Source organism: Nocardia sp. FBN12 (assembly GCF_050320175.1).
Lineage (GTDB): Bacteria > Actinomycetota > Actinomycetes > Mycobacteriales > Mycobacteriaceae > Nocardia.
Genome location: NZ_CP190048.1, coordinates 2,554,968 through 2,611,487, shown reverse-complemented (window position 1 = coordinate 2,611,487; position 56,520 = coordinate 2,554,968). Strand labels below are relative to the sequence as shown.

Genomic DNA, 56,520 nt, shown 5'->3' with positions numbered 1-56,520 from the left:
GCGAACACCGAACGGAAGTGAACACCATGAACTTTGACGACGCATTGACGTGGGACGGGGAACTTACTGTGACCCGCTACGACCCACAAACCGGAGCGTTTTTCGTCGTCCGCCTGCACTCGACACAGCTCGGACCGGCTGCGGGCGGAACTCGCGCAGTACAGTACGCATCCCTGGCGGACGCAATCGAAGATGCAGGAAACTTGGCAGCAGCGATGACGCTGAAGATGGCCGTAAGCGATCTTCCTATGGGAGGAGGTAAATCCGTGATCGCGCTACCGGCACCCCGGCACGAGATCGACGACACCACATGGGCTCGAATTCTGACCCTGCATGCGGAGAACATCGACAAGCTCGAGGGCAATTATTTCACCGGTCCAGATGTAAATACGAACTCTGCGGACATGGACGCCCTCAACGACGCAACCAGCTTCGTGTTCGGCAGGTCGACTGAGCGCGGAGGCGCTGGATCGAGCGCTCACAACACCGCGCTCGGTGTGTTCGAGTCACTGAAAGCCACCGCCGCGCATCATCAGATGGGCAACCTCTACGGACTCACGATTCTTGTCCAGGGACTCGGGGCCGTAGGCGGCGTCGTTGCAGATCTCGCCTCGAAGGCAGGAGCTCGCCTTATCGTCTGCGACACCGATGCCCAGCGCCTGGCGTGGGCAGAAGAACTCGGACACACCGTTATCGGAGTCGACCAGGCCCTGTGCACGCCTTGCGACATCTTCGCCCCCTGCGCGATGGGTTCGGTCATCGACCGTCGTGTCGCAGCCGAACTACCCACTCGTGCTGTCGTCGGAGCCGCAAATAACATCCTCTCAGACGGGCACGCCAGCACGATTCTCCGCGAGCGTGGAATTCTCTATGCCCCTGACTTCGTCACCAACGCTGGCGGGGCACTACATCTGGTGGGTCGCGAGGTTCTCGGCTGGGACAAGGACACCGTCGAACAGCGCACTCGCGGTATCGGCGACACACTGGCGGAGGTGTACGCAATCGCTCAGACGAATGCCACTACCACGGACCAAGCCGCACTGACGCTCGCGAACCGGCGCCTCGGTGACGCACGCAGCAACCGCAGCACCGACCGGTAGCGCTGCCGACTATCAGCTGTCCACCCGGCTACGACCGCGGCGTACCGGGTCCAAACTGGCGCGTCATTCGTGGTGTTGCCGGTGTAGACGCGCGTGCGCTGGGAGCCGTGAGCAGGCGTCTGCGGATGGACCCGGTGCGTCGTGAGCGACCAGTACTCCTGGCCTGAATGTGTCTGCTGCCAGAGCGGGTGGTTGTCGGGGTGCACCAACACGGGCGCGCAGGTGGCTTCGCCCAGATACGGGGCATTTTGGAGGGATCCAGAGGTCACCACCTTATCGATACGAAGCCGCCCGCCTACGGTAGGATCGTCGACCCCAGCACGTTGCCTTCGTGCATGGCGGGGAAGGCCTGCTCCACCTTGTCGAGGGTGATGTGCTTGGTGACGAACGCGTCCAGCGGCAGTCGTCTCTGCAGGTACAGGTTGATCAGCATCGGGAAGTCGCGATCCGGCAGACAGTCGCCGTACCAGGAGGATTGAGCGACCCGCCCCGGGAGAAGAAGTCGATCAAGGGCCGGCATCGATGTCGACATCGGCGAGTCCGCCGGTGAGTTCCGGACAGCGGACTGTGTCGGCCGCTTCGTAGCCGAGCAGGAACGGGAACTTATCGTTGATGCCAGCTCGCGATAGGTGAGGTCGGTGTGTCATGCGTCGGACGCGGCCACGGACAGCCGCGGGCAGCGAGACCGCGATTCCACGTAGGCCGGTGCCCGGCATTCGATCAGCGCTTCTGGGCGATCGCCGACGTTGCATCTTGCCGTATGGCGCTTTGCTCGGCGAGGTGGGCCTGGTTCGCAGGAAGAGCCCGACCGTGGTGCGCCGACGCCTGCGCGTAGAGGCGGCCGGCGCGGTACGACGAGCGGACCAGCGGCCCGGACAGGACACCGGCGAAACCGATCTCGTCGGCGGCCTCGGCGTGCTCGACGAACTCCTCCGGCTTGACCCAACGCTCGACCGGATGGTGCCGAGGCGACGGGCGCAGGTATTGGGTGATCGTGATGATGTCGCAGCCGGCCTCGTGTAGATCCACCATCGCGTGGTGGACCTCCTCCGGCGTCTCGCCCATGCCGAGAATGAGGTTCGACTTGGTGACCAGACCGGCGTCGCGAGCCGCGGTAATGACGCCCAGGGACCGCTCGTAGCGGAAGGCCGGGCGGACCCGCTTGAAGATGCGGGGGACAGTCTCCAGATTGTGGGCTAGGACCTCCGGTCGAGACTCGAACACCTCGGCGAGCAGGTCAGGTTTTCCGTTGAAGTCTGGGATCAGGTTCTCGACACCCGTGCCGGGGTTCAGCGCGTGGATCTGTCGGACCGTCTCGGCATACAGCCACGCTCCACCGTCGGGCAGATCATCGCGGGCGACACCGGTGATCGTCGAGTAGCGCAGGCCCATGGCCTTGACGCTTTCGGCCACGCGGCGCGGCTCCTCGCGGTCGAGAGCCGCGGGCTTGCCGGTGCCGATCTGGCAGAAGTCGCAACGGCGGGTGCACTGTTCACCGCCGATCAGGAACGTGGCCTCGCGATCCTCCCAGCATTCGTAGATGTTAGGGCACCCGGCTTCCTCACAGACCGTGTGCAGTTCCGCTTTTTTGACCAGCCCCTTGAGCTCGGTGTACGCCGGGCCCATTTTCGCGCGGGTGCGGATCCAATCGGGTTTGTGTTCGATCGGAGTTTCCGCGTTTCGGATCTCGAGCCGGAGCAGCTTTCGTCCCGCTGTTGGAGGTTTCCCGATCTGTTCATCCATTTGTGTGTCTTCTTCCGGATCGCGATACCCAATTGGTTCCGATAGAGCTCACTGTTCATCGGAGACGATTTCGTCCACCACCGAATCATTCGAGACGGCCGTGAAATGCGCTCTACCGGGCATTCAGCGACGAGTTCGAGATCGGGTTCGGTTGATTTTGTAGATCGTTTCGGTACCAACCGTGTGAGGGTGGCTCTGTGGAGGCTCGTCGAACGGGGTGGAGGTTTCGATTGGCGGGGCCGGACCTCCACCCCCGGACGATCAGCTGTGTGAGTGCAGCGGAGTTCCCGCGAGCGCGAGCATCGCCTCTCCGAACGATTCGTTCTGCGTAGGGTGTGCGTGCACGAATCGCGCGATATCTGTGGGTAGCGCCTCCCACGCCACCGCGAGCTGCGCTTCACCGATCAGTTCGCTGACGCGATCACCGACCATATGTACACCCACTACGGGCCCGGGGCTGTCGCGATCTCCGGCCCGGACGACCTTGATGGCTCCAGCCGTTCTCAGGATCTGGCTTTTGCCGTTACCCCCGAGATCGTAGACAACGGATGTGACCTCACCGTGTTGCTCGCGGGCGGTTTCTTCCGTCAGACCGACAGAGGAAACCTCAGGATGCGAGTACGTCACCCTGGGAATCAGGTGCTCGTCGACGTGGACGGGGTCGAGTCCGGCGATCTGCTCTGCCACGAAGATTCCGTGCTGAAAGCCGCGGTGCGCGAGCTGAAGCCCAGCGACGATGTCTCCGACCGCGTAGACACCGTCGGCACTGGTGCGGAGGCGCTCATCGGTAACGACGAAGCCGCGTTCGAGAGTGATCCCTTGCTCGGCAAAGCCGCTGTCGGCGGTGCGTGGTCCACGCCCGACTGCCATCAGCAGTACCTCTGCCTCGAGTAGCTGACCGCCGTCGAGTTCGACAACGACCCCGTTGGCGGACTCCTTCGCGGCCGCGACTTTGGTCGCCGTCAGGCTCGAAATTCCGTGCTTGCGCAGGGCCCGTTCGAGCAGCTTCGAACACCATGGGTCTTCAGCGGGGACAAGGCGGGGGAGCGCTTCGATGATTGTGACATCTGCGCCGAATGATGCCCAGACACTGGCAAATTCGACCCCGATGACGCCTCCGCCGAGCACGATCGCGGACTTCGGTGCGTAATCGAGCTCCAGTGCGCGATCGCTTGTGACGATGCGGTCGCCGAGCTCGATGCCCGGAATAGTGCGTGCGTGCGAGCCGGTAGCCAAGACGACAGAGGATCCTGTGTACCGGGTTCCCTCGACGTCGACAGTCCGGTCGCCAACAAGGGTCCCGTGTCCGTTGACCACGCTGATCTTGTGATGTGCAACTAGTCCGCTCAGGCCCTTGTGCAGGCGGTCGACGGTGTTGTCCTTGTACTTGTGGACAGCGGCGATATCGATGCCCTCGAAGGCTGCCCGAACCCCGAATTCCGCACTATCCCGTACGGTGTCGGCGACCTCGGCGGCGTGGAGCAGGGCTTTGGTGGGAATGCAACCCCGGTGCAGGCAGGTGCCGCCGACCTTGTCGGCTTCGATCAGTGTCACCGATAGGCCCAGCTGAGCGGCACGAATTGCGCATGCGTAGCCACCGGATCCGCCCCCCAGAATGAGGACATCGCTCTGTGTCACAGTCATTCAGAGCCTCCCCAGCACAGCGATCGGATTCTCGATGTAGTCGCCGAACAATCGCAGGAATCCGCCGGCAACCCCACCGTCACAGACGCGGTGGTCGAAGCTGAGAGAGATCTGGGTGATCTTGCGAACGGTCAGCTCGCCGTCGACTACCCAGGGTTTATCGATGATGCGGCCGATGCCGAGAATGGCCGCCTCAGGATAGTTGATGATGGGCGTCGAACCGTCTACTCCGAACACTCCGTAGTTATTGAGGGTGAAAGTGCCCCCAGTCAGGCGGTTTGGGGGAAGCTTGCCGTCACGGGCGAGCACCGTGGTTGCCCGTAACTGCTGTGCGAGCTCGACCGTGGTGAGGCTGTCGGCGCTTTCGACCACAGGGACGACCAGACCACGTGGTGTTTGCGCCGCGATTCCGAGATGCACGCTGCCGAACTGGATGATCTCTGCACGAGCGGTGTCGACGGTGGCGTTGAGCTCCGGGAACTGCTGCAACGCTGCGATGGTCAGCCGTGCGAGCAATGCCAGCAGGCTGATTTGCTCGTTCTCCGCGAGACTGGCATTGATCGAGCGGCGGGCCTGGATGAGGTTGGTGGCGTCCACGTCTACCCACGTCGTCGCATCGGGGATTTCCCGACGACTGGTGGAAAGTTTGTCCGCGACGGCCTTACGCAGCCCCTTCAGCGGGACCCGCTGATCGGAGTTGGTCATGCGGATCGCCGCAGTGAGTGGCCCAGGCGCTCCTGCTATCGCCTGCTCGACGTCAGCGCGGCGGATCACGCCGCCGAACCCTGTGGGGATCACGGTTGAAAGGTCGATCGCGTTCTCGGCGGCGAGGCTTCGCACGATCGGCGAGATCACGCGGCTGGAATCGGTGGTGGCCGCACTGTGCAGCGGAGCTGGGATAGTAGGACGGGTCGTACTTGCCGGTGGGGTTGTCGTGGAGCGAGAACCGACGCGCCTTCGGCGTTTGCGGGTGTCGTCGCTGGTCCCGTAGCCGATCAGCACATTGCCCGATCCTGCGCGCTCCTCCTCTCGGTACTGTTCGTGCGCCGAGGGGGTAGTCGGTGAGGTTCCGGTTCTGGTGACTGTGATCAAGGGGGTATCAACTTGCAGTGTGGCACCTTCGTCTCCGTGCAGGGCCACGACCGTCCCGTCGAACGGAATAGGCACCTCGACAGAAGCTTTGGCGGTTTCGACCTCGACTACTACCTGATCGATGACGACGGTGTCGCCGACCTTCACTTTCCATTCCAAGATCTCGGCCTCGGTCAGTCCTTCACCGAGATCAGGGAGCAGGAATACCTGGTCACTCATGCGGTCACCGCCCAACGGGTGTCGGCGATGTCATTCCACTGCAGTCTGTCGACGGCGTCGAGCACTCGGTCGACACCGGGCAGATGCAGGCGTTCGAGCTTCGGGGCAGGGTAAGGGATGTCGAATCCACTGACCCGCAATACCGGTGCATGCAAGTGATGGAAGCATCGCTCCTGAACACGAGCAGCGATCTCTGCGCTCACGCCGGCGAAACCCTGCGCCTCCTGGATCACGATGCACCGTCCGGTCTTGCGCACCGATGTCATCACAGTCGTATCGTCGAACGGGACAATCGAACGCAAGTCGATCACTTCGAGGTCGTGACCCTCGGCCGCAGCAGCCTCAGCCGTCTCGAGTGCAACCGCGACCGACGGACCGTACGCGATCAGGGTGGCGTCTCTACCCGCACGCCGCACCGTAGCCGTCCCGAACGGTGCGCCCTGGACAAGCTTTACGTCGGCTCGGGAGAAGTACAGTCGTTTGGGCTCGAGGAAGATCACGGGGTCGGGGTCGTCGATCGCGTGCCGCAGCAAGGTGTAGGCGTCCTCGACGGTCGCTGGAGCAACCACCTTCAGACCTGGGGTGTGTGCGTAGTAGCCTTCGCTGGAATCGCAATGGTGCTCGACGCCGCCGATCCCGCCGGCGAACGGTATGCGAATGACCATCGGAACCGACAGCGCACCCTTGGTGCGGTTACGAATTTTGGCGACGTGGGAGACGATTTGCTCGAATGCGGGGTAGGCGAATGCGTCGAACTGCATCTCGACGACCGGCTTGAATCCAGCCATGGCCATACCGATCGCGAATCCGATGATGCCGGATTCGGCCAGCGGTGTATCGAAGCAGCGGTCTTCACCGAAGTCACGGGTCAGCCCATCGGTAACTCGGAACACGCCGCCGAGGGTGCCGACGTCTTCGCCGAAGACGACAACGTTCTCGTCCGCGGTGAGGGCATCCCGCAATGCTGTATTGAGCGCCTGTGCCATGGTGAGTGTGGGCACGATGTCAGTTCTCCTCGATCTCGGCTGCGAGTTCTGCTTGTACCTGGGCCTGCTGTTCACGCAACTGCGGAGTGGGCTCGGCGAAGACATGGCGGAACAGATCGAGCGGGTCAGTTGGGCGATCGGCGTTCATGCCGTCCCGGAGCGCTGCAGCTTGAGCCTCTGCTTCGGCGGTGAGGTCGGCAACATAGCCATCGTCGATCATGCCCTTACCTCGCAGATATGCCTCCAGGCGTAGAAGTGGGTCACGCTGCAGCCACTGCTCGACTTCGGCGGCGTCGCGATACCGGGTCGCGTCGTCCGCGTTGGTGTGGGCGTCGATGCGGTAAGTGTGTGCCTCGACGATCACAGGTCCATTGCCTGCCCGGACGAACCGCGCGGCCTCATCCATCACCGCGAGCATCGCGACAGGGTCGTTCCCGTCCACCTGTTCGGAACCGATCCCGTAGCCGATTCCTTTGTGCGCCAGGCTCGGTGCAACGGTTTGCCGGGCGAGTGGCACGCTGATCGCGAATCCATTGTTCTGAACCAGGAATACCACCGGCGCCTTGAACACGGCCGCAAAGTTCAACGCCTCATGGAAATCACCCTCACTGGTCGCACCATCGCCGCAGAACGCGACCGCGATCGTGGGGTTGCCCTTCCGGCTCTCGCCATACGCCAGGCCGGCCGCGTGCAACAGTTGAGTGGCCAGGGGAGTGCACTGCGGGGCACTGCGGTGGGCAGCCGGATCATACCCACAGTGCCAATCGCCGGCGAGCATGCTCAAGATCTGCACTGGCTTTACACCGCGGGTCGCAAGTGCCACCGAGTCTCGGTAGGTGGGGAACATCCAGTCCGACGGCTGCATGCTCATCGCAGCCGCGACTTGGCACGCTTCCTGACCACGCGAAGACGGATAGACGGCGAGGCGTCCCTGCTTTGTCAGTGCTGTCGCCTGCTGGTCGAATCGTCTGCCCAGCACCATGTTTCGGTACATATCGACGAGGCGAGCATCGTCGGGGCGTGGGTACCGAGCTTCGCTCGACATAGATTCACCCGCTGGACTCAGGTACTGAACCACGGTGTCCGCGGGCAAGTACTGCCTGTACTCCTGCGTAGGCGCACGTTCCACGAGCGTCACATCAACCTCCAAGAATGCATTGTGTCGACCAATGCTCGCAATGTGATGTCACTACCACAACCAGCAATCGAATTTCGACGACATATTGTCTAAGATGGGAGGAACCGATAGCACAATGTCCACTCGCTATGCGATGGCCGCACTCAGGATGGACGAATGGCAGTGAACACCGATGACAACCACGAACTGGACAGGGTCGATCGGCGAATCATCCAGCTCCTGGTGGAAGACGGCAGGATCTCGATGCGATCGCTCGCGGAGAAGGCGCATATTTCTCGGGCCCATGCCTACGTGCGGATCGAGCGACTACAAGGGGCGGGGATCATCGATGGGTTCACCACCCGCATCGCTCACGGGCGGGCGGGCTTCGGTGCGTCCGCGTTCATTGCACTATCGATACGTCAGGACTCGTGGAAAGGTGTTGCCACGCGTCTTCGAACGCTGCCGTTTGTCGAGCATTTCTCCCTACTGGGAGGCGAGTTCGACGTGCTGGTGCTGGTCCGCGCACCAGACAATTCCAGCCTGCGCACCCTCGTACTGGATCGGTTGCAGAGTTTGGACGGCGTGCAGTCCACTCGGACGTGGCTCATCTTCGATGAGGACAACGGACCAGGACCGACATGGCTCAGCGAGGGAGAATGACGAGCGCAGCCGCAACGGGCATAGCGCTGATCTGGCCGATTGCTGTTCGACGCCCGGCGAATGTGAAGTCATCATGACCCCACCGGCCTGTTAGGACTGCACCGGCGCTCAGCTGGACAGGGTTCTCGTCGCCTGTAGCGGGACAGCCGCGCTTGGTGTTGCCAGGTCGACCAGGCGGATGTGATTGCGAGGTGGCCCCGATAGTCGGGAGAGCTGATTTTTTTGATTCCGTTGGATGGGGCAATGCGAGCTCGAACGAGTGCTGCGGGTGGTCGGTGACGAACCGCACGATCACCTCCGGATCAGGTTGAGCTCCGAGGCGAAATATGCACTCGCTGAACGCAATACCACGTAGACCCGTTCGAGCTCGGCGACGTTCTCACGCAAACCCGTCCGGGTGCCCCTCGGTGCTGCCACGATGGCTCCGTCCGGGTCCTATCGGACCACATTCGGAGTCCTCCGAGAAGGCGAGGAAACCTCGAGGCGAGACAGCTTCCGGCATCTGGTATTTCGCTGCGCGGGTACAGGCCGAGCGGTTTCAGGCGTCGAAGTCGATGGTGACGGCATCACTGCAGGGCAGGGTTTGGCAGGTGAGTACGAATCCAGCGCCGACTTCATCGTCGTCGAGTGCATAGTTGCGGATCATCTGCGCATCGCCAGTGGTGACCTTGGCGCGGCAGGTGCCGCAGACGCCGCCCTTGCAAGCGAAGGGGAGATCGGAGCGGATGGCCTCGGCGGCGTCGAGGATGTTCTGGTCGCGCGGCAGGGTGCCGGTGGTGCTGCGGCCATCAAGGACGATGGTGACCTCGCTGGAGGGGCCCTCGACCCCCGGCTCGCGGTGGATCTGTTGCGGGGGCGGCACGTCGTCGACGAAGAACAGTTCGTGGTGGATGCGTGCGCTGTCGATGCCGAACTCGCCGAGGACGGTCTGGGCGTCGGTGACCATGCCATAGGGGCCGCACAGCCAGACGTCGTCGATATCTGCCACGGGTACGACCGCTGACACGATGTTGCGGAGGCGATCCGCATCGAGGCGGCCGGTGAACAGTTCGACATCGCGGGGTTCGCGGGAGAGTACGTGGACGACTTCGAGTCGGGTGCCGTAGCGATCCTTGAGGTCGGCGATCTCCTCCGCGAACATCACCGAGCGAGTGCGCCGGTTGCCGTAGAGCAGCACTGCCGACGAGTGGGGGTTCGCGAGGACCGATGCCGCGATGGAGAGCATCGGCGTGATGCCCGAGCCCGCGGCGATCAGCAGGTGCCTGCCAGCGACGGCAGGGTCGACGACGAAGTTGCCGGCCGGTGTCTGAACCTCGACGACGTCACCGGCGCGGACGTCACGGACGAGCCAGGTGGAGAACAGCCCGCCCGGCACCTCCCGCACGCCGACGCGGGGCGAACCGCCGACGGGTGCACAGATGGAGTACGACCGGCGATGCTCGACGCCGTCGATGGTGCGGCGCAGAGTCAGGGACTGTCCAGCCTGGAAATCGAACTCCGCAGCCAGGCTGTCCGGGACTTCGAAAGTAACGGCGACTGCGTCGTCACAGAGACTCTCGACGTCGGCAACCTGTAGATGGTGGAAGTCGCGATTGCGTGGAGCGCGGCGGATATCGGGTGACTCAGCGGTGGTGGTCATGTCAGATTTCTTTCACATGGTCGAACGGTTCGAGGCAGGCCAGGCATCGGTAGTGCGCCTTGCACAAGGTGGCTCCGAACTCCGAGACCAGTTCGGTATGGGGGGAATCGCACTGGGGACAGGCGACGGCGCGGCGCCGATTGGTCAGGGTGAGCGGCACCGGGCCCCGCGCCGTGGGCGCGGTGCCCGGTGTGGAGTATCCGGCTTCGCGCAGCTTGCGCACCCCCGATTCGGTGATCCAGTCGCTGCTCCACGCCGGGGTGAGGCTGGTGTCGACCCGAACCCGGCGGTAATCGTGCTGGTACAGAAGATGTTCGATGTCGGCGCGCATGGTTGCCAGTGCGGGGCATCCGGAGTACGTGGGCGTGATGGTGACCACCACAGCACCGTCCGGGTCGACCGCGACGTCGCGGACGACACCGAGATCTGCCAGGGTCAGCATCGGCATCTCGGGGTCGAGGACCGACTCGACGAGTGCCCGCGCGTTCTCGATGCCTTGGGTATTGGTTCGGGCCGCGGTGGTCATAGTCACCACGACCCGTCGGGATGCGCGCGTGCGACGGACTGCATCTCGGCCAGCAACACGCTCAGGGCCCCGGTGTGCAGACCGAGTCGGCCGGCCCGTCCGCCGACCGTGCCGACCGTCGGACCGCCGGGCGTCTCGAGTTCCGCTGCGTGCAATACGTGGCTTGTCACCGCGTCGAACTCTTCGCGCACCGTCCGGGGGTCGATTCCGACGCCGCTGGCAGCGAGCGCCAGTTCGTCCTCGGTGGGAACGAAAAGCTCTGCGGTGTAGGGCCAGACGAACTCGAGCGCCGTGCGGATCCGGCGACGGGATTCGTCGGTGCCGCAGCCGAGAACGACGGTCCAACGAGCAGCGTAGTCGCGGTGGTAGGTCAGTTCCTTGACACCCTTGGCGGCCACCGCGCTCAGGACCGGGTCACGACTGTCGCGTAGCTTGGCGAATATAGCGAGCCGCCAGGTCGACAGGACCAGGGTGCGCACGATGGTTTCAGCAAAGTCAGCGTTGTCGAGCTCGCACAGACGGACACAGCGGAACTGGGCATCTGTGCGGAAGAACGCCAAGGCGTCCTCAGCGGGCACGGGTGACGAGTCGGAGATGAACGGAACGACGCTGGAGTCGGCGGCGGCCGCGCGGGCGAGCAACAGTCGCGCCTGGCCGAGCAGGTCCAGGCCGATATTGGCCAGGGCCATCTCTTCTTCGAGCTCGGGGGCTCGGGCGCACCATTCGGACAGTCGGTGCGAAGAGATCAGAGCGTCGTCGCCGAGTGACAAGCAGTATCTGGCCAGGGCGCCGAGGTCGACGTCGTCCGGGACGGTGGTGTCCACGCCGGCGAGTGGGTCGTCGAAGCTGGTGCCGAAGGCCCACTGCCCGTGGTTGTCTTCGTCGACGAGGCCCCCGTAGGCGTTGTCGTGATCGATCATGGTGTGCGCCTCACATGTGGGGGACGTTGTCGGGAATGTCGTAGAACGTCGGATGCCGGTAGACCTTGTCCCCGCTAGGAGCGAAGAACGGGTCCTTCTCTGACGGGCTGGAAGCGACGATCGCGACCGACGGGACGACCCAGATACTCACACCTTCGTTGCGGCGGGTGTAGACGTCGCGAGCATGGTGCAGTGCCATCGCATCATCCGGCGCGTGCAAGGAACCGACATGAACGTGGTTCAGGCCGCGCTTGCCGCGGACGAACACCTCGTACAGGGGCCAGTCCGCCTTGACCGGGGCCGGGGCGAGCCGGTTCGGCACGTCGGTGGTGGGAACGGCTCCATGGCCGTCTTCAGCAGTGAACTCCGTGTCGGTCATGGTCCTACGAGCCCTCTCGTTCACGGGCGGCGAAGACCGTTGCTGCTTCGCGGACCCAAGCGCCGCCCTCGTGCGCGGCGCGACGGTTGGTGATGCGTTCGACATTGCAGGCACCGTTGCCCTTGATGACGTCCATGAACTCGCTCCAGTCGGGTTCGCCGAAGTCGTGGTGGCCGCGTTCGGCGTTCCACACGAGGTCCGGGTCGGGGAAGGTCACCCCGAGCGCCTCGGCCTGGGGGATGCTCATGTCGACGAAGCGCTGCCGCAGTTCGTCGTTGGTGTGCCGCTTGATCTTCCACGTCATGGATTGCTCGGTGTTGGGGGACTGATCATCGGGCGGACCGAACATCATCAGTGCCGGCCACCACCAGCGGTCGACCGCTTCCTGAACCATGGCGCGCTGGGCGTCGGTGCCGCGCATCATCGTCATGAGCAGCTCGAAGCCCTGCCGCTGGTGGAACGACTCCTCCTTGCACACCCGGATCATCGCCCGCCCGTACGGTCCGAAACTGGTGCGGCACAAGGGGACCTGGTTGCAAATGGCTGCTCCGTCGACGAGCCACCCGATGACACCGACATCAGCAAAGGTCAGCGTCGGGTAGTTGAAGATCGACGAGTACTTCTGCTTCCCGGTGATCAGCTTCTCGGTCAGGTCCGTACGGTTGGCGCCGAGGGTCTCGGCTGCGGAGTACAGGTACAACCCGTGCCCGGCCTCGTCCTGCACCTTCGCGAGCAATATCGACTTGCGGCGCAGCGACGGCGCGCGGGTGATCCAGTTCCCCTCGGGCTGCATACCGATGATCTCCGAGTGCGCGTGCTGCGCGATCTGCCGGATCAGCGTGTTGCGGTAGTCGTCCGGCATCCAGTCGCGAGGCTCGATCCGCTGATCGTGCGCGATGGTGTCGTCGAACAGGTCCCGCAGGTCGTCCGTAGTTGCCGACGATGTCATGTGGCCCTCATTTCAATACCGAATATTCGGTCAGTAATAGTATCCGTGACCGTCTGTCCGCACGCAAGGTTCGGGGCGGACATTGCCGGTCGAGTGCACAGACGGGGATCAGTGACCGGTGAAGATCGGTCGCGACTTGCCCAGGAAGGCTTCGACCGCGGCGCTGTGATCCGCGCTGGCGCCGAGTGTCTGCTGTGCGATCTGCTCGCGGTCGAGGGCCTCGGTCAGGCCGGGAACACCGGCGTTCAGGAGGCTTTTGACCTGTCGGTAGGCCTGGGTGGGGCCGTGTGCGAGCTGCAGTGCGAGTTCGCGGGCGACGGTCTCGACGTCGTCGTCGGCGACAACTCGGTGCACCAGTCCCCATGCGGCGGCGTCGGCGGCGCCGAAGCGGTCGCCGAGCAGCATCAAACCGGCGGCCCGGCTGGCGCCGACCGCGTGGACGAGGGTGTGGCTCAGGCCCGAATCGCTGGCGAGCCCGATCCCGGTGAACGCGGTGGCAAACTTCGCGCCTTCGCCGGCGACCCGGATGTCACCGGCGAGTGCCAGTCCGAGTCCGGCGCCGACGCAAGCACCGCGGATCGCGACGACGACGGGAACGGTCAGTTCGGTGACAGCCTTCAGCAGCGGGTTGTAGTGCTCACCGACGGTATTCATCGCGGACTGCGGGTCGGCGCGCAGGGCTTCGACGTGCTCGCCGAGATCCTGCCCGACGCAGAAGTTCCGGCCTTGCGCGGTCAAGAGCACCGCACGCACCTCGACGTCGGCCCCGACCTGCCGGAGCGCGTCGAGCAGCGACTCCTTGGTGACGCGGTCGAGCGCGTTGGAGGCGGCGGCCCGGGAGAGAGTGACGGTGGCCAGTGCCTGGTCGACGTCGACGGTCACGGTGGGGGTCTCTGCAACGGTCATGCCCGTTCTCCGTTCTTCGGGGTGGTCCAGTCGTAGAATCCGCGTCCGCTTTTGCGGCCGAGTTCGCCTCGGGCAACCTTGTCGCGCAGCAGCTTCGGCGGTTCGAAGCGCGGACCGAGGGTGGCGGTGAGGTGTTCGGCGATGGCCAGCCGGACGTCGAGGCCGACGAGGTCGGTCGAGCGCAACGGGCCCATCGGGTGCCGGTAGCCGAGCTCCATGGCCCGGTCGATCGACTCGGCGCTGGCGACGCCGTCTTCGAGCATCCGGATGGCCTCGAGGCCGAGGAATACACCCAGGCGGCTGGTGGCGAATCCGGGGGAGTCGTTGACGACGACGTCCACCTTCGCCAGTGAGCTCACCCAGGCCACGGCCTTGTCGACCACGGACGGGGAGGTCGCGGGTGCGGTGACGATCTCGACCAGGTCGGATGCGGGGACCGGGTTGAAGAAGTGCATCCCGAGGAACCGGGTCGGGTCCGCGAGGCCCGCACCGAGCTCGCTGATCGACAGTGAGCTGGTGTTGCTGGCGATCACGGTGCTTGGGCCGACTACCTTCTCGGCCGCCTTCAGCACGCCGGCCTTCAAATCGAGGTTCTCGGGAACTGCCTCGACGACCAGGTCTGTTTCCGGATGAATCTCCATGGGGGACGCGACGGTAGCAACGCGTCCGAGGATCTCGTCGACGGCCGAGTGGGCGAGCCTGCCGCGTTCGGCCGCACGACCCAGTCCAGTCGCGACACGGTTTCGGGCGGCGGCCTGATCGCCGGTTTCGGCGATGACGACTTCGCTGCCGACGGTGGCGAACACCTGCGCGATGCCGGCGCCCATTCGGCCGCCGCCGATCACGGCGACGCGGGCCGGTATCTGTTTTTCGGTCATTTCTTCTCCAGGAAGGCGGTCATGCGGTCGTGTTTGTCCCTGGTCTCGAACAGCACGGCCTGGGCGATGTCGTCGGCGAACGGGTGTGTGCCCGGTGAATTGATGATGGTCTTGGTCAGTCGTAGCGCCAGCGGGGCCGAGCGGGCGATACGGTCGAGTAGCTGGTGGGCGGCGTCGACGTGGTTTCCCGGCTCTACGACATCGAGAACCAGTCCGGTGCGGAGCGCGGTGTCGGCGTCGAGGACGTGTCCGCCGAGCAGCACCTGCTTCGCGACCGACGCCCCGACCAGTTGGGGAAGCCGGTATGTGGCGCCGGCGGCGGCCATGATGCCTAGTCCCGGTTCGGGGTTGCCGAACCTCGCTGTGGTGGTGGCGATTCGGATGTCACACGCGTATGCCAATTCTGCGCCGCCGCCGAGTGCGAATCCGCTGACCGCAGCCACGGTGGGCAGTGGCAGGCGTCCGATGCGGTCGAACAGGATGCGATTGATCCCGGCGAGCGCGTCATGGCGAGTGCGGGTGCGGAGCTGCCCGATATCGGCTCCACCGGCGAAGTGCTCACCACGACCGGTGAGGAGCAGGAGCTTCGGGTCGGCCTCGATGCGAGTGCATACGGCGTGCAGTTCGTCGATCATCTCGGTGGTGATCGCGTTGCGCTGCGCCGGACGATCGAGGGTCACGACGACGCGATCGGCTCGTTCATCGACATCGAGGGTGACGAAGTGCGTCATGGTGCCTCGATCAGCATCGCGGTGCCCTGCCCGACGCCGACGCACAGGGTTGCCAGACCGCGGCGAGCCTGCTCACGCTCCATCCGTCCGAGCAGTGTCAGCAGGATCCGTGCACCGGAGCAACCGAGGGGATGACCGAGGGCAATGGCACCGCCGTCGGCATTGACGATCGCCTCGTCCAGCTTCAGTCGGCGGATCACACCGAGGGATTGAGCTGCGAAGGCCTCGTTCAACTCGACCGCGTCCAAGTCCGCGATCGACCATTTTGCGCGAGCGAGCACCTTCTTCGTGGCGGGAACCGGTCCGAGGCCCATGATCTGCGGCGCAACTCCGGCACTGGCGGACCCGACGATCCGCGCGCGGACGGTGAAGCCGTAACGGGCCACCGCCTTCTCGCTCGCGACGACGAGCGCTGCGGCGCCGTCCGAGAGCGAGGACGATGAGCCGGCTGTGACGATGCCGTTCTTGCGGAAGGCAGGCTTCAGCGACGCCAACTTTTCGATCGTGGTTCCGCGCCGCGGTGTCTCGTCAGCTTCGAGCGCTCCGCTCTTCAGCGGGACCGGCACGATTTCGCGTTCGAAGTGACCGGCGTCCGCCGCGGTGATCGCTCGCTGGTGACTGCGCAGGGCGAAGGCATCACTCTCTTCGCGGGTGATGCCTTCGAGCGCCGCGACCTCTTCGGCAGTCTCGCCCATGGACAGGGTGATCTTACGGGTCTCTGGTGCTGCATCGGCCGGGATGGACTTGTCTGCTTCGGCGAACTTCGGGTTGGTGAACCGCCATCCCAGCGAGGTATCGGCGACCTCGCCGGGTCGTGCCCACGGGGTTCCAGGCTTGGCTATCACCCACGGCGCCCGAGTCATCGACTCCACGCCGCCGGCGACGATGATGTCGGCTTCACCGCTGCGGATCAATGCCGCAGCTTGCGCGACGGCGGTCAAGCCGCTCGCGCACAACCGGTTCACTGTGAATCCAGGAACCGAGTCGGGTAAACCGGCCAACAGCACGGCCATCCGAGCGACATCGCGGTTGTCCTCGCCTGCCTGGTTAGCAGCGCCCAGGATCACTTCGTCGATCGCGTCGCCGGGTACCCCGGCGCGGCGTACCGCCTCCGCTACCACGAGTCCCGCCAGATCATCCGGACGCACCTCCGCCAGCGCGCCGCCGTAGCGGCCCTGCGGCGTCCGTGCGCCGTCGACCAGAAAAACATCACCCATCCTGTGCTCCTCATCTGCGTCCGTCCTTTAATTATTAACTGAACATTCGGTTGGTAACAAGGGTGTGTTGCAGCCATAGCGGTCCGGCAAGCGTGTGTAAGCGAAGATGGACCGATGACATCGGCGCGCGTAGTGCAACGAACGGGACGTCCGGGCAGGCCTGGATACGACGTCGACTCGCTTCTGGCGGTCGCTGTGAAGGTGTTCAACGACAAGGGCTACGACGGCACCAGTATGGAGGTGCTCTCCAAGCGTCTGGGGATCTCCAAGTCGGCCATCTATCACCACGTTTCGGGCAAAGCCGAACTGCTCGAACTGGCACTCTCGCGAGCACTGAACGCACTGTTCGCCGTCACCGTAGAGGCTGGTGCTACCACCGGTCCGTACATCGACCGGCTCGAGTACTTGGTCCGCCGCAGTGTGGAGGTCCTCGTTGCGGAGCTGCCGTACGTGACGCTGCTCCTGCGCGTGCGCGGCAACACCGCTGTCGAGCGCCGGGCGCTGGCACGCCGCAGGGAATTCGACGCGTTCGTCACCGAACTCGTCCTGGCGGCGGAACGCGAGGGGGACTTGCCGCCTGGAATCGACTCCGCGCTGGTCAGCAGGCTGACCTTCGGTATGGTCAACTCGATTGTCGAGTGGTACCGCCCGCGCGCAGATGGCGGGGTCGACAACCTTGCCGACACGGTTGTTGCGATCGTCTTCGACGGCCTGCGGCGCACCTGAGCGCCCACCTCTTCGGCTGAAGGGCGAGTCCGCCCCCTTGACAGGAGCGCGGTGTTCACGGATGGTAATTACTGACCGAACGTACGGTGGGATATGGAGACCTCGTGAGCAATTTGCTTCAGAGCTATGTACAGGGGCGCTGGCACACCGCGCCCGACGTGGGAACCCCGCTGCTCAGTGCAGTAGACGGCCACGAGGTCGCCCGGATCTCGTCGACCGGCGTGGACGTGCCCGGCATGATCGATTACGCCCGCACCGTGGGCGGCCCGGCGCTGGCGAAGCTGACCTTCCATGAGCGCGCTGCCGCGCTGAAAACGCTCGCGGCCACCCTGATGGCCGGAAAGCGTGAGTTCTACGCCCTGTCGGCCGCCACGGGCGCAACCGAACGCGATTCGGCCATCGACATCGACGGCGGGTTCGGAACACTGCTCAGCTACGCGAGCAAAGCCCGACGTGAGCTCCCCAACGACACCGTCCACCTCGACGGCGGTCCCGAGCCGCTGGGCAAGAAGGGCAGTTTCTTCGGCCAGCACATCTATACCTCGCGCCGCGGCGTCGCTGTCCAGATCAACGCATTCAACTTCCCTGTCTGGGGTTTCCTCGAGAAGCTGGCTCCGGCCTTCATCGCCGGCGTTCCCTCGATCGTCAAGCCTGCTAGCCAGTCCGCTTATCTGACGGAGCTGGTGTTCCGCCGCATCGTCGAGTCCGGGCTGCTGCCCGAGGGGTCGGTCCAGTTGCTGTGCGGCAGTGCCCACGACGTGCTAGACCACCTCGGCGGCCAGGATTCCGTCGCCTTCACCGGCTCCGCCGACACCGCAGCGACGCTGCGCGCGCACCCGAACGTGGTCGGAGCCGGCGTGCGCTTCAACGCCGAGGCCGATTCGCTCAACGCCTCTATCCTCGGCGCGGACGTCACCACCGGAAGTGAAGAGTTCGATCTCTTCGTCAAGCAGTTGGTCACGGAGATGACAGTCAAGGCCGGGCAAAAGTGCACCGCCATCCGGCGCGCCCTTGTCCCAGAGCATCTGGTCGACGACGTAGTCGCCGCGACCAGTGCCCGCCTGGACAAGATCGTTGTCGGCGCACCCGATGCCGAGGGTGTGACGATGGGTGCCCTCGCAAGCCTGGAACAACGCTACGAGGTGCTCAAATCCATTCGCGCGCTGACGAAGAGCGCGCGCATCGTGCACGGCGACCCGGACAACGTCGAAGTGGTCGGTGCCGACGCCGAGACGGGAGCGTTCCTGTCCCCGATCCTGCTGCGATGCGACGATCGCGACGCCACCGAACCGCACGACGTCGAGGCGTTCGGTCCCGTCAGCACCGTCATCGGCTACCGCGATGCCTCCGACGTGATCGAGCTCGCCGCTCGAGGCCGGGGCAGCCTGGTCGCCTCCCTGGTCACCGCCGACACCGATATTGCCCGTGAGATCGTTCTCGGTCTGGCCCCATACCACGGTCGCGTCCTCGTCCTGAACCGCGAGGATGCCCGTGAATCCACCGGACATGGCTCGCCACTGCCGGTGCTCGTCCACGGTGGCCCCGGCCGCGCGGGCGGAGGTGAGGAACTCGGCGGCATCCGCGGCGTTCTGCATCACATGCAGCGCACCGCGATTCAGGGCACACCCAACATTCTCACCGCAGTGGGGCGGCGCTGGGTGCCCGGGGCCGACAAGATCGAAGGCGAGGTTCATCCGTTCCGCAAGAACCTGGCCGAGCTGACGCTCGGCGACACCATCGTAGGCGGGCCGCGACAGGTCGAACTCGCCGACATCGAACATTTCGCCGAGTTCACCGGGGATACCTTCTACGCCCACACTGACCCCGAAGCTGCCGCAGCCAACCCGCTTTTCGGCGGCATCGTCGCGCACGGCTATCTCGTGGTCTCGCTCGCTGCGGGTCTGTTCGTCGACCCGGCGCCAGGCCCGGTCCTGGCCAACTTCGGGGTCGACAACCTGCGGTTCCTGACCCCGGTCAAAGCCGGAGATACGTTGACGGTCACCCTCACCGCGAAGCAGATCACTCCTCGCGCCAGTGCCGACTACGGTGAGGTGCGCTGGGATGCCGTCGTTACCAACCAGAACGGCGATCCCGTCGCCACCTACGACGTGCTCACTCTCGTTGCCAAGCCGAACGGAGAAGGCCAGTGACTCACCAGATCGCAGTCTGCTATGGAATTCCAGACGATCCCGCCGCATTCGACGAGTACTACCGCACTACCCACATCCCGTTGGCGGCCAAGGTGCCCGGACTGTCCGGATTCACCTGGGGCAAATGCTCTTCCATCGACGGATCGGCTCCGGCCTACTACGCCGTGGCGCATCTTCAGTTCGACAACGAGGAAGACCTGAGGAGCGGCTTGGCGTCGCCGGAGATGCGCGAAGCCGGGCGCGATGTCCGCAAGTTCGCTACCGGTGGCGTGACAATGTACACCCAAAGCCTCGAGTCGGTCACTCACTGACCACCACGCGGCGGGCAGGTGGTCGCAGGCACAGTCCTGCCGCCACTCGCCCCGGTGTGGGGTGAACAACCACCCAGGAGCTTGTGATGACAACAGCCGACCAGAGGCAGTTCAGCATCGCCCGTGACATGTTTGCCGCCGACACCGCGTCCCAAGCCCTAGGTATCGAGGTGCTTGAACTCGAACAAGGCCGTGCGTCGGTGACGATGACCGTCACCGACGCCATGGTCAACGGGCACGGAATTACCCACGGTGGATACGTCTTTCTGCTCGCGGACACTGCGTTTGCGCTGGCGTGCAACAGCGGCCACCAAGCCGCTGTCTCCGCACGAGCCGACATCCGATTCCTGCGGTCGACGGAACTCGGCGCGGTCCTGACCGCGACCGCGGTCGAGCGGTCCACGTTCGGCCGCAACGGCATCTACGACGTCACCGTCACCGACGCCGCGGATTTCGTAGTGGCAGAGTTTCGTGGTGACAGCCGTCTCATCAGTGAATCGCTGCCGAGATAGAAGGAGCCGAGCCTGTGCGCGGCCGAATCACCCCGGTGCCACCGGCTCTCCGGTCGCCGTCGCCACCCGCTCGAGAACCGGGGGTATTACGACGAGGCGAACCGTGCGGACCTGCAGCGCTTCTTCGACCACTACCTCAGAGGCGAGGACAACGGCTGGGAATCGACGCCGCGGGTCCGCTACCGATCCTCGACTTCTCAGGTGGAGACCGAATCAGCCATCTTCGTCGGTTATGCCGATATGTCAGCCGGCCGCACCGAAAGAACCGCTCGGGCAGGCGCTTCGAGGTTGACCGTGCTCACGTCCCACCCATCGGCGCGGCGGGTGGGTGGGACGCGGGGACATCACTTCGCCGGTGCGGACGGCATCGGGGAATTGATAGTGGTGAAGTACTGCGCGGCAGCCAGGATGGCGACGGGCGCGGTCACCAGCAACTGACCGGTGACGGTGCCCAGTGCGCCGATGGCGAGGATTCCGCCGAGGCAGCCGACGGCCGCGGCGGGGATGAACGGCCCGAACATGCCGACGATAGTGGCGGCCGCAACTGTCGCACCCGCGATGCCGCCCAGGACGCATCCGACGCCCGCACCGGTGAGCCCGCCGACCAGGGTGCCGATGCTGGCGCCCATGCCGATGGTGCTGGTCATCCGGTTCCACGCCGCCTGCTCGCGCTCGTATTCGCTCTTCCAGGGCGCCTTTTCCTCGTAGGGCAGCGTCGTCGTCGGCCTGTACACCGCGGCGTCAGGGTGGCGGTGCGCTCCTTGACGTCGGCGGTAATTCGCAGACGAGGTATTCCAGCATCGGGTTGTGCGCGCCTAGGAATGGGTACGGTAGGGCCTTCGCCTGCTCCGGTTGATGTGCTAGGCGTTCAACTGAATCTGCGTTGCTGGTGGTTCCAGGACGAGCGTGTAGGCAACCTCGACGGGCGCTGGCGCTCCAGCAAGGACAGTGCGAGTGTCGGCGTACACCGTGCTCCGCACATCAGCCAGCGATCCGGAGCCGCCGGACTCCAGCTGTGTGTAGACCTGCAGATGCGATGATCGCGATTGTCACGAAGCCCGCTGGCTCTCCCAGCGTGACGATATCCTCGCTGCCGGTGGTAATCGCACCAACAACCAGGACGGTCAGGGCGAAGACGGCGCCCACGACCGCTCCCCTGCCTGCTGCCCCGAACCTTGTGGTGTGTTCTCGGCCCGAGGTTACAGCGCCGAGCGCGCCGAGAGCTTGCATGGCCCACCACAGGGGAACCCAAGTGTTCAGTGCAAAGCCTGCCACCATGCCGAACGCGATCGGCGCTCCGGTAAGGAGAAGGACCTTTCGAATTTGTGAGAATTCTGCGAAGTGTGTCAGCGGTACGTCCACTGGTGCCCGTCGGTCGCGGGGGAGCGGTCCCTTGGGCTCTGCGTCAACCATGCATTCATCCTCGTAATAGGGGGTGTGGACTCCGCGCGTGCCGACCTCGCATGGCGGACGCTTCGACCGTGCTCCGCCCGTAGTCGGGGGGATCCCATCGACTGCACATCTATGTAGGGGCTGAGCATCGGCGACAGCGGAGATGGTTCCCGGACCCAGTTATCGAAGCTAGTGGTCGGAGACATCTACTCGGGTTACTGTCGCGCCGAATTCGCGCCAACGTCGGCCATAGCCTGCACGATCGCCGCTGTCCGCCGGTGAATGAGGGGAAGGTAGTTGTCGTCGGTGAAGATGTAGAGGCTGTCGCGTTCGATACCCGCCAAGACCATCTCGCCGACCACGTCTGGGTCGGCTCCTCTATCGTTGAGTTGTTGTTGTACATCGGCGAGGATCGCGGCGACCTTCGCTGAATGGGGTGGGGTGCCGTCGGGTCGCATGCGGATGGTGTTGTTGACGATGTTGGTGGCCACCTGCCCAGGGCACAAGACACTGGCACCGATTCCGTAGCTGTCCAGTTCGGCGTCCAGGGACTCGGTCAGCCCGACGACCGCGAACTTCGATGTGTGATAAAGGAAGCCGGAACCGGCGACGATATGTCCTGCGACCGAGGCGGTGTTGACTATGTGTCCTCGGTGGCCGCGGTCGAGCATGCGTGGCACGAAGGTCTGGATGCCGTTGTACACCCCGTTGAGGTTGACGTCCATCACCCAGTCCCAGGCGCGGAAGTTCATCTTGCGCGGTGAGGTCGAGTCCGAGACACCGGCGTTGTTGAACAGAAGTGTCACTGGTCCCAGCGCCTGCTCAACCTTGTCGGCGGTGCGCTCGAAGGCATCGCGGTCCCGGACATCGAGGTGATACGCCTCTGCTTCGGTGAGCGCAACGAGGTCACCCTTGGCGGCCTCGAGGGCTTCTCGGTCGGTGTCTGCGATGGCAATTTTGGCGCCTTGCCGGGCACACGCTCGTGCGATTCCCAGTCCGATGCCGTTGGCGCCGCCGGTGATGAAGGCCGTTCGGCCAGCGAGGGGTTGCATGTCTCGGCCCTTTCTGAGTGCGTCGGGTGTGGTGTGGCGGTAGCCACAACGTCGCGCACCCGCACCATCGAGAGAACAGCACAACAGTCTCTATGTCAACCGGCATAGAGTCGATGGTTCGGTAGGGCGGCCCTGGCATGGATTATGTCGATCAACAGTGAGTTGCCGGGCATGCAAGTCCAGGAAGTAGGATGACCCCGTGAATCAACCCGGTCAGCAGCGACGAATCGACGAGATCGGCGAAGAGAGTCGCCGACGCATCATGGACGCTGCGGAGGAACTGTTCGCCGAGCGTGGATATGATCGAACCTCGTTCGTGGACATCGCCGAACGTTCCGGTATCAGTCGCGGGTCGATCCCCTGGCACTTCAAGAACAAGGACGGCTTGGTTATGGCTGTCGTCGAGCGAGCCATCGGCCGGGCGATGCCACAGGAACGCTATCCAGAACTACCCAGCATGACGCAAGTCATGGCGGACTACGCGGACATGCTGCAGCAGCTCAGTCCGAGAATGCTGTTCATGATCCTTACGGAGGCAATGAACAGTACCGGCGCGCTACATGAGCAGTACTGCGACTTCCTTTCGCAGCGCCGCGAAGGGTTGCAGCAATGGTTCCGGATTCAACGGCCAGAGGGTGTGGATCCAGCTGTGGCCGAGGTGCGGGAAGCCGACCTCGCGGCCGTAATCAGCGGCGCCGCGATAGGAATCCAGCTGCAATGGCAGATTGATCCCGACAGCGTCGATCTGGAACGTGCATTGAATGCGCTGGCCGCGTTGATCGACAGCCAGGAGCGCTTGCTTCAGGCGGGAACCGCCGCACCGCAGGTTGCCGAGCGGACGGCCCGTAAGGGCACCGTCAAAGCGACGGCAAAGAAGAGCGACCGCAAGCGGACGTGATGACCTGGACCTGGAGAGGGGCCTGGGCTTAAGGGATGTCCCGTAAGTCGTTGAGCAGCAACCAGTATCGCGTTATCGGTGGTGATCTCGGTGTCCGATCCAGTGATGGTGGAGTTGTTCTCCGGGCTGCGGCCACGCACGTTCACTCGCCTGATCACCCAGTTGCGGTGCGAGGGCGCTGATCGGCCGTTAGGGGTCGACCTTGGGGGTTGTGTTTCGAAGATCGGGTGCTGCTGGTGGCCACCTATTGGCGCACGAATCTGACGATGCGTCAGGTCGCGGCGGTGTTCGGGGTGTCGAAGTCGGCCGCGGCCCGGGTGATCGAGGATCTGGGGCCGGCGTTGGCGCTGCGGCCCCGCGCCCGGTTCCGGCGTGGTGCGGTGTTGATCGTGGACGGCACCCTGGTCCCGACCCGAGATCACAAGGTCGCAGTGCCGAGTAAGAACTACCGGTAGTCGACCAACCATCAGGTCGTGATCGACGCTGACACCGAACTCGTCGTCGCGCTCGGAAAACCGTTGCCGGGCAACCGTAACGACTGCCGGGCATGGGCCGAGTCCGGTGCGGCCGACACCTGCCGTCATGCGGTAGTGATCGCGGATGGCGGCTACCAGGGCACCGGTTTGATCATTCCGCACCGCCGGTCACCGGGTGTCGAGCTTCCGGAATGGAAACAGGCGCACAACAAGTCCCACCGCACGGTCCGTGCCCGCGTCGAGCATGCTTTCGCCCGGATGAAGACCTGGAAGATCTTGCGCGACTGCCGTCTACGCGGTGACGGGGTCAGTGTCGCGATGGCCGGGGTAGCGACACTGGCCAACCTCGCCCACGCCCACTGACACGGGTGTACGGAGCTGGGTCCGACGCGACTATCCCGGACTTACGGGACATCCCTTAGCTACGCAACTCGGGCGAATTCGGCCCTTTCCGTCTGTGATGATTGACATAGACTTGATCCGAATGATTCTATCGGTGTGTCCAGCAACACAAAAGAATGGTCGCTGCGTCTGGCTCCGAGTCGATGCCCGGCTCGACGGCCCGATTGTTCTGCTGGGCGTATTCGACACTGATGGGACCGCATCCCGGATCCGGCAAGAAGGGTTCGGGCGGTCTCCCCTGCTGCCATTCGGAGTTGCTATGTATCTGACACAGTCCATCCACCGCGCGGCAATGCTGTCTCCGGACAGAGCCATGACCATCTGCGCACACCGAAGCACAACGGTCGGTGAATCGGCTGGGCGAATCGCGCGATTCGCCGGGGGACTGGTCGATTTCGGAATCAGCGCTGGAGATCGTGTCGGTATCCTGGCGCTCAACTCAGACCGCTACCATGAGGTTTTGCTGGCTGTGCCGTGGGCCGGTGGTGTGGTGAACCCGGTTAATACCCGGTGGAGCGTGCAGGAGATCGCATACTCTCTCGCCGACTGCGGTACTCAGATTCTGATCGTCGATGACGATTTCTCCAGCATGATCTTCGCGCTGGTCGATCAAGTTCCTTGCCTGCGCACAATCATCTATGCCGGTGATGGCGAGATCCCTGACGGCACAGTGAGCTATGAGGAGATCGTCGCGAATTCGAGCGCCGCCGACGATGCGCGGCGGGGTGGGGCCGACCTGTTCGGCGTCTTCTATACCGGAGGCACCACCGGCCAGCCCAAAGGGGTGATGCTCTCCCATGGGAACCTGCTCACCTCGTCGATGGGCTCGATGGTCACTACCGGCTTGCTGACGAGGGACGGTACTCTGCTGCATGCCGCTCCGATGTTTCACCTGGCCGACCTTTTGACCTGGAGTGTCGGGCTGCTCACGGGGTCGACGCACGTGATGATCCCCAGCTTTACCCCGGCAGGAGTTGCCGACGCTGTGGAGCGGCTCGGCGTCACCGATGCGCTGCTGGTTCCGACGATGGTCCAGATGCTTGTGGACGCGCCCGAAGCGGCCGGAGCGGATCTGACAAGCCTGCGCAACGTTGTCTATGGCGGCTCCTCGATCTCCGCGGCTGCATTGAATCGGGCTCGCGAGCGCGCATCGCCAACGCCTCATTCACCCAGGCTTACGGCATGACCGAACTCGCCCCGGTAGCCACGCTGCTGGTTCCAGACGACCATGACGATCCTGGACTGATCCGCTCGGCTGGCAGGGCGGCCGCGCACTCGGAGGTCCGAATCGTCGACAACGAGGATCGTGAGGTCAAGCGTGGCGTCGTCGGCGAGATCGTCGTGCGGGGCGGTCATGTCATGCAGGGCTACTGGCAGAAACCAGAGGAAACCTCGGCTGCCGTGCGGGGCGGATGGATGCACACGGGTGACGGCGGATATATGGACGATCGGGGATACGTGTTCGTAGTCGACCGCATCAAAGACATGATTGTCACCGGTGGCGAGAACGTATATTCGGCGGAGGTCGAGAACGTGGTAGCGCAGCATTCCTCGGTTCTGCAGTGTGCCGTCATCGGCATCCCGGACGAACGGTGGGGCGAGCGGGTCCACGCGGTGGTTATCTTGGCCACGGGAGCATCCTTGAGTGTCGAGGAACTGGCCGACCACTGCCGCACGATGCTCGCGAACTACAAGCTGCCTCGCAGCTTAGCCATAGTGCCCGAGTTGCCGATCTCTGCTGCGGGCAAGATCCTCAAGCGAGAGTTGCGAGCGAGGTACTGGCGGCGATTCGACAGGAATGTGAACTGAGGTCCATGCCCCTGCGTGCGGCGGTCGTTCGCCCTCACGCAGGGGCCGAGGTTCGGCTCCTGGTCCGGGACAGTCCCGACCAGCACAAGGTCACGATCAGATCGACGGCGTCGTATTTGCTGATCGGGAAACGTCCCGCATGCCAGTCACGTGCTGCGGACTGGCTCATCCCGACCAGCATCGCAGCCACCAGTTGCGCCCGTTTCGTGTCGAGTCCGGAGGCGGCGACCACCTCGGCCACTGCCTCGGTGCAGCCGGTCGTAAGCTGTCGGAGATGCCATTGAACAGAGGGTTCGTCGGCGACGTGAGTGTCGAACAGAAGAGCGAACCCGGTGACGCCGTTTTCCGCGAAGTCGAAAAAGGCATTGACCGCCGCCGAGAGTTTCGTGCGGTTGTCTTCGTTGGAGTGCATCGCTGACCGGATCTTGGTTACCAGGGTGTCGATATGTCGGCGAAGAATCGCCAGATACAGATCCAGCTTGCAGCTGAAGTGTTTGTAGATAACGGGTTTACTGACACCGACGCGACAGGCGACATCGTCCATGGTGGTCGCGTGATAGCCGCGCGCGGCGAATATTGAGCCGGCGGTGGCCAGGATGTGCGCGCTCTGCACTGGACCTGCCGAGAAGGAGGTGGCTGTGCCCTGCAGCTGACTCGCGATCGTTGCCTTGGCGGGCGGGGTGACGAGGCCGCGGCTGTCTGTAGCCATGTGGCGATGCCTTTCGATCGAATCCTGGGGCCATCGCGTAGGCGCGGGGCGGCTGTCTGTATATCGTTCGTGCAGGCTTTCCTGGCGGGCGAGTGCTGGATGGATGTCCTGGTGCTCGTCCGCCAGGAAGACTGAGTCTTCTTAGACCCGGACGCCGTCGAACGGAATCTTGATGAACGCGGTGACCTTAGCTTTGCCGCTGATCGTGTCGCCGTCGACGGTGGCTGTGAACGCCAATGTCAACGGCATCGGCACGGTGATGCCGACCTTCCAGGTCGCGGTGTTTCCGTCGACGGCGTAGTCCCGCAATTCGGCCGTTCCTTCGTCGGAGGCCATGGTGCCCGACGGGTTGTCTCCACCGACCAGGTGCAATCGCGCGGGCCGGTTGCCCTGCTGTGCGCGAAGGGTGATATCCCAGGTTCCTTCGACTGACATTTTCTCTCCTTGGGGTTCCAGCCACGTTGTCGTGTGCTGGTTGTTCAGTGGCTCGCGGTCAGGTGAAGTCCGCGGCACGTTTTTGCAGGAACGCGGCGATTCCTTCGCCCGCTTCGTCGGTGTCAGCGGCGCGTCGCACCGCCAGGGCTTCCAGGCGCATGGCCGATTCGGCGTGTGCTGTCGCCTGGCCACGGATCAGGTGCTTGGTCTGTGCCATTGCTCGCCCCGGGCCGTTTGCCAGAGCTCCGACGATCGCATCGACGGCACCGTCGAGCTGCCCCTCCGGGACGACCTCCGCCACCAATCCATACCGGTGCGCCTGTTCGGCGGTGAGGATCGGATTGCGCAGCGCCAGATACAGGCTTCGATGCAGCCCCATGGTGGCGGGCAACAATGTGGTCCCGCCGTCGGGTGTGAGTCCGATCTTGTTGTACCCGAGGGTGAAGCGTGCCCGTTCGCTTGCGATCAGGATGTCGGCTGCGGCGGCTAATGGCATGCCCGCGCCTGCGGCTACTCCGTCGATCGCGGCAATAACGATGGCATCCGCCCGGGTGAGCTCGCTGACCAGACGATGCAGTACTTCTGCCAGCTCGTCGATGTAGTCACCGCGATCGGGAGCACGATGGAACTCGCCGATATCGCCACCGACACACCACGCCTGTTCGTCACCTTCGAGGACGAGGACTCTGGCACCGGACCGCAAGGCCCAGCGCACCGCCGCCAGCAGTTGAACGGTGCTGGCGACAGTCAGTGAGTTCCGCGCCGCGGGCCGGTTCATCCGGATACGAACACAACCCGAATACGCGGTCACGGTGAGCCCGATGAAATGCGGAGGCCCAGTCACGAGGTCCACTGCGTCGTGGGCGTCATCGTCGGCAGTGTTGGGCACCCGCTACACCCCACGCTCACGAGGCATACCGAGAGCGCGCTCGGCCAGCAGGTTGCGAAGGACCTCGGAGGTGCCCCCCGCGATGGTCGCCATGCGACATTGCAAGAACAAGGTGGTCGCATAGCGGGCTTCGTTGTCGGCGAAGGCCGCGTCCTCGGCGAGCAGCTCGAGCGCGAAATCGCCGACCTGATGAGCGTGCTCGGCTACGAGGAGTTTCGCGATACTTCCCTCGATTCCGGCGGGCTGCCCGAGCACCGCGCGGAAAGCCGAGCGTTGTGCCAGTGCTTTCGCGCCTTCGGCGGCGATGGCGATCTCACCGGCTTTACGCACCAGCTCTGGGCGGTCAGCCGCGACGGACGCGGCGCGGCGCATCAGCTCTTCCCATTCGGGTCCGTTGTTCCAGGTCGCCACACCGAGGCTGACACGCTCGAAACCCAGTGTCGCGCGGGCGACCACCCAACCGTTGTCGACGTCTCCGATCACGTTGTCATCGGGTACGAACACGTTGTCGAGGAACACCTCGTTGAATTCGGAGCTGCCGGTGATCTGGCGCAGCGGACGGATGGTCACTCCCTCTGATTTGAGGTCGATCACCATGCAGGTGATGCCTTTGTGTTTCGCGGCATCGGGATTCGTGCGCACCAGCGCCAACCCGATATCGGCGTGATGGGCATCGCTGGTCCAGACCTTCTGTCCACTGACGTTCCAGCCACCCTCGCAGCGCACAGCGTGGGTACGCAGGGCAGCCAGGTCGCTGCCGGCGCCCGGCTCGGAGAACAACTGGCACCAGCGGGTCTGGCCGAGCATCGTCGGATTCATCCAGCGCTGTTGCTGTTCGGCGGTGCCGAACGCCAGCACGGTGGGCAGAATGATCGGCAGCTCCCAGTGAGTTGCCCCGAGCGCGCTCGTCCGGTCGAGGTCGCGGGTCTCCTCCTCGATCACCAGCTGCTGAATGGGGTCGGCACCCAGACCGTAGGGTCGGGGCCAGTGCGGGTACAGGTACCCGCCATCCACGATGAGCTGATGGCGGTCGCTCTCGGGAGAGCTGAGAACTTTCTCTCGGAAGGCGGCCACCTCGGCCCGAAACGCCTCTGCCTCCGGTGGCAGCGACACTCGCGACTCCGGCCGCGCCAGCACGGTCTCTGCGCGGCCCGCCGCATAGACGATGTCATCGCTGGACCCGAGGATTGCGGCCCCGGCACCTGCCCGTCGCAGATAGAGGTGGATGTCGTGTTCCCAGGTGAAACCGATCCCGCCATGGATCTGCAGCGCCGTCTTCGCGCAGCGCAGCGCGGCCTGGCCGGCCAACCGGTAGGCGATGGCTGCGAGTACGGAGAAGTGCTCGCTGTCCGAGGAGTTCGCTGCACGCCAGGTGGCTGCGGTGCTCACCTCGGCTGCGAGCAGCATGTCGGCGCAGTGGTGTTTCACGGCCTGGAACGAACCGATGACACGACCGAATGCCTCACGCGTGGCGGCGTACTCGACAGCGATCGCCAGGCATGCCTGAGCCACACCCACTGCGTCGGCGGCAGCCAGCAGTGAGACAGTGGCCCGCAGGCGTTCGGCCGCGCCGGGGATGACGACGAGCACCTCGGACAGCGCGACATTGTGCAGGGCGAACTGGCTCGTGTCGCGGGAAGGATCGAATCCGGCCCGGATCCGCTCACTGACTCCGGCCACGGTCCGAGCGACGATCAACACGTCGTCGCCCGCGATCATGGCCAGATGCGTCGCCGACCGTCCACCTTCGACAGGCCCGAGATCGCCGCCTGTCACCGCGTCGGCAGTGGCTGTTATGGCGCGTGCCGCGATACCGATCCGTACGTCACCCTTGGTGATCCCCTCGAGCAGCAACCGGGAACTGTCGTCAGCGGGATCGAGCAGTGAGGAGACCGCGAGTGTGCCCATGAGTGGCAGCGGCGCACAGCTTCCACCGAGTGCTTCCATCAGGACGGCGGCTTCGGCCAGGGTTTGTCCGCTTCCGTCCAGCTCCTCGGGCACCAGCAGTGAGGGCCAGCCCATCGCAACGGACTGCGCCCACAGTGAATCGGTTTTCTGTTCGTTCTCGGTGCCTTCGAGCAGGAGGCGGGTCAGTCGAAGAACGTCATTCTTCTTGGCCCAGGCCCGGGCTGCCGCCGACATGCTCTCGTGGTCCGGGGTGATGGCAATCGCCATGGTGCTCCTCGCAGTGTGTTGGGAAGTGAGTGGCAGACATGCGCGGTGCGCAGGGGATGAAGCCACCTGGCGACAAAAGGACCGCGTCACGCCCAAGTCTATGTTCAGTGAACGATACTATGCTGCCCAACACATAGGCAAGGGCAGGTGAACGAGCCCTTCGGTGTCTTCCCCGGGAGACTGTGTTGATTGACATAGACTTGCCATCTTCGTACAGTTGTTCGCGTAAGGAAGCAATTTCGATGCAGCGCAGGCATTGCGCGGGGAAAGGACATCGGTCTGATGACTGAATGGGATGGCGCTACGGCCTTCATCACCGGCGGAGCGCAGGGCATCGGCCTGGGGATCGCACGGGCGTTGGCTCGCAAGGGCGTCAAGCTGGCGTTGGCCGATATCGACACCGAGGCGCTGGCGCGGGCCGAATCCGAGTTGAGTGCCACTACGGCCACTGCGGCATATGAGCTCGATGTGCGTGATCGCGACGCGTTCGCTGCGGTCGCGGACAAGGCTGAGAGCGAGCTCGGCCCGGTGACGCTGCTGTTCAACAACGCCGGCATTGCGCCGAGTGTGGCGATGGACACTGTTCGTTACGATCAGTGGGATCTCGCCATAGGGATCAACCTCAACGGTGTTTTCAACGGCATCAAGACTTTTGTGCCCCGAATGATGGAGCGAGGCCTGGCGGGCCACGTGGTCAACACGGCTTCTGGCGCCGGTCTCGTGGCGGGCCCGGGTTTTCTCTATACAACGTCGAAATTTGCCGTGGTAGGGCTGTCGGAATCACTGCGCACCGAACTTGCACCGCACAAGATCGAAGTCGCTGTACTGTGCCCAGGGCCGGTGAACACGCAGATCATCAACAATACGATCGGTCTCACCAACTCCCGCCGCGCGGCGCCGGAGGAGACGGTCGCGTTCCTCGAGTCCGGTGTCAGCATCGATTCCGTGGGAGAGATGGTGATCGCGGGAATGGAAGCCCGACAGCTGTGGATCCATACCGACGGGATGATGCGACCCTACGTCGAAATGCGGATGCAGGCATTGCTGGATTCCATTCCTGAGACGGAGTCCCCGCAGGACTGAACGGCCACGGCTCCGCACGTTTTGGTGGATGCGATCAGCGGGCTGTTCCGGCGAAATTCGCCGGAACAGCCCGCTTCTGTTTGCTGCGGGCGGCCGGGTCTGGGTGCAGACGACCGACTGTCGAAGAATCCGGCCGACGTGGTCCGGCGGCGATTCCACCCGCATCAGCAACTGACCTGCGGACACAGGTGACCCGGATAGGCAAATTCGGGTGGTGAGAGCGGCGTTGCCATTCCCTCTGCCCGGGATTCATGCGCTGCCTTCGGACTGATTGTCGGTGACCGCGAACAGTAGGTCACCGCTGTCGACCTGCTCGACCTCTTTTGATAGAGACTCCGCTGATCACGCCAGTTTTCTGCGCCCGTGCCCTGTCGGCACAATCCACCAGCACTGCCACAACTGTCCGTTGAGTAGGCGCTCGACGGTGCGATGCGTTCGTCGGGATCGGAGATGGCTTCGGGCCGCATGTGCAGCGTGACGCCCTTCTCGAGCGTGACGTTGTGTTCCTTGTCATGGCGCGGGTCGAATTAGAACTGGAGTGCCGACGGCCTCGCCCGCCGTACTTGTCACGGCGGGCGAGGAATTCGGTGGTCGAAAACGGGGAACAGTGATCTGTTGAGGGTGTCTCGGCGCTACCGCGAGGAGCCTTCCAGCCTATGAGCTCGCCTTTTGTCAGCGATGAACACGGCAACGGTGTTCGCGCCGAGTTGGTAGGCGGCACGGAACGCGCGGATGGCGATCTCACCGCGGATGGCGACCGGGACTTGGAGAACATGTCGGTCGACTTGTCGGATCGGGGCGCGAAGGCGCGCCGAAACGAGATCGGCGGCCTGCACGGTCGTGCGAGCCGCCGAAGGAGGTGTCGAGTGGTCAGTCCACGAACGCGCGTTGCGGCACGCCCACATATTCACTCAGTGGGCGGATCAACGCATTGGCCTCACCCTGCTCGATGATGTGCGCTGTCCAGCCGGTGATTCGGCTCATTACGAAGATCGGGGTGAACACCTCGATATCGAACCCGAGTAGGTAATAAGCGGGCCCGGTGGGAAAATCGAGATTGGGCCTGATGCCGGTTGCCTCGTCCATGGTGCGTTCGAGGGTCTCGTACATCTGCACCCATTTGGCGCCATCGGTCGCGGCCGCGATATCGAGAAACGCGTTCTTCATCGTCGGTACCCGAGAGTCGCCGTTCTTGTAGACCCGGTGCCCGAAGCCCATCACCTTTTCCTTGTTGGCGAGCTTGTTGCGCATCCACTGCTCGGCCAGCGAGGGATCAGCGATCTCGAGCATGTCGTGCATGACCGCCTCGTTCGCGCCACCGTGCAGCGAGCCCTTCAACGCGCCGATGGCGGCGGTGACGGCACTGTAGATATCGGACAGGGTCGAGGTGACCACCCTGGCCGCGAAAGTGGAGGCGTTGAAGCTGTGCTCGGCGTAGAGGATCAGCGAGATCTCGAACGCCTTCACCAGCTCCGGCGCGGGCACCTTCCCGAAACACATGTTCAGGAAATTTTCGGCGTAGCCGAGGTTCGAGTGCGGCTCGATCGGGTCGAGACCGTGCCGACGGCGGTGATCAGCGGCCACGATCGTGGGTAGCACCGCCAGCATCCGCATCGATTTGGCCAGGTTGGCCTTGGCGGAGTTGTCGTCCTCTTGCGGGTCCTCGGCACCGAGGTAGCTGATGGCGGTGCGTACCACGTCCATCGGGTGGCAATTCTCGGGAAGTTTGGCGATCAACGACAGCAGCGACCGATTGGCTCGGCGCGAGTCCCGCTCACGCTGGGAGAACAACGTGAGCTGGGAATTATCGGGGAGTTCACCGTGCCAGAGCAGGTAGGCGACCTCCTCGAAGCTGCAGTTCGCGGCCAAGTCCTGCACGGCGTAGCCGCGATAGGTCAACGAGTTCGTCTCCGGGACCACCTTGGAGATAGCGGTGGTGTCGACGACGACACCGGCGAGTCCCTTGTAGATGGCCGGAACGGCGAGGTCCGTCATCATTGGTCCCTTCTCAGAGCGAAATTGAAGATGTCGGAATCGAATTCGTTGTAGCGCTCGTACTGCAGCAGTTCGTAGAGGCGGCTGCGGTGCTGCATCCGGTCGAGCAGACCGGACTGGGTGCCCTGTTCGTAGATCTCGCGCAGACCGGCTTCGGCGGCGAACATCGCCAACCGCAGCGTCGAGACCGGGTAGATCACCGCGTTGTAGCCGATCTTCTCCAGCGTCGAGGCCGGGATCAGCTCGGACTTGCCGAACTCGGTCATGTTCACCAGCAGCGGGATGTCCACCGCGGCACGGAACTTCTCGAAATCTGCCGGGGTGCGCAGGGCTTCGGTGAAGATCAGATCCGCGCCCGCGTCGGCATAGGTCTTCGCCCGGTCGATCGCCGCATCGATGCCTTCGATGCCAGCGGCGTCGGTGCGGGCGCAGACGACGAAGTTAGGATCGCGCCGCGCCGCGACCGCCGCCCGCAGGCGCCGCACCATCTCCTCGACCGGGACCACGGCCTTGCCGTCGAGGTGCCCGCACCGCTTCGGGTTGACCTGGTCTTCGAAGTGGGCACCGGCGATCCCGGCGTCTTCGAGGAAGGTGACCGTGCGGGCCGCGCTCATCGGCTCGCCGAAGCCGGTGTCGGCGTCGATGAGGACCGGCAGGTCGGTGACCCGGGCGATCTGGCGGCCGCGCTCGGTGACCTCGCTCAGCGTGGTGAGGCCGATATCGGGCAGGGCCAGATCGGCGGACACCACCGCGCCCGAGACGTAGACGCCTTCGAAGCCGATCTCCTGGATCAGCTTGGCCACCAACGGATTGAACGCGCCAGGGATGCGCTGGATCCGGTCCGAAGCCAGGCCCGCCCGGAACGCGCTGCGCTTGTCGGTTACCGACGCCGACGATGCCAGCAGGCCGCTCATCAGAACAGCCCCTTCGGCAGCTTCGGCGCGCGGGCCAGGACCTCGTCGGAGACGGTGAAGTTCAGCTGGCCCAGCTCCTCTGCGATCAGCTCCGGCGTGCGCTGGGCGACATCGAGGAAACGATTCTGCTCCGCCTGGTCGATGACGCCCTCGGCCAGGGTGCGGAACTTCGCGATGTACTGCTCACGGGCGAACGGGCGAGCGCCGAGCGGGTGGGCGTCGGCGACAGCGAGCTCGTCGACGATCACTTCGCCGCTCTTCAAAGTGATTTCGGCGCGGGCGCCGAAAGCCTTCTCGTTCGGGTCGGTGGAGTGGTAGCGCCGGGTCCATTCCGGGTCCTCGGCGGTGGAGATCTTGTTCCACAGCTCGATGGTGTCGGGGCGCTGCGCGCGCTCGGGGGCGTAGGAACGCTCGTGGTGCCAGGTGCCGTCCTGCAGGGCGACCGCGAAGATGTACATGATCGAGTGATCGAGGGTCTCGCGCGAGGCCTGGGGATCGAACTTCTGCGGATCGTTCGAGCCGGTGCCGATCACGTAGTGCGTGTGGTGGCTGGTGTGCAGCACGACGGTCGCGATCTGGTCCAGATCACCGACCCGCTCGCGCAAGCGGAACGCCAGGTCGATCGGCGCCTGGCTCTGGTACTCGGCCGAGTGCTCCTTGGTGTAGGTGTCGAGGATGCCGCGCTTGGCCTCACCCGGTGCGGGCAGCGGCACCGAGTACTCCGCGTTCGGGCCACCGAGCAGCCAGGCGATGACGCCGTCTTCGCCCTCCCAGATCGGCGAGGGGGCTCCTTCACCGCGCATCGCGCGATCGACGGACTCGACGGCCATCTTCCCGGCGAAGGCCGGGGCGTAGGCCTTCCAGCTCGAGATCTCGCCCTTGCGCGATTGCCGGGTGGCGGTCGTGGTGTGCAGGGCCTGCCCGATCGCTTGGTAGATCGTCTCGGTGTCCAAGCCCAGCAGGGTGCCGATGCCTGCCGCGGCCGAGGGGCCGAGGTGGGCGACATGGTCGATCTTGTGCTCGTGCAGGCAGATCGCGCGCACCAGGTCCACCTGGATCTCGTAGCCGGTGGCCAGGCCGCGGATCAGGTCCGCGCCGCTGCGGCCGGTGTGCTGGGCGGCGGCCAGGATCGAGGGGATGTTGTCGCCCGGGTGCGAGTACTCCGCGGCCAGGAAGGTGTCGTGGAAATCGAGTTCGCGGACCGCGACGCCGTTGGCCCAGGCGGCCCATTCCGGCGAGAACCGGCCGGGCACACCGAACACGGCCGCGCCCGGCCCGTAGGCGTGGGCTAGTGCCTGCGCGCGAGCGTTGGCGACCGGCCGGCGGGTGATCGAGGCCGCGGCCACCGAGGCGTTGTCAATGATCCGGTTGACGATCATCTCCTCGGTCTCCGCGGCCACTGGCACCGCATCGGCGGCAACCTCGGCGATCCGCCACGCGAGGTGTTCTTCTCGCGGGAAGTCCTCGGCGGAGCGGTGCGTTCGGGCGAGATGGTGCTTCACAGCGGTTGGCCTCCAGGCGTCGAATATTCACCAGTACTTTCCGCACGTTACACAGATAGATGAGCAGACAAAATGGCTCACAGACGCCGAAATTTGTGGAAGCCATACTGCAAAGTTGTGAATATTGTAAAAAGTGTGAGTGCTAGATTTGAGTTATGCAGAAGATGTACGTGGGCGCAAGGCTGCGCACACTGCGCGACCAACACGGCCTGTCGCAGACCGCGATGGCGAAACTGCTCGAGCTATCGGTGAGCTATATCAACCAGCTGGAGAACGATCAGCGCCCGCTGACTGTGCCGGTACTGCTCAAGCTCAACGCCACTTTCGACTTGGACGTGAGATTCTTTGCGACTGATATCGATGCGCGGCTGCTTGCCGATCTACACGACGTGTTCGTCGAAGATCCCGACACAGCTGGCATCAGCAATGCCGAACTCGAGGACCTTATGGCGCGGGTGCCCGCCGCCGCGCACCTGCTGGTGAATCTGCACCGCAAGCTGCGCGGCGCGACACAGCAGATCGAGCAGATCTCCGCCGGCTTCGAGGGTTCGGTAGCAGGAGCAGCGGCGGTTACGCCCTATGAGGATGTGCGTGACTTCTTCTACGATCGCCGCAACCATATCCCCGAGCTCGACCTTGCCGCCGAATCCATGTTCACCGAGAACCGGCTCAGCATCGGTGGATTGGACCTGCAACTGACCCGGCTGCTGCGCGAGCGGTACGGCATCACCGTCACGATCCGCTCGGACGCACCGACGGATCCCGGCCCGAAGCGCGTCTTCGATCCCGGCGCACACCATGTCACGCTCGCGCGTAGACTCTCGGCCGGCCAGCGCGCTTTCCAGCTCGCCACCCAGCTGGCCTTCCTGACCTATAGCCACACCATCGAAGCCATCACCGCCACGGTGACCATGCCCGCCGAATCCCGTGACCTGTTACGGGTCGGCCTGGCCAACTATTTCGCCGGAGCGCTGATCCTGCCCTACACCCGGTTCCGCAATGCGGCCGAAGAGCTGCGCTACGACATCGAACTGTTGTCGTCGATGTTCGAAGTCGGTTTCGAGACTGTCTGTCACCGGTTATCCACGATGCAGCGAGTCGGTCAGCGTGGTGTGCCGTTCTTCTTCGTACGCACTGACCGGGCGGGCAACATCTCGAAACGTCAGTCCGCTACCGCTTTCCACTTCTCCCGGGCCGGCGGCAGTTGCCCGCTGTGGGTGGTCCACGACGCGTTCACCACACCAGGACGTATCCGCACACAGATCGCGCAGATGCCCGATGGTCGTAAGTATCTGTGGCTGGCCCGCACCACCGACGAGAGCACACCGGGGTTTCTGTCCGCCAAAAGGGATTTCGCGATCGGCCTCGGGTGCGATATCGCCTACGCCGAAAAGCTGGTGTATTCGCATGGACTGCCTTTGCGCGATGATGCCACCGCGGTCCCGATCGGTGCCGGGTGCAAGGTGTGCGAACGTCCCGAGTGCGCACAGCGGGCGTTCCCGCAGATCGGCCGCGCTATCCGCGTCGACGGCAACCGTGCTGCCAACATCCCGTACACACCCGCCGACCTTCCCCCCGCCGAGTGAAGTTTATCGCCCGCATCTACGACAAATGTCCGTGGCCACCGCTCAGACAGCAGTGGTCACGGACATTGCCCGTCCATATACGTGTAGCTAGGACGCGATCCGTGGGGGAGCGGAGCCTTCCCTCGCAGTACCTCAGATTTGTCAGCACTCACCGGCTACCTTGGCGAAGTTAATTGGCAGGTATCGCGACCACGGCCCATCGGACGTTCGGGCGGATCGCTGCGCAGCACCAACCGATTCCGGATGTCGGATCGGCATAGGAACCGACCAGTGACCTCAACTCGGCCGCACTGCCCCCACCGCGCGAGCCACGGTCGGGATCCCAGTACAGGTAACCAGGGCTCTACTGCTCGGTTTCACCGCGCAGACGACAGCGGCGCTGTTGAGCGCGGCCCGACGCGATCGGCATAAACCTCGGCGGGGTGGGGCTGCGCCTGAGACAGCCCCACCCGGCCGCCGCACCTGAGTGCGGGCAGACCTGCCGGGCCACCGACCGCGACACCGACAGGCAGTCTTTGGGTATCAGCCCTTGGAGAGCTGGCGGATGACCTCGATTCCCGAGGGGTCGACGGGGAATCCGTCGAAGACGACACGGGCGTTGGCGTGGCCGAGCTGGTGCAGGCCGAACGCGGCCTGCATCGCAGTGTATTGGCCCTGCGCTTCCAGCCCTTGATTGACCGATAGTTTGGCGAGTTTCAATCCCATTGCAGGCCGGGCTGCGATCTCCACGGCGATGGCGAGCGTGAAACTCTCGAGTTCGTCTCGGGCGACAACGTGATTGACCATGCCGAGCTTTTCGCACTCGGCTGCCGTGAGCGCATGGCCGCGAAACAGCATCTCCTTGGCCTTGCGCGGTCCCACTTCCCAAAGGTGGGTGTGGTATTCGTGGCCGTTGACGCCGAATGCGACTGTCGGGTCGGAGAATGTGGCGTCGGCAGAAGCGATGATCATGTCGCACGGCCATACCAGCATCAGTCCGCCGGCGATCACTTTGCCCTGAACCTGGGCGATAGTGGGCTTGGGCATGTTGCGCCAGCGCCAGCACATCCCCAAGTACATCTCCTCCTCATTGACCATGGGGCCGTGCTGGCCGGGCTGGCGGAATCCTCCGGTCATGGTTCGGGTCTCGAGCTCATCAGCGCATGCGACGCTGGTCAGGTCGTGGCCGGCGGAAAAGTGCGGACCGTCGGCAGCCAGGACGAGAACCTGCACGTCGTCGTCGAGGGCAGCCTTTTGGAAGGCTGTATCGAGCTCATGCAGCATCTGATAGTCCTGCGCGTTTCGCCGCTCCGCGCGTGCGAGGGTGATCCGTGCGACCCCCGGCGCCGGGATATCGTAGCGAATCCGCTCGAACTCGTTGTCAGGCATCGGCTTTCATCCTCTCAATGGCTTCTTCACGCATCTTGCTGCGCCTGACCTTGCCCGCGTCGTCGCGCAGCGGGCTGTCAATGAACTCCACCGAACGCGGAATCTTGTACCGGACGAGTTTGTCGGCCAGGAACTCGATCAGCTCCTCGGGCGTGGTGCCCACTTCGGCCTGCACCAGCGCGTGCACCCGTTGCCCGAGATCCTCGTCGGGCAGGCCTACCACCACCGTCGAGAGGATCTTCGGATGAGCGTCAAGGGCGTTTTCCACTTCTGCGGGATAGACGTTCGCGCCGCCGCTGACGATCATGTCCACCCGACGATCACTGATGTAGATGTAGCCGTCGGAATCCTTCCATCCCAGGTCTCCCAGCGACTCCCAGCCGTCGACGTCTTTGGACTCGGCACCGATGTAGCGGTAGGTCGGTGGCTGGCCTTCGGGCCGACGCATGAAGATCTCGCCGACGGTCTCCGGTGGAACTTCGGTGCCATCGGCGTCGAGAATTTTCATCTCGCCGATGACCGGCCGCCCGACCGAGCCCCGATGTTCGAGCCATTCGGTGCCAGTGATGATGGCAACCGCCTGCAGCTCCGTACCGCCGTAGAGTTCCAGGACCTTCTCCGGACCCACCCGGTCCAGCCACGCCTGCTTCAACCACTCGGGGCACTTGGAGGCCATGTGCCACAGAATCCTGATCGAGGACAGATCGTATTCGGCCCCGGACTCGAGCACCCGGTGCATCCGATGCAACATCGTAGGTACCAGCAGCATCCAGCTGACCCGGTGCTCTTCCACGAGCTGGAGCAGTCGTTCGGCATCGAAGCGCTTCATCACCACAACATGCTGTCCTAGCAGCAAGCCTCCGATCGAGCTCGTCACGGCGGAGTTGTGGTATAGCGGCGTGGCGACCAGCTGCACGTCCTGGGATCCGTATTGGAAGACCATTGCGTTGAGCGCGGGTGAGACCTCGGCTGTCGTGCCGGCGACAATGATCTTCGGACGACCGGTACTTCCCCCCGACGTCGGTGCTTTCCATGCCGGTGACACCACCTCGGGCAATGGCTCCTCGCTCAGCGAGTCATCGGGCTCGAAGTCGGCTGCGAGACAGGCGCGGCCAGGGTGATCGTCCGGATCGGCTCCGACGATGAGCTTTGCGTCGGCGAGGTCGACAATCGCTTGCCGTTCGGAAACCGGTAGCCGGTAGGAGATCGGCATCGGCACCGCGCCGACCTTCAGCACGGCCAGAAACGACACGTAGTAGTCGACGCCATTGGGCAGCGCGATCGCTACGTACTCGCCGAATCCCACCCCGAGTTCGGTGTATGCCCGCGCCATGCGATTGGACCGACGCTCCAGCTGGCTTCGGCTGATCGAGTCATCCTCGCAAGTTACCGCCACGAAGTCGGGCGCTTCCTCGGCCAGCCGACGCAAGATCCGTACGTACGGCTCGACAGGACTGTTTGCCAATACCTGCCCCAGATCGGCAGCGTCCATCTGATGACCTCCTTTGGTCTCGTTCGACACAGAGAATGCAAGAATGATAACTCTATGTCACCTAGCATAGGCTTTAAAAGGTGTGTTTGGTGTTTCGGTTGGGTCGGTGGTGCCTTGTTTGGGTGGCTGGTCAGGCGGATTCGAGCAGTGTGCCCGTTCCGATTCCTCCCGCGCAGCACATGACCGACAGCGCGGTGCCTCGGGTCGTGCGTAGTTGGTGGGCCAGGTCCACCAGTTGCCGGATACCCGAGGCGCCGAACGGGTGGCCCATTCCGATGGCGCCGCCGTTGACGTTGAGTCGCTCGATGTCGACGTTGTAGACGCTCTGCCACGCGCAGACCACCGCGGCGAAGGCTTCGTGTACTTCGACGAGGTCGATGTCGTCGATCGAGATCCGGTGCGTATCGAGCAGGCGATGGGTGGCCACGATCGGTCCTTCCAGCATCAGGTCAGGGTCCACGCCGACCGAGACCACTCGACGAATCCAGGCGATCGGTTCGAGTCCGTACTGCTCGACAGCTCGCTCGGAGGCCAGCAGTAGCGCTGCGGACCCGTCGGAGAACTGGCTGGCCGACCCGGCGGTGATGATCCCGTTCTTGTCGAAGGCGGGTGTGAGCGCGGCCATCTTCTCGTCGGTGGAGTCGGCGCGGATTCCTTCGTCGCGTTCGAGCAACGAGGTGCCGTCGATCTCGATTTCGACCGATTGGGGTTTGAGGCGCCCGGTGTTCCATGCTTGATCCGCTCGTAGGTGGCTGCGTAGCCCGACTGCGTCGGACTGCGCACGGGTCACGCCGTAGTGTTTGGCCACAGCTTCACCGGCGGTGCTCTGGTGTGGCATTTTGTATCGTGTGAGAAGCGATTGCGGGTATGGGTGACCGCCGTGGCTGCTCAGATCGGGTTTTACCCGGCCCAGTGATTCGACTCCGGCGGCCATGACGAGGTCGGCTTGTCCCGCCATGATCAGAGCCGCGCCCAGGTTGGCTGCCTGTTGGGAGGATCCGCATTGTGTGTCGATGGTGCTGGCGGGCACGGTGTAGGGCAGTCCGGCTGCCAGCCAGCCGTTGCGGCCGATGTTCATCGATTGGTCGCCGGCTTGGTAGACGCAGCCCACCAGGGCTTGGTCGATGCGTCCGGGGTCGTCGAGTCCTGATCTGAGGGCGGCGGCGTTGAGCGAGGCGCCGAGCAGATCCGCGGGGTGGATATTTGCGTATGCTTTGCCTGCACGGCCGATCGGGGTGCGGGCGCCGCTGACGATAGCTACGCGTGTAGTGCTGCCGGTCATGGGAAGAGTCTCCTCGGGTGCTGGGAACGATTGCGCTATTCGCGGTGGCTGCGGCCGACGAGCGGAGGCGGTAGTGATGGCCGGTGTGCGCCCCGGCGAAAGAAGCGACACCAGTGCGATGTCAGGAGGTGCTGCGTGGGCGCCGCGACCACAGCACTCCCGCGCCCGCCAGCGTCAGAATTCCGGTCATGCCCAGTCCGATCGGGATCCAGCGCTCGAGCAGATCCACTGTTCGGCGGCCGTCCTCGGCATCGGCGAGGAGGCTGTTCTCGGTTTCGGGTGTGAACTGGACTTGCATGTCGACCACTGTCATCACTTCGGGCGAGCCGCCGACGGGCGCGTAGTAGCGCTTTTGCTGCTCGGCGAACCGCACGATCGAGCCGGTGACCGGTTCTGCCCAGATATCACGAGTCGCTGTGTAGAACATCGACAGCTGCACCGCCGGTGCCTGCGCGGGCAGTCCAAGGGCGGCAGCCGGAACGGTGAGGCTGCCGGTCGCCGGATCGTGACCGGAGATATCGATCGGTGCGACGGAATTTCGGAAGTGCAGCAGCCGAACACCGTTGACCACGGTCTCGTCATCGATGAACTGGAGAACACCGTCGGTCTTCGTCGTCGTGTCGAAGTACTGATAGTCCTGCTTGTCCGCATCGAAGGGGAACTGGTACTGCAGCCCGCGCGGACCGCTCGCGCCATCGCCGGGGCACGCAGTCGACGCCACCGGGGTTGCAGTCGAGCGATCCAGCGCCACGCAGTCCTTCGACGTACTCAGGACCGCTCCCTCGCCTTGGCGATCGGTCCGTCTCACTGTGCCGGTGACCTGCAGGACGCTGATGGACTCGTCGTTGCCCGCGACGGCTCGCGACTCCGTTGTCACCTCCAGCGGCACGTCCTTCTCGACCGCCGCCTGACCGGTTGCTATCGAGGCCGGGTCCAGCAGCGAACCCGAACCTCGCGCCACCGTGACACTGTCGAATTCCGCGGGGAGCTTGATCAGCATGCCGACGATCACGGTGGGGATCAGGACCGCGGCGACCAGCGCGACAACGCCGGCTGCGGCGAGGCTGTAGACCAGCGCAAGCCCACGCCACGGGGCCGAAGAACTGTTGCCGCCGGCGTTGCTCGTGGCAGCGGCTTCTGTGGACGGCAATTCATTTCGAGTTCGACGAAACAGACTTCTCGTCATTGAGTAAACCTTCTCTGTGGATTTCTCGGCTCGCTCGACGCTGCGAGCCTGGGGTCGGTTCAACGCACCGGACAGGCATCTTCTGCTCGCCGATCACGACACCTCGAGCGGCACGCTCACGATCTCGCCGGCCCTGATTGCCGTCGTCCTTTCCTGGCGAGGCGCCGGCAGTCGGCAACTCGTTGTGATCAGAAGACGCGGCACGCGGGATATCGACTCTCGCGCATCTCTCCGGCGCTTTCACTGCTGCGCCCTCGATAGAACATCACGTCGACCAACTCTATGTCAACCAGCACATTGTAAGTTGCCTTGACCGGCCGGGCGCTCCCACTCGCGTTGCGACCTGAAGCGACGATAGCTGTTCGCTATCTATATGTTGTTTGACATAGAACATGCTGGGCTGTTGCAATTGGTTTGTTGGACACCGACGGCAAAGGAGCTATCGCGATGATCGGTACCGGGAAAGCCGACGAACCCTCATCGACGAACTGAGATTCACCGAGTCGCGGACGGAGCGAGGCTCCCCGAGCGTGACGGCGAGGTCGGTGTCGTCTGTGGGCCGACAACAACCCAGATGCTCTGCAATTGGTCCGCCCCGCCCACCTCTATCTCGTGCGTCCGGACGGCAGCATCGCCCAGGCCACCGACGAACCGGTGATGTTTCCCAACGGGATCACCTCCAACGACGACGGTGAGATCGTTGTGGCCGAATCGTTCGCGATGGCGCTGACGGCTTTCCGTCCCCGCGTCGACGGCACCTTCGCCTCCGCGCGCCCAGCGGCCGATCTCACCCTCATCTCACCGGACTTCTCTCCCGACGGGCTCTGCGCTGTCCCCGGTCAAGGCATCTGGGTCGCCGACCCCACCGGATGCCGTGCCGTGCTCGTGGGACCCGACGGAACCCCGCAGCGTGAGATCGCCACCGAACACAAATGCCTCGATATCGCAACCGTTGCTCCCGCGCCGAGTTATGCACGATGTTGTGCGGCAATTGTGTCGCAGCGGCGGAGTATGTCTAACGGCGGTGAAGCGCGGTGCGAGAGGAACGGCTGCAAGAACACCAGCTGGTCGTCGTGGCGGACCGGGCCGCGCCGTGCCCGCGCGGACCCCCGCGATGTCGGTGCCGCTCGTCATCGAGCTTGTGAGCATGCAGTTCAGCCACGCCGGACCGTTGCGCGGCCGTCGTATCGCTGCACTGCTGCGCCCGCACGGCATCGTCGAGGTCGTGGCCAGGTGCGGTCTCCAAAAACATACGCGGAGCTATTGATCGAATAGATTGTGACACAATCATTGTGCATAAGGGTGGTTGTGTGGTTCACTCGACAGGCGAGCCGCGGCGCCGGGTAGCGAGCGCGGACTCCGATCTCGACCTCGATGTAGACGTATCCAGATCGCTGTGGACCCACAGCGGTGCGCCCCGTGTGGCGACCAAGCGCTCTGGTTCGACCGCCGCCGCGTCGCCAGCCCGAAGGGCGATGCCGACGACAGCGGTCGGAACGACGAAGGAGCAAGTCAGTGACGACCCTCGACCCCCACGGCGACGCGCTACCGAGCGCGCCGCGCACACAGCGCCGACTCCCGCGTCCTTCGGAGATCCTGCCGCTGTTGAAGTTTCGCGCTCCAGAGCTGAACGCGCGCACGCGCCGCCTCGAGCGGGCCCACACGATCGAGGATCTGCGTCTGATCGCCCGGCGTCGGACCCCTCGTTCGGTGTTCGACTACGTCGACGGTGCGGCGGAGCAGGAGATCAGCATCGGCCGGTCTCGCGCCGCCTACAACGACGTGGAGTTCCAACCGCGGGTTCTGCGCGATGTGTCGAGCATCGACACCTCCGCCGAGGTACTCGGTATGCGCGCGGCCCTTCCGCTCGTGCTGGCGCCGACGGGCTTCACCCGGATGATGCACCATGAGGGCGAGATCGCCGTGGCCCGGGCCGCGGCCCGCGCCAACATCCCCTACGTGCTGTCCACGATGGGGACCACCGATCTCAACGATGTCCGCGCCTGCGCGCCGACCGCGCGCCAATGGTTTCAGCTCTACTTGTGGAAAGACCGCGAGGCGAGTGAGCTGCTCATCGAACGAGCAGCCAAGGCAGAGTACGAGGCGCTGGTCCTGACCGTCGACACACCGGTGGGCGGAGCGCGGATGCGCGACATCCGCAACGGGCTCACGATCCCGCCGGCGCTCACCCTGCGCACCCTGGCCGGCATGGCCGTGCGACCCTCGTGGTGGATGAACGTCCTCACCACGGCCCCGCTCGAGTTCGCCGCGATGAGCAGCTTCGACGGCACGGTCGAGGAACTGATCGGCCGGATGTTCGATCCGAGCGCCACGGCCGAGGATCTGCAGTGGCTGCGTGAGCGCTGGCCGCGCAAGTTGGTGATCAAGGGAATCCAGAGCGTCGAGGACGCCAGGATGGTCGCCGACCTCGGTGCCGACGCGGTGGTGGTGTCGAATCACGGTGGGCGACAGCTCGATCGGGCACCCACCCCGCTCGAACTGCTGCCCCGCGTGGTCGACGCGATCGGCGACCGATGCGAAGTGCTCGTCGATACCGGCGTGCGGACCGGTGCTGATCTGGTGGCCGCTCGTGCCCTCGGCGCGTCCGCGGCGATGGTCGGCCGACCCTATCTGTACGCGCTGATGGCGGCCGGCGAACAGGGGGTCGACCGCATGCTGGAGATCTTCGCCACCGAGTTCACGCGGACGATGCAACTGCTCGGTGTGGTCGAGGCCGATAGTCTCGGCACCGAGCACGTCTCGCTGAAACCGCGCGGGCAGTGACCAGGGTCGATAGGGAGTCGCCGGTGCTCATCGGCGACACACCCACGGCGCGTCGGGTCGCGGAATCGTTGGCGGCCGAGGGCACGTCGGTGATCCATCTGCTCGAACCGCTCGACGTCGACCTGCGCTCGACGCTGTCGGAGAAGACGGCGATGGTTGCGGTAATGGTCCACGACGACATCCGCGCCCTGCGGTTCGCGTTGGGCTGCGCGCACTTCGCGCCGAACGCGTCGATCCTCGTGACGATTTTCGACCGGACCATCGGCGACGAACTCCACCGGCTGCTCCCGCAGTGCGAGGTGACCTCGCCGGCCGATCTGGCGCTTCCGCACCTGGTCGACATCTGTGTCGGTGACGCTCGCGGCCGACGGCGTTCCCTGTCGACGGCGGCCTCGACCGTGGCGACACACCTCACCGGATTCCTGCGGACCACCGATGTCGGTGCGCGCACCATGGTGTACGGAATGGCTGGGCTCGGTGCTGTCGTGGCACTGGATCTGTGTCTGATGGTGCTCGGTGAGCAGCGCCATCCCGCGCGGGCGTTCTACGACGCGGTGCGGGTGGTGACCACGGTCGGCCCGGCCGAGGTGCCGCATCTGCCCGTTACCCTTGTCCTGTCGCCGATCCTGATGCTGATCACCGTCGTCTTCACGGCCATGTTCACCGCAGGTGTAGTCGACCGGTCGATCGGGCCGCGTCTGTTGGGACTGGTCGGGCCACGGTCGCTACCTCGTCGCGACCACGTCGTGGTGGTCGGGCTGGGGCAGGTCGGCGCCCGGCTGTGCATCGAGTTGCACTCGAATGAATGTGCCGGTCCTCGCGGTGGAGCGCGATCCGGCGGCGCCCGGCCTGCGGGTCATCGACGACCTGCGGATCCCCACCATCGTCGGGCACGGAATTGACCGGGCACTCCTGGACAAGGCTCGGGTCGACAAGGCTACCGCGATCGCGGCCGTCGGCTCCGTCGAGCGCGACAATCTCGCCGTCGCGGTGGCAACGCACGGCGTCGCGGCGGCGACGCGCATCATCATCCGCGCCGGTGATCAGGACAGCGGCGGCGCCGAGATCAAGGCCCTGCTTCCGCTCGGGTCCGTCTGCGATGTCACGGCGCTCGCGGTTGACTACATCGTCGACCGCGTCCGCCGAGGTTCGTCGGAGGAGTCCGTCCCGGACGAGATCGAGTTCGCGGTCGCCCCTGGGCTCAGCTGACCCGGGGCGAGTTGTCGTCGGACATTCCGTTGTCGACTATGATCAACAACAGTTGACTTCACGATGCGGCAGATTGCGTAACAACATGTCCAGTGGCGGTAAGGCCAGCAGCACGCCCGCGAGTATCGCGCAGGCGCTCCGCAACGACCTTCTCGAAGGTGCGCTCGCGCCCGGGGCCCGGCTGACGGAAGAGGCGCTCAGCGCCCGCTTCGGGTGCGGGCGCCATTCCGTGCGATCCGGCCTGCAGATCCTCGTCTCGGAAGGACTGCTCGAGCACCAGCGCAACCGGGGAATCGTCGTCCCCGAGGTGACCGAGGACCGGATCGATGACATGTGCTCGTATCGATCGATCCTGGAACTGGGCGCGCTGCGCCTCGCACTCAGCAAGGGCACGGACTTCACCGGCGTGTCCGACGCGGTCGAGGAACTCGAATCGTTGACCGAGGGCACCCCGTGGCGCCACGTGATCGAAGCGCACAGCGCGGTGCACCGGAGAATCGCCGAGGCCAGCGGCAATGTACGGCTGGTCACCTCTCATCACGCCTGCGAGAACGAACTGAACTACATGCTCGCGACCATCAAGGCGGACTTCTCGGCCCAAAGGCTGGCGATCATGCACCGGTACCTCCTGGATCAGCTCTACATTGGCGGCGATGTCGCCCTGCGGGCGCTCGAGGACGATCTGGAGCTCGGTGGCCGCGCTGCCATGCATCTTGCCTTGCGCAGGCAGCGCGGCCTCGGTGTTTCGACGACGGCGAATCTAATCTCGCACGGTCAGCGAAACGCCGCGCGTGTCCTTCATGGCGAGCACGCTGAATAGCGAGATCGCCACCAGGGCGACCAGCATCACGCCGAGTAGGCCAAACCGGCGCCGCTGTAGCGGAGGTGCGACTTGAACAGTTCCGGCAGATAGGCGGCCATCGGTCCGTAGGAGATGCCGAGCAGTGCGAATGTGATTGCCAGGACCGCAGTGAAGACCCCCACGTGTCCGGTGCCGATCAGCGGAAAGATCAGCGGAGCCCACGCGAGCGAGAGCACGAAGCCGGACAGCACAACGGCGCGCCGTCCGAATCGGTCCGAGTAGATCGCGGACAGCACCGTGGTGATCGCCATCATCAGGCCACCGGCCGCGCCCGCCAGCAGCACCGCTGTGCGCGAGAAGCCCAGTTGCGCAGTGGCATAGCTCATCATGTGGGTGGCCGTCATGAGGAAGAAAGCGAATACCGCCACCATCGCTCCGGTGCCGAGCGCGATTTCACGAGATTGTTCGCGGCACAGGTCGCGCAGTGGCGCCCGGCGGGCTTGGTTGCTTGCGGCGCGGCTTTGAACACCGGCGTCTCGTCGATGTTCAAACGCATGTACAGACCGATGGCCACGAGTGCACCTCTGAGCAGGAACGGCACTCGTCAGCCCCAGTCTAGGAACGCCGAACTCGTGTCACCGAGGGTGATGCTGGTGATGAGGAAGGTTAGGCAGCTGCGCGTGAAGGCGGTCGACGGACCGAGTTAGGTTGCCATGCCGAACTTTCCGCGTTCGGTTCGGCGCGTATTCGGCGCTGAGCAGCGCGGCACCGGCCCACTCGCGGTCGACCGCGAAGCCCTGGAGAATGCGCAGCAGCATGAGCAGGACAGGAGCGAGCCAGCCGATGGCCGCCGCGTTCGGCAGCAGACCGACTGCCACAGTCGCCAATCCCAAGGTGAGCAGGGTCGACACCAGTCTTCTTGCGGCCGAGCCGGTCGCCGAAATGTCCGAAGACGACTGCGCCCAGCGGACGCGCGACGAAGGCGACACCGAAAGTAACGCTGGGAGGTCTCGAGCAGTCTCTCGACGAGCCCTGGCAAGACGCCGGCACACGATTCGGCGCCTCCGGGCAGCAAGGGTATGGTCCGGCCGGAACGGCCGTGGATCTGAACGTCGCCGGTCAGCATCGAGGGTCCTCTGTGTGGTTCAGGCGAAGCGAATGCTGGACCGCTCCACGCCGTAAGCCGTACCCCGTCGAAAATCATAGCGGCATCAGCGGGCGTGGGAGATTGTGTAACAATCTAGCGCGTGTCGATGAACGGTGCCGTTGAACGCCCGGCGGGGAGGAACCCGATGTCCGCGTCGAACGAACTCCCGCGGTCGTCGGCACGCTGAACTATCGCCTTGGAGACAGATCGGACCGAACCGGGTGGCGTCGCGAACGCCGTCCCAGGCTATCGCCGGTAGCGGAGCGGAGAATCGCGCGGGCCCCGACCGGCGGCGCGGCATACGGAATCGCCGCCGCGCCCGATCACCGTTGCCTCCAGCGCGCCCCACCGCGACTACCGTTGACCGACCTCACCTCGCCGGACGCCGTCGGCGCCGAGGCGATACCGACAAGCGATGCGCGGGGCCTGGTCGAGCTTCGCCCGCGACCACGTGCCGACAGTTCCAGGGCGGGCGTGGCCGTCCTGCGACGACAAGGACCGGAGCATGCTGGTCAGAGGTCCGCGACGAAACTGAACCGGCCCCCGCTGAGGTTGTCGAGCACCGCGATGTCCTCGGCCGGTCGGACCGGATCGTAGAGAGGAACCAGCAAGACGGTCACATTGATGAGGACTCGGCGCGTAGACTCCGCAACGGCGGCCGCCAGCACGAGCGGTGACGGCAACCATCCGTTGCGCGCCAGATGTTGTTCCTCGCACGAGACGGCGGTGAAGCCGTTCTGGTCGGCGTAGGCTGCCGTCTTCAATGCTGCTCGGTAGCGCGGGTAGTGTGCCGACACAGCCCACAGTCGATCGTGTTCCCTGTCTAGTGTTTCTATTCGAACGGGCCTGAGCCACCTCCGGCCAGCCATCGCACCGGCGAAACCGACAGCGCATCTGTCAGCGCCGATTCTCCCTGTTCATCAGCACCGGGTCTCCCAGGGGTGACTTGATCAGTCGTCTCTACCCGAACTGCTCGCGACGAGTGCAGCATAGAACTGGGACATCTTTTCCGGTCCGGGCGCATGGCCCACTCCGGTCCAATTGATGAATCGGTGGTGGCGAATTTTATCAGCGAGTCGCCGTGCTGCGGATATCGGAACGTTCCGATCCTGGTCGCCGTGTGCCCATACGACTGGAGACGAAACATCTGACAGTTCGAATCCCCACTTGTCACCGAAAATAGCGCAGTAGTCATCGAACATGCCCTGGATGCCGGGGGCGAGTGCATCGTCGATAGCTCGCTGACGAGTCGCAATGTGCTGGGACCACTGCTCTCGATCGCTCGGCGGCATGTCCGCCACGATGGCGGACATGCCGCCCTCCAGGAGGGACGTTCGTACCTGAACCAGGAGATCGCGCAGGTCGTCGGGTTTATCTATCCGGCTCATGATGGACTGATTCAGCGCTGACTGATCGGTGATCTCGTCCGGCACCAGGGGGGCCGCACCCACGAACACGCCCACCGCGCGGACCCGGTCCGGAGCGGCAGCCGCCAGAGCAAGCGCATGTGGTCCGCCACCGGACCCGCCGACGGCGAGGACTTGTTCAAACCCACATGCATCCAGGATGGCCAAAACATCTTTCGCCGAGTCGTGGACAGAGCGTCCCGGGAGAGGGTCAGTCTGGCCGTAGCCGGCGCGGTCCGGCGCGATCACCCGTAGTTGCTGACTTAGGAAGTCATCTTGGTGAGTGACCGCTAGCCGGCCCCCGGGAGTGCCATGGAAAAACACCACCGGTGTGCCGTTGGGAGCGCCGTACTCGGCCCAAGCCAATCTGCGCCCACATTCGTCCTTGCAGGTATGTAGTTCGCCCACGTCCAATATCCTTCTGCACTAAGTTCGGGGAATCCCGGTAAATAGTTTCATTCCAAGCCGCAAATCGGCTGCCGTGTCGATTGTTTCGTCAAGCGCTGTGTGCAGGACCAACCCGTTCATCATCGCCAGTAATAACCTGCTCATGCTCGAGATCTCAGTCGTGGTTGCGTCGACTCCGATTCGGGTCAACCAGCTTGCGATGTCGTCGCAGACCCTGTCGACCGCCGCTAGTTGACGGGCGGCAAGCGCGGGTTTACGTGCTGCCAGCAATGCGAATTCTGCAGTGACCAGAAACCAATCGCGCCGTTCATGCATTGCCTGTGAAAGCCATTCGCCGATCCCGTCTGCTTCTGGCTGCCCGTCGGCTGTTCGGCCGGGATCGGGCTCCATCCACTGCGAGACCAGCGAGGTGGTGGTGCGCTCGATCAGCGTCAGAAAGAGACCTTCTTTCCCGTCGAAATGGGCGTAGATCGCGCCCTTGGTGAAACCTGCCCGGTCGGCGACCTCGTCCAACGACGTACCGGCGTACCCCAGGGTGCAGAACAGGTCGTATGCAGCATTCAGCAAGGACTCCCTGGTCTCACGCCGCCGGCGGTCCCGACTGTTCTCGCGGGGTTGACGACCGTTCGCATCCATGTAATCTAGGTAACACTCATACTGACGGTACGTCAAATACCAAAAGTCTCTAAGGACCGCGATGACTCCCTGGGAACCACTGCTCACCGACCCCATCGACGCTGGACTGCTTACGCTGAGCGAGGCTCAGCAGCGCGTTCTCCGCGCTGCATCGCAACTGGAGGCCGAGCGGACAGTTGTCGGTCATTCACGAGAAGGCCGGCCCATCGAGCTGATCCGGATAGGCACCGGCGAGCATCGTTCGTTCTGGTATGGCGGACCGCACTCCAACGAGCCGGTGGGTGTTGCGACCGTCGTCGAGCTCGTTGAACGCCTCGCTACCCATCCTGAAACCGTTCGCGGCGATATCGGATTCGATCTCATCCTGTGTGTCGACCCGGACTCCTATGTGCGGAATGAGAATTGGTTCGCCGGGACAGTCGATATGGCGGCCTATTACCGGGACTTCTACCGGCAACCGCTATCGGAGATGCCGGACTGGGATTTCCCGATCGACTACCTGTCCACATCCGGCTCGCTGAAACGAAACTCGACTCTCCCTGAGAACAAGGCGCTGACCACTGCCCTCGAGATCAGCCGCCCGTACCTCGTGTACGCATTGCACAACGCCGAGGTCGGAGGCCTGCACTACATCGTAAAAGGAGCGGACCAGGACCTAATCGACCGGTTGTCGGCACTCTCCGAACGTTTCGGGTTGCCGATCGAAGAAGCGTGTGTCGATGACCCGTCAATTCAGCCGCTTGCCCGTGGTGTCTTTCCGATGCCTTCCCTAGCAGGGACGTTCGAGGCGCTACTGAATCTCGGACACGAGAACCCCTCGAGCTTGCTGCCGTTCGGCGCGTCCGCCGCCGAATGGTGCCAGCGCTACGGCGCCGTGTCGGTGGTCCCCGAGATCCCGTTCTGGTCGGTGGCAACAGACCTCACCGCAGACGATCCCACTGTTGCAGACCTCGCACGCCGAACGGCTCATCAGCTTTCGGCATTCGGAGCATGGCTGGCAGACACGGTCGAAGTGAACAGTGTGTACCTTCCGAAGGATAATCCCTGGGTACGTTCGGTTCTGGACTCGGTCGGCATGTTCCGACGGATACCCGCCGCTCTTGTCGCGTGGGCCGACACAGGTAGTGCGGTGGAGGCCATGGGCCCGGATGCGGTTGCTCGCTATTCGGTGATGCTCGGACTTTGCCTGCCTCAGCGCACCCGAGGGATGCTTGTTACGGCACTGGAGAGCGGCGGCGCACCAGCCGAGATCGTCGGTCTCGCTTCAGAGGAGTTCGAGTCGGGGCTGGCCGCGCTCAACTCGATACCCTTCACAGCCCACTCGGTTTCAACCCTGGTCGAAGTCCAACTGACGACGGGACTCGAATCGACCGCTTGGGCGAATTGCGCACGAGGGCCGAGGCGACCGGGAGGGATCGCTACAGCTGCCAATGCAGCCCGGTCCGCCGTCGAGTACGGGGTAGGAGTGGGTCATGACGATATGTGACAAAGACCGCCTGATCGCAGATCTCCAGAAGTTGGTCGCAGTACCATCGATCAGCGCCGATCCTAGTCGAGAGCAGGATGTGCACCGCTCCGCTCGAATCATATCGGACTCGTTTCGATCTATCGGTGTCGCCACCCAGGTGGTGTGTATGGAGGGTGGACTTCCGGCTGTCATCGGGCGGATAGATGGTCCGGAGAACGCGCCCGTTGTGCTGCTGTACGCGCACCATGATGTCCAACCGGTCGGTGATGAAAGCGTCTGGCAGTCCGACCCGTTCGTCGTCACGTGTCGAGGTGGCCGGCTGTATGGTCGGGGTACTGCCGACGACAAGGGCGCAATTGCCGTGCATCTGGAGGCCTTGCGACAGTTGGGTCACGACTTGCCGGTCTCCGTTGTGGTGTTGATCGAAGGCGAGGAGGAGATCGGCTCTCCGACCCTCGAAGCGCTGCTGGCCGAACATGCGCATGCCGTTCGCGCGGATTACGTGCTTGCTCTCGATTCGGTCAATGCCGACGTACGAGTACCCTCGATCACGACCTCGTTGAGAGGTCTGCTGAACGTCCTCATCACTGTCCGCACAGCCTCCCATCCTGTGCACTCCGGCGTCTTCGGTGGCGCAGTTCCTGATTCACTGACAGCCCTGGTTCGCCTGCTGTCGACGATGACCGATGAGAAGGGCCAGGTCTCTGTCAAGGGGATACAGCCGGGCACGCGTACCGCAGCTGATAGTCCCCTTCTCGACGGAATCAGCGGGCAGGCCGGCTTGCTCGCAGGCGTGGACCTCATCGGAGACGGACCGATCGCGCAGCGTGTCTGGAACGCGCCGGCGCTGTCGGTCACGGGAATCGACGCACCGGATGCCGTCGGTGCGGCCAACGTCCTGCTTCCATCCGCTCGGGCTGCAGTCTCTATTCGGCTTTCGCCCGAACAGGATCCGGCCAGCGCTCTGCAAGCGGTCGAGGACCATCTCCGCGAGCACGCTCCTTGGGGTGTGGCAGTCGAGATAGAGCCGTGCGCGGTGGGCGCAGGCTGGCGCGCAGACCAGAATTCACCTGCCTTCGACCTCGTTCGCCATATTCTCACCGACGCGTTCGGTACGTCCGCGGTCGGTCTCGGAGTGGGAGGAGGTATTCCCTTCATCGCCAGTCTCTCAGCGGCGATGCCCTCTGCGGAGGTACTTGTCACTGCTATTCAGGACCCTTACTCACAGGCACACGCGCCCGACGAATCCGTGGCACTGTCTTCACTTGTCTCGGCTGCCACAGCGGAGATCGAAATTCTCCGACGGCTCGGCACACAAGCCTGACTCTGTTCAGGATCACACGTCTTCTCCAGGAGCTATTCAATGAGCCTTTCCGGGTAGTCGGTGTGTCGCAGGTCAGATGACCCGTCGGTGTTCCAGGTGAAGCAGCACCAGCGCTGCGGCCACGATGTTGCCGATCCGCCACGGACACAACGTCACTCGCCGCAACGCTTTGAAAGTGTTTCGCGGTCTTCTGTTTCTCACGCGAACAATGATCGGAACCTGATTCGAAAGAAGACAGGTTTCGGTCTGCACGGCGCTCGAACGCCGGGCGGGAGGGTACGACCCGTGCGAGGTCCGTGCGCCACGGGTCAACGACCGCCGAGTCGACCCCGGCACCGGTTTCCGTCAACGGTTCTCATCAGCGACCCTGCCGGCCTGGGCGCGGAAATCACCGCAGATCACCGAGGTCCTGCCACTGTTCTACTCCACGGCCTCTCCAGCGGCGACTTCGCGCCCGCGCTGGAGAAGTTCCTCGGTACTGGCGCGGGCCTGTCCGCCTCGGCGATCATCCGGCTGACCACACAATGGCAGGCGAGGCCTGTGGCTTCGGTGACCGCGACCTGTCGAACGTGGACTACGTGTACTTGTGGGTCGACGGGATCCACCTGAAAATTCGGCTCGAGCAGGAGAAACTCTGTTTGTTGGTGATGATCGGGGTCCGTGCACCCAGCCGCGACCAGGGCGATGAAGGAGATCTTCATGGCCGAGGGCACCGACAACGCGCGAGCGGCGATCACCGCGTTCGACCGCGACTACGGCGCGAAGTATCCGAAGGCTGTCGCCAAGATCGTCGGTGGCGCTGATGTGTTGCTCGGGTTCTTCTACTACCCGGCCGAGCGCTGGGTCCATCTCGGAACCATGAACCCGATCGAATCCACTCTCGCGACAGTGCGTTTGAGGACCGAGGTCACGAAGGGGCCGGGATCGCGGGCAGCTGGGATGGCGATGGCCTACAAGCTCGTCGAGGCAGCGCAAGCATGGATTACGGCGGTGCCAAGTCCGTGATCCTGGCCGACGAGCCGCCGCTCGACCGCGAGGCCTTCATGGAAGGTTCGGTGAGTTCGTCGTTCGGCTCGGTGCTATGTGTTGTTTGACATAGAACATGCTGGGCTGTTTCAATCGGTTTGTTGGACACCGACGGCAAAGGAGCTATCGCGATGATCGGTACCGGGAAAGCCGACGAAACCCTCGTCGACGAATTGAGATTCACCGAGTCACTGCGGTGGCACGACGGGTTTCTGTACTACGCCGACGTCCACAACGGGCAGGTATTCCGCCTGGCCGGCGGGGCGGGGCTCCCCGAGCTCGTGGCCGACCTGGGTGAAGCACCGGGTGGGATCGGCTGGTTACCCGATGCCACGATGCTGGTTGTCGCTCAGGACTCGCGCCGGGTGCTCCGAGTGGGTGACGGCGAGCTCAGTGTGCACGCCGATCTGTCCGGCACCGGAGAAGCCAGCCTCAACGACATGTTCGTCACCGCCGAGGGCAATGCCTATGTCGGTGACATGGGGTTCGACGTGCACGCTTTCAATCGTCTGTGGGCCGACAACAACCCCGATGCTCTGCAATTGGTCCGCCCCGCCCACCTCTATCTCGTGCGTCCGGACGGCAGCATCGCCCAGGCCACCGACGAACCGGTGATGTTTCCCAACGGGATCACCTCCAACGACGACGGTGAGATCGTTGTGGCCGAATCGTTCGCGATGGCGCTGACGGCTTTCCGTCCCCGCGTCGACGGCACCTTCGCCTCCGCGCGCCCAGCGGCCGATCTCACCCTCATCTCACCGGACTTCTCTCCCGACGGGCTCTGCGCTGTCCCCGGTCAAGGCATCTGGGTCGCCGACCCCATCGGATGCCGTGCCGTGCTCGTGGGACCCGACGGAACCCCGCAGCGTGAGATCGCCACCGAACACAAATGCCTCGATATCGCAGTCGGGGGAGACGACGGCCGCCACCTCTACCTGGCGACGTCGCCACACACGGATCCGGCTGACACCGCGGCGCGGCCCGCGGCCCGCATCGTCCGCGCCACCCTCTGAACAATTCCTGCGTGCAGGAGCGCCCACGACGGTCGGTGGCATGGGTGTAAGAGCTGTCTGACAGTCCCCGCCGGGCGCGCTGCCCCGCGGGGACTTCGTGACTCGGACGCAGTCGAAGCCGACGGTCTCAGTGGTGCCCGGGTCGGCGTGGAGCCCGCCGCAGCCGGAACCATCTGCGGGCCGACGAACGTGCCTGCTCGGTCAGGACGGTGTAGGGCACCGGAGTCCCGTCTTGGTCTTCGAC

At 64.2% G+C, this 56,520-nt stretch carries 51 protein-coding genes and 7 pseudogenes (1 of these 58 cut by a window edge); 20 read left to right on the top strand and 38 right to left on the bottom strand.

Annotation, left to right across the window (positions count from 1 at the left end; genetic code table 11):
* The first annotated feature begins 26 nt into the window (after nt 1-26).
* Nucleotides 27-1,100: a Glu/Leu/Phe/Val dehydrogenase dimerization domain-containing protein gene (locus tag ACQHI0_RS12680; RefSeq protein WP_427909149.1), complete on the top strand. Its 1,074-nt coding sequence runs from the start codon at nt 27-29 to the stop codon at nt 1,098-1,100.
* Between the two features lie 295 nt (nt 1,101-1,395).
* On the opposite strand, the pseudogene ACQHI0_RS12675 reads toward ACQHI0_RS12680, so the two are convergent.
* From ACQHI0_RS12675 to pdhA, 6 genes and pseudogenes are all read right to left on the bottom strand, one after another.
* Nucleotides 1,396-1,613, bottom strand: a pseudogene (locus tag ACQHI0_RS12675) (S-(hydroxymethyl)mycothiol dehydrogenase); the annotation flags it as partial.
* 207 nt (nt 1,614-1,820) lie between these two features.
* Nucleotides 1,821-2,843 carry a lipoyl synthase gene (gene lipA, locus ACQHI0_RS12670; protein ID WP_427908131.1) on the bottom strand — a complete coding sequence of 341 codons (1,023 nt, stop codon included), beginning with the start codon at nt 2,841-2,843 and terminating at the stop codon, nt 1,821-1,823.
* 261 nt (nt 2,844-3,104) lie between these two features.
* Nucleotides 3,105-4,487 carry a dihydrolipoyl dehydrogenase gene (lpdA, locus tag ACQHI0_RS12665; protein ID WP_427908130.1) on the bottom strand — a complete coding sequence of 461 codons (1,383 nt, stop codon included), beginning with the start codon at nt 4,485-4,487 and terminating at the stop codon, nt 3,105-3,107.
* On the bottom strand, nt 4,488-5,798 hold the full coding sequence (locus ACQHI0_RS12660) for a dihydrolipoamide acetyltransferase family protein (RefSeq protein WP_427908129.1): 1,311 nt from the start codon (nt 5,796-5,798) through the stop codon (nt 4,488-4,490).
* Nucleotides 5,795-6,799 (bottom strand): alpha-ketoacid dehydrogenase subunit beta, encoded by a 1,005-nt coding sequence (locus ACQHI0_RS12655; RefSeq protein ID WP_427908128.1) that lies wholly within the window; start codon nt 6,797-6,799, stop codon nt 5,795-5,797. The genes ACQHI0_RS12660 and ACQHI0_RS12655 overlap by 4 nt, the downstream gene beginning before the upstream one ends.
* A 4-nt stretch (nt 6,800-6,803) precedes the next feature.
* Nucleotides 6,804-7,922 (bottom strand): pyruvate dehydrogenase (acetyl-transferring) E1 component subunit alpha, encoded by a 1,119-nt coding sequence (gene pdhA, locus ACQHI0_RS12650; protein ID WP_427909148.1) that lies wholly within the window; start codon nt 7,920-7,922, stop codon nt 6,804-6,806.
* 156 nt (nt 7,923-8,078) lie between these two features.
* On the opposite strand from pdhA, the gene ACQHI0_RS12645 reads away from it, so the two are divergent.
* Nucleotides 8,079-8,564, top strand: a complete 486-nt coding sequence (locus ACQHI0_RS12645) for an Lrp/AsnC family transcriptional regulator (RefSeq protein ID WP_427908127.1) — start codon at nt 8,079-8,081, stop codon at nt 8,562-8,564.
* Nucleotides 8,565-9,102: 538 nt separating this feature from the next.
* Here the strand turns inward: ACQHI0_RS12645 and paaE are convergent.
* From paaE to ACQHI0_RS12600, 9 genes are all read right to left on the bottom strand, one after another.
* A complete protein-coding gene (gene paaE, locus ACQHI0_RS12640; protein ID WP_427908126.1) occupies nt 9,103-10,203 on the bottom strand; it encodes a 1,2-phenylacetyl-CoA epoxidase subunit PaaE in 1,101 nt (366 codons plus the stop codon).
* A 1-nt stretch (nt 10,204) separates the two neighbouring features.
* The gene (paaD, locus tag ACQHI0_RS12635) at nt 10,205-10,729 is read right to left on the bottom strand and encodes a 1,2-phenylacetyl-CoA epoxidase subunit PaaD (RefSeq protein WP_427908125.1); all 525 of its coding nucleotides are present in this window, start codon (nt 10,727-10,729) and stop codon (nt 10,205-10,207) included.
* Between the two features lie 2 nt (nt 10,730-10,731).
* Nucleotides 10,732-11,649 carry a 1,2-phenylacetyl-CoA epoxidase subunit PaaC gene (gene paaC, locus ACQHI0_RS12630; RefSeq protein WP_427908124.1) on the bottom strand — a complete coding sequence of 306 codons (918 nt, stop codon included), beginning with the start codon at nt 11,647-11,649 and terminating at the stop codon, nt 10,732-10,734.
* 10 nt (nt 11,650-11,659) lie between these two features.
* A complete protein-coding gene (gene paaB / locus ACQHI0_RS12625) occupies nt 11,660-12,028 on the bottom strand; it encodes a 1,2-phenylacetyl-CoA epoxidase subunit PaaB (RefSeq protein WP_427908123.1) in 369 nt (122 codons plus the stop codon).
* A 4-nt stretch (nt 12,029-12,032) separates the two neighbouring features.
* Nucleotides 12,033-12,977: a 1,2-phenylacetyl-CoA epoxidase subunit PaaA gene (paaA, locus tag ACQHI0_RS12620; RefSeq protein WP_427908122.1), complete on the bottom strand. Its 945-nt coding sequence runs from the start codon at nt 12,975-12,977 to the stop codon at nt 12,033-12,035.
* 108 nt (nt 12,978-13,085) lie between these two features.
* Nucleotides 13,086-13,883 (bottom strand): enoyl-CoA hydratase/isomerase family protein, encoded by a 798-nt coding sequence (locus ACQHI0_RS12615; protein WP_427908121.1) that lies wholly within the window; start codon nt 13,881-13,883, stop codon nt 13,086-13,088.
* On the bottom strand, nt 13,880-14,761 hold the full coding sequence (locus ACQHI0_RS12610) for a 3-hydroxyacyl-CoA dehydrogenase family protein (RefSeq protein WP_427908120.1): 882 nt from the start codon (nt 14,759-14,761) through the stop codon (nt 13,880-13,882). Before ACQHI0_RS12610 ends, ACQHI0_RS12615 begins: the two co-directional genes overlap by 4 nt.
* Nucleotides 14,758-15,492, bottom strand: coding sequence for an enoyl-CoA hydratase/isomerase family protein (locus tag ACQHI0_RS12605; protein WP_427908119.1), 735 nt, complete (start codon nt 15,490-15,492; stop codon nt 14,758-14,760). Before ACQHI0_RS12605 ends, ACQHI0_RS12610 begins: the two co-directional genes overlap by 4 nt.
* Nucleotides 15,489-16,709, bottom strand: coding sequence for a thiolase family protein (locus ACQHI0_RS12600; RefSeq protein WP_427908118.1), 1,221 nt, complete (start codon nt 16,707-16,709; stop codon nt 15,489-15,491). The genes ACQHI0_RS12605 and ACQHI0_RS12600 overlap by 4 nt, the downstream gene beginning before the upstream one ends.
* A gap of 114 nt (nt 16,710-16,823) precedes the next feature.
* Here ACQHI0_RS12600 and ACQHI0_RS12595 point away from each other — a divergent pair, with 114 nt between their 5' ends.
* The 4 genes from ACQHI0_RS12595 (at nt 16,824) to paaI (ending at nt 20,408) form a co-directional block, all read left to right on the top strand.
* Nucleotides 16,824-17,435, top strand: coding sequence for a TetR/AcrR family transcriptional regulator (locus tag ACQHI0_RS12595; protein ID WP_427908117.1), 612 nt, complete (start codon nt 16,824-16,826; stop codon nt 17,433-17,435).
* A 104-nt stretch (nt 17,436-17,539) separates the two neighbouring features.
* A complete protein-coding gene (gene paaZ / locus ACQHI0_RS12590; RefSeq protein ID WP_427908116.1) occupies nt 17,540-19,585 on the top strand; it encodes a phenylacetic acid degradation bifunctional protein PaaZ in 2,046 nt (681 codons plus the stop codon).
* Nucleotides 19,582-19,896, top strand: a complete 315-nt coding sequence (locus ACQHI0_RS12585; RefSeq protein WP_427908115.1) for an EthD family reductase — start codon at nt 19,582-19,584, stop codon at nt 19,894-19,896. Before paaZ ends, ACQHI0_RS12585 begins: the two co-directional genes overlap by 4 nt.
* Before the next feature lie 86 nt (nt 19,897-19,982).
* On the top strand, nt 19,983-20,408 hold the full coding sequence (gene paaI, locus ACQHI0_RS12580; protein WP_427908114.1) for a hydroxyphenylacetyl-CoA thioesterase PaaI: 426 nt from the start codon (nt 19,983-19,985) through the stop codon (nt 20,406-20,408).
* Between the two features lie 344 nt (nt 20,409-20,752).
* Here paaI and ACQHI0_RS12575 read toward each other — a convergent pair whose 3' ends face one another.
* The 3 genes from ACQHI0_RS12575 to ACQHI0_RS12565 form a co-directional block, all read right to left on the bottom strand.
* The gene (locus ACQHI0_RS12575; protein ID WP_427908113.1) at nt 20,753-21,142 is read right to left on the bottom strand and encodes a hypothetical protein; all 390 of its coding nucleotides are present in this window, start codon (nt 21,140-21,142) and stop codon (nt 20,753-20,755) included.
* 247 nt (nt 21,143-21,389) lie between these two features.
* Nucleotides 21,390-21,821 carry a hypothetical protein gene (locus ACQHI0_RS12570; protein ID WP_427908112.1) on the bottom strand — a complete coding sequence of 144 codons (432 nt, stop codon included), beginning with the start codon at nt 21,819-21,821 and terminating at the stop codon, nt 21,390-21,392.
* 194 nt (nt 21,822-22,015) lie between these two features.
* Nucleotides 22,016-22,852 carry an SDR family oxidoreductase gene (locus ACQHI0_RS12565; protein WP_427908111.1) on the bottom strand — a complete coding sequence of 279 codons (837 nt, stop codon included), beginning with the start codon at nt 22,850-22,852 and terminating at the stop codon, nt 22,016-22,018.
* Nucleotides 22,853-23,051: 199 nt separating this feature from the next.
* Here ACQHI0_RS12565 and ACQHI0_RS12560 point away from each other — a divergent pair, with 199 nt between their 5' ends.
* The 3 genes and pseudogenes from ACQHI0_RS12560 (at nt 23,052) to ACQHI0_RS12550 (ending at nt 26,437) form a co-directional block, all read left to right on the top strand.
* On the top strand, nt 23,052-23,750 hold the full coding sequence (locus ACQHI0_RS12560; protein WP_427908110.1) for a TetR/AcrR family transcriptional regulator: 699 nt from the start codon (nt 23,052-23,054) through the stop codon (nt 23,748-23,750).
* Between the two features lie 105 nt (nt 23,751-23,855).
* Nucleotides 23,856-24,589 (top strand): annotated as a pseudogene (locus tag ACQHI0_RS12555) (transposase).
* Between the two features lie 298 nt (nt 24,590-24,887).
* Nucleotides 24,888-26,437 (top strand): annotated as a pseudogene (locus ACQHI0_RS12550) (long-chain-fatty-acid--CoA ligase).
* Nucleotides 26,438-26,471: 34 nt separating this feature from the next.
* Here the strand turns inward: ACQHI0_RS12550 and ACQHI0_RS12545 are convergent.
* From ACQHI0_RS12545 to ACQHI0_RS12530, 4 genes are all read right to left on the bottom strand, one after another.
* Entirely contained in the window at nt 26,472-27,050 is a 579-nt protein-coding gene (locus ACQHI0_RS12545) for a TetR/AcrR family transcriptional regulator (protein WP_427908109.1), read from the bottom strand.
* Between the two features lie 237 nt (nt 27,051-27,287).
* On the bottom strand, nt 27,288-27,581 hold the full coding sequence (locus tag ACQHI0_RS12540) for a hypothetical protein (protein ID WP_427908108.1): 294 nt from the start codon (nt 27,579-27,581) through the stop codon (nt 27,288-27,290).
* A 58-nt stretch (nt 27,582-27,639) separates the two neighbouring features.
* On the bottom strand, nt 27,640-28,470 hold the full coding sequence (locus tag ACQHI0_RS12535) for an enoyl-CoA hydratase-related protein (RefSeq protein ID WP_427908107.1): 831 nt from the start codon (nt 28,468-28,470) through the stop codon (nt 27,640-27,642).
* Nucleotides 28,471-28,473: 3 nt separating this feature from the next.
* Entirely contained in the window at nt 28,474-30,645 is a 2,172-nt protein-coding gene (locus ACQHI0_RS12530) for an acyl-CoA dehydrogenase (protein ID WP_427908106.1), read from the bottom strand.
* A 282-nt stretch (nt 30,646-30,927) separates the two neighbouring features.
* Here ACQHI0_RS12530 and ACQHI0_RS12525 point away from each other — a divergent pair, with 282 nt between their 5' ends.
* Nucleotides 30,928-31,728 carry an SDR family oxidoreductase gene (locus ACQHI0_RS12525; protein ID WP_427908105.1) on the top strand — a complete coding sequence of 267 codons (801 nt, stop codon included), beginning with the start codon at nt 30,928-30,930 and terminating at the stop codon, nt 31,726-31,728.
* A 647-nt stretch (nt 31,729-32,375) separates the two neighbouring features.
* On the opposite strand, the pseudogene ACQHI0_RS12520 reads toward ACQHI0_RS12525, so the two are convergent.
* The 4 genes and pseudogenes from ACQHI0_RS12520 to prpD form a co-directional block, all read right to left on the bottom strand.
* A pseudogene (locus tag ACQHI0_RS12520) lies at nt 32,376-32,522 on the bottom strand (biotin carboxylase N-terminal domain-containing protein); the annotation flags it as partial.
* A gap of 76 nt (nt 32,523-32,598) precedes the next feature.
* Nucleotides 32,599-33,723 (bottom strand): bifunctional 2-methylcitrate synthase/citrate synthase, encoded by a 1,125-nt coding sequence (locus tag ACQHI0_RS12515; RefSeq protein WP_427909147.1) that lies wholly within the window; start codon nt 33,721-33,723, stop codon nt 32,599-32,601.
* Complete coding sequence (gene prpB, locus ACQHI0_RS12510) at nt 33,723-34,637, bottom strand: methylisocitrate lyase (protein ID WP_427908104.1); 915 nt, start codon at nt 34,635-34,637, stop codon at nt 33,723-33,725. Before prpB ends, ACQHI0_RS12515 begins: the two co-directional genes overlap by 1 nt.
* Entirely contained in the window at nt 34,637-36,139 is a 1,503-nt protein-coding gene (gene prpD, locus ACQHI0_RS12505; RefSeq protein ID WP_427908103.1) for a 2-methylcitrate dehydratase PrpD, read from the bottom strand. Before prpD ends, prpB begins: the two co-directional genes overlap by 1 nt.
* Before the next feature lie 155 nt (nt 36,140-36,294).
* Between prpD and ACQHI0_RS12500 the strand changes: the two genes are divergently transcribed.
* A complete protein-coding gene (locus ACQHI0_RS12500; protein WP_427908102.1) occupies nt 36,295-37,725 on the top strand; it encodes a short-chain fatty acyl-CoA regulator family protein in 1,431 nt (476 codons plus the stop codon).
* A gap of 522 nt (nt 37,726-38,247) precedes the next feature.
* On the opposite strand, the gene ACQHI0_RS12495 is transcribed toward ACQHI0_RS12500, so the two are convergent.
* The 4 genes from ACQHI0_RS12495 to ACQHI0_RS12480 form a co-directional block, all read right to left on the bottom strand.
* Nucleotides 38,248-39,093 carry an enoyl-CoA hydratase gene (locus tag ACQHI0_RS12495; protein ID WP_427908101.1) on the bottom strand — a complete coding sequence of 282 codons (846 nt, stop codon included), beginning with the start codon at nt 39,091-39,093 and terminating at the stop codon, nt 38,248-38,250.
* Nucleotides 39,086-40,585 carry an AMP-binding protein gene (locus ACQHI0_RS12490; RefSeq protein ID WP_427908100.1) on the bottom strand — a complete coding sequence of 500 codons (1,500 nt, stop codon included), beginning with the start codon at nt 40,583-40,585 and terminating at the stop codon, nt 39,086-39,088. The genes ACQHI0_RS12495 and ACQHI0_RS12490 overlap by 8 nt, the downstream gene beginning before the upstream one ends.
* A gap of 130 nt (nt 40,586-40,715) precedes the next feature.
* The gene (locus ACQHI0_RS12485; RefSeq protein ID WP_427908099.1) at nt 40,716-41,867 is read right to left on the bottom strand and encodes a thiolase family protein; all 1,152 of its coding nucleotides are present in this window, start codon (nt 41,865-41,867) and stop codon (nt 40,716-40,718) included.
* Nucleotides 41,868-41,988: 121 nt separating this feature from the next.
* Complete coding sequence (locus tag ACQHI0_RS12480) at nt 41,989-43,017, bottom strand: DUF3068 domain-containing protein (RefSeq protein WP_427908098.1); 1,029 nt, start codon at nt 43,015-43,017, stop codon at nt 41,989-41,991.
* Nucleotides 43,018-43,638: 621 nt separating this feature from the next.
* Here ACQHI0_RS12480 and ACQHI0_RS12475 point away from each other — a divergent pair.
* From ACQHI0_RS12475 to ACQHI0_RS12455, 5 genes are all read left to right on the top strand, one after another.
* Nucleotides 43,639-44,328, top strand: coding sequence for an SMP-30/gluconolactonase/LRE family protein (locus tag ACQHI0_RS12475; RefSeq protein WP_427908097.1), 690 nt, complete (start codon nt 43,639-43,641; stop codon nt 44,326-44,328).
* A 240-nt stretch (nt 44,329-44,568) separates the two neighbouring features.
* Nucleotides 44,569-45,837 (top strand): alpha-hydroxy acid oxidase, encoded by a 1,269-nt coding sequence (locus ACQHI0_RS12470; RefSeq protein ID WP_427908096.1) that lies wholly within the window; start codon nt 44,569-44,571, stop codon nt 45,835-45,837.
* Between the two features lie 23 nt (nt 45,838-45,860).
* Nucleotides 45,861-46,739 carry a hypothetical protein gene (locus ACQHI0_RS12465; RefSeq protein ID WP_427908095.1) on the top strand — a complete coding sequence of 293 codons (879 nt, stop codon included), beginning with the start codon at nt 45,861-45,863 and terminating at the stop codon, nt 46,737-46,739.
* The gene (locus ACQHI0_RS12460; RefSeq protein WP_427908094.1) at nt 46,639-47,046 is read left to right on the top strand and encodes an NAD-binding protein; all 408 of its coding nucleotides are present in this window, start codon (nt 46,639-46,641) and stop codon (nt 47,044-47,046) included. The genes ACQHI0_RS12465 and ACQHI0_RS12460 overlap by 101 nt, the downstream gene beginning before the upstream one ends.
* A gap of 85 nt (nt 47,047-47,131) precedes the next feature.
* The gene (locus tag ACQHI0_RS12455) at nt 47,132-47,866 is read left to right on the top strand and encodes a GntR family transcriptional regulator (RefSeq protein WP_427908093.1); all 735 of its coding nucleotides are present in this window, start codon (nt 47,132-47,134) and stop codon (nt 47,864-47,866) included.
* A 26-nt stretch (nt 47,867-47,892) separates the two neighbouring features.
* On the opposite strand, the gene ACQHI0_RS12450 is transcribed toward ACQHI0_RS12455, so the two are convergent.
* The 6 genes and pseudogenes from ACQHI0_RS12450 to ACQHI0_RS12425 all read right to left on the bottom strand — a co-directional run bounded on the left by ACQHI0_RS12450 (nt 47,893) and on the right by ACQHI0_RS12425 (nt 51,445).
* Entirely contained in the window at nt 47,893-48,324 is a 432-nt protein-coding gene (locus ACQHI0_RS12450) for an MFS transporter (RefSeq protein WP_427909146.1), read from the bottom strand.
* Nucleotides 48,249-48,422, bottom strand: coding sequence for a hypothetical protein (locus ACQHI0_RS12445; protein WP_427908092.1), 174 nt, complete (start codon nt 48,420-48,422; stop codon nt 48,249-48,251). Before ACQHI0_RS12445 ends, ACQHI0_RS12450 begins: the two co-directional genes overlap by 76 nt.
* A 61-nt stretch (nt 48,423-48,483) precedes the next feature.
* Nucleotides 48,484-48,759 carry a hypothetical protein gene (locus tag ACQHI0_RS12440; RefSeq protein WP_427908091.1) on the bottom strand — a complete coding sequence of 92 codons (276 nt, stop codon included), beginning with the start codon at nt 48,757-48,759 and terminating at the stop codon, nt 48,484-48,486.
* Between the two features lie 751 nt (nt 48,760-49,510).
* Nucleotides 49,511-49,831, bottom strand: a pseudogene (locus ACQHI0_RS12435) (LLM class flavin-dependent oxidoreductase); the annotation flags it as partial.
* A 114-nt stretch (nt 49,832-49,945) separates the two neighbouring features.
* The gene (locus ACQHI0_RS12430) at nt 49,946-50,809 is read right to left on the bottom strand and encodes an alpha/beta fold hydrolase (protein ID WP_427908090.1); all 864 of its coding nucleotides are present in this window, start codon (nt 50,807-50,809) and stop codon (nt 49,946-49,948) included.
* An 18-nt stretch (nt 50,810-50,827) separates the two neighbouring features.
* A complete protein-coding gene (locus tag ACQHI0_RS12425; protein ID WP_427908089.1) occupies nt 50,828-51,445 on the bottom strand; it encodes a TetR/AcrR family transcriptional regulator in 618 nt (205 codons plus the stop codon).
* A gap of 61 nt (nt 51,446-51,506) precedes the next feature.
* Here ACQHI0_RS12425 and ACQHI0_RS12420 point away from each other — a divergent pair, with 61 nt between their 5' ends.
* Nucleotides 51,507-52,931: a M14 family zinc carboxypeptidase gene (locus ACQHI0_RS12420; RefSeq protein WP_427908088.1), complete on the top strand. Its 1,425-nt coding sequence runs from the start codon at nt 51,507-51,509 to the stop codon at nt 52,929-52,931.
* Nucleotides 52,918-54,237 carry a M20/M25/M40 family metallo-hydrolase gene (locus ACQHI0_RS12415; RefSeq protein ID WP_427908087.1) on the top strand — a complete coding sequence of 440 codons (1,320 nt, stop codon included), beginning with the start codon at nt 52,918-52,920 and terminating at the stop codon, nt 54,235-54,237. The genes ACQHI0_RS12420 and ACQHI0_RS12415 overlap by 14 nt, the downstream gene beginning before the upstream one ends.
* 72 nt (nt 54,238-54,309) lie before the next feature.
* On the opposite strand, the pseudogene ACQHI0_RS12410 reads toward ACQHI0_RS12415, so the two are convergent.
* Nucleotides 54,310-54,417 (bottom strand): annotated as a pseudogene (locus ACQHI0_RS12410) (IS5/IS1182 family transposase); the annotation flags it as partial.
* Between the two features lie 112 nt (nt 54,418-54,529).
* Here ACQHI0_RS12410 and ACQHI0_RS12405 point away from each other — a divergent pair.
* Both ACQHI0_RS12405 and ACQHI0_RS12400 read left to right on the top strand, forming a co-directional pair.
* Nucleotides 54,530-55,239: pseudogene (locus tag ACQHI0_RS12405) on the top strand (transposase); the annotation flags it as partial.
* 155 nt (nt 55,240-55,394) lie between these two features.
* Nucleotides 55,395-56,276 (top strand): SMP-30/gluconolactonase/LRE family protein, encoded by an 882-nt coding sequence (locus tag ACQHI0_RS12400; protein WP_427908086.1) that lies wholly within the window; start codon nt 55,395-55,397, stop codon nt 56,274-56,276.
* A gap of 127 nt (nt 56,277-56,403) precedes the next feature.
* Here the strand turns inward: ACQHI0_RS12400 and ACQHI0_RS12395 are convergent, their stop codons facing one another.
* A protein-coding gene (locus tag ACQHI0_RS12395) for a DUF2316 family protein (RefSeq protein ID WP_427908085.1) crosses the window boundary here: on the bottom strand, nt 56,404-56,520 show its 3' portion. The gene runs 195 nt beyond the window's last position; only the last 117 of its 312 coding nucleotides appear in the window; the start codon falls outside the window, past its right edge — the gene reads right to left on this strand; its stop codon occupies nt 56,404-56,406.

What these genes read in the sequence shown, in the direction of transcription:
- ACQHI0_RS12525 (WP_427908105.1), top strand. Translation starts at nt 30,928, where the DNA reads ATGACTGAATGGGATGGCGCTACGGCCTTCATCACCGGCGGAGCGCAG.
- ACQHI0_RS12495 (WP_427908101.1), bottom strand. Translation starts at nt 39,093, where the DNA reads ATGCCTGACAACGAGTTCGAGCGGATTCGCTACGATATCCCGGCGCCG.
- ACQHI0_RS12460 (WP_427908094.1), top strand. Translation starts at nt 46,639, where the DNA reads ATGAATGTGCCGGTCCTCGCGGTGGAGCGCGATCCGGCGGCGCCCGGC.
- paaC (WP_427908124.1), bottom strand. Translation starts at nt 11,649, where the DNA reads ATGATCGATCACGACAACGCCTACGGGGGCCTCGTCGACGAAGACAAC.
- ACQHI0_RS12400 (WP_427908086.1), top strand. Translation starts at nt 55,395, where the DNA reads ATGATCGGTACCGGGAAAGCCGACGAAACCCTCGTCGACGAATTGAGA.
- lpdA (WP_427908130.1), bottom strand. Translation starts at nt 4,487, where the DNA reads ATGACTGTGACACAGAGCGATGTCCTCATTCTGGGGGGCGGATCCGGT.
- ACQHI0_RS12530 (WP_427908106.1), bottom strand. Translation starts at nt 30,645, where the DNA reads ATGGCGATTGCCATCACCCCGGACCACGAGAGCATGTCGGCGGCAGCC.
- ACQHI0_RS12540 (WP_427908108.1), bottom strand. Translation starts at nt 27,581, where the DNA reads ATGTCAGTCGAAGGAACCTGGGATATCACCCTTCGCGCACAGCAGGGC.
- ACQHI0_RS12485 (WP_427908099.1), bottom strand. Translation starts at nt 41,867, where the DNA reads ATGACCGGCAGCACTACACGCGTAGCTATCGTCAGCGGCGCCCGCACC.
- ACQHI0_RS12595 (WP_427908117.1), top strand. Translation starts at nt 16,824, where the DNA reads ATGACATCGGCGCGCGTAGTGCAACGAACGGGACGTCCGGGCAGGCCT.
- paaE (WP_427908126.1), bottom strand. Translation starts at nt 10,203, where the DNA reads ATGACCACCACCGCTGAGTCACCCGATATCCGCCGCGCTCCACGCAAT.
- ACQHI0_RS12500 (WP_427908102.1), top strand. Translation starts at nt 36,295, where the DNA reads ATGCAGAAGATGTACGTGGGCGCAAGGCTGCGCACACTGCGCGACCAA.
- ACQHI0_RS12420 (WP_427908088.1), top strand. Translation starts at nt 51,507, where the DNA reads ATGACTCCCTGGGAACCACTGCTCACCGACCCCATCGACGCTGGACTG.
- paaD (WP_427908125.1), bottom strand. Translation starts at nt 10,729, where the DNA reads ATGACCACCGCGGCCCGAACCAATACCCAAGGCATCGAGAACGCGCGG.
- ACQHI0_RS12515 (WP_427909147.1), bottom strand. Translation starts at nt 33,723, where the DNA reads ATGACGGACCTCGCCGTTCCGGCCATCTACAAGGGACTCGCCGGTGTC.
- paaA (WP_427908122.1), bottom strand. Translation starts at nt 12,977, where the DNA reads ATGACATCGTCGGCAACTACGGACGACCTGCGGGACCTGTTCGACGAC.
- ACQHI0_RS12610 (WP_427908120.1), bottom strand. Translation starts at nt 14,761, where the DNA reads ATGACCGAAAAACAGATACCGGCCCGCGTCGCCGTGATCGGCGGCGGC.
- paaI (WP_427908114.1), top strand. Translation starts at nt 19,983, where the DNA reads ATGACAACAGCCGACCAGAGGCAGTTCAGCATCGCCCGTGACATGTTT.
- ACQHI0_RS12415 (WP_427908087.1), top strand. Translation starts at nt 52,918, where the DNA reads ATGACGATATGTGACAAAGACCGCCTGATCGCAGATCTCCAGAAGTTG.
- ACQHI0_RS12660 (WP_427908129.1), bottom strand. Translation starts at nt 5,798, where the DNA reads ATGAGTGACCAGGTATTCCTGCTCCCTGATCTCGGTGAAGGACTGACC.
- paaB (WP_427908123.1), bottom strand. Translation starts at nt 12,028, where the DNA reads ATGACCGACACGGAGTTCACTGCTGAAGACGGCCATGGAGCCGTTCCC.
- ACQHI0_RS12615 (WP_427908121.1), bottom strand. Translation starts at nt 13,883, where the DNA reads ATGACCGTTGCAGAGACCCCCACCGTGACCGTCGACGTCGACCAGGCA.
- ACQHI0_RS12425 (WP_427908089.1), bottom strand. Translation starts at nt 51,445, where the DNA reads ATGGATGCGAACGGTCGTCAACCCCGCGAGAACAGTCGGGACCGCCGG.
- prpB (WP_427908104.1), bottom strand. Translation starts at nt 34,637, where the DNA reads ATGAGCGGCCTGCTGGCATCGTCGGCGTCGGTAACCGACAAGCGCAGC.
- ACQHI0_RS12605 (WP_427908119.1), bottom strand. Translation starts at nt 15,492, where the DNA reads ATGACGCACTTCGTCACCCTCGATGTCGATGAACGAGCCGATCGCGTC.
- ACQHI0_RS12645 (WP_427908127.1), top strand. Translation starts at nt 8,079, where the DNA reads ATGGCAGTGAACACCGATGACAACCACGAACTGGACAGGGTCGATCGG.
- ACQHI0_RS12570 (WP_427908112.1), bottom strand. Translation starts at nt 21,821, where the DNA reads ATGGTTGACGCAGAGCCCAAGGGACCGCTCCCCCGCGACCGACGGGCA.
- ACQHI0_RS12680 (WP_427909149.1), top strand. Translation starts at nt 27, where the DNA reads ATGAACTTTGACGACGCATTGACGTGGGACGGGGAACTTACTGTGACC.
- ACQHI0_RS12455 (WP_427908093.1), top strand. Translation starts at nt 47,132, where the DNA reads ATGTCCAGTGGCGGTAAGGCCAGCAGCACGCCCGCGAGTATCGCGCAG.
- ACQHI0_RS12600 (WP_427908118.1), bottom strand. Translation starts at nt 16,709, where the DNA reads ATGGGTGATGTTTTTCTGGTCGACGGCGCACGGACGCCGCAGGGCCGC.
- lipA (WP_427908131.1), bottom strand. Translation starts at nt 2,843, where the DNA reads ATGGATGAACAGATCGGGAAACCTCCAACAGCGGGACGAAAGCTGCTC.
- ACQHI0_RS12490 (WP_427908100.1), bottom strand. Translation starts at nt 40,585, where the DNA reads ATGGACGCTGCCGATCTGGGGCAGGTATTGGCAAACAGTCCTGTCGAG.
- ACQHI0_RS12565 (WP_427908111.1), bottom strand. Translation starts at nt 22,852, where the DNA reads ATGCAACCCCTCGCTGGCCGAACGGCCTTCATCACCGGCGGCGCCAAC.